Consider the following 57,671-nt stretch of genomic DNA (forward strand, 5'->3'; position numbering starts at 1 on the left):
GCCAACTATGTTCCGATTGATACCTTCAAGAATGACGAAGGCAAATACCTCAAAGAGGTATATAATGAGAATGGTATATTCTCCTTCATTCCCAAGAGCAGCAAGAACGCGGAGCTGGCGATTAAATATCTGAACTGGATGGCTGACCGGGAAGTGATGTTCTTCCTGCAGTTCGGTGATGAAGGCGTTAACCACAAGCTGGTAGACGGCATCCCGCACGGGATTTCACAGACCGGCGAGAAAATGCAAATGAGCAATTTGAATATGGATTATACGATGATTGTAAACGGCGCTGAGCTGGGCGATACCGAAAAGAATGTCAGAACATATGCGGCAGCGCTGGCAGCCGGGGACAAGAGTTACGAGAAGCTGGCTATTGACTCCTATGCAATCAATACAACAGACGGTTATAGCAGCTACAACTATGGCATACCGAACGAAGCCAATATCAAGTACGGCAAAACCCTGGGCGACATGAACAAACAAATGATTGACAGGCTGATCGTTGCCAAGCCGGCAGAGTTCGACGCCCTGTACGAGAAGCTGGTGAAAGAATATATGGACGCCGGCGGTAAAGCCGTTCAAGAGGAAAATGTGAAGAATTACAGAGAGAGCCAAGCCGCCAAAAAATAATCTCATCATATTCGGATAAGCCATTGAGGGTTCATTATCATGGTTTATCCGAATTTCGGTTGCTATTCCCGGACATTTTCACTATTATTCAGAGGAATTCATAGGTTCAGGAGGCTACCCATGTACAAGGTCATGATTGTAGATGATGAGTCATGGGCGATAAGAGGAATTCAGAACGCCTTTGACTGGGAGAAATACGGTTTTGAAATTACAGGACAATTTACAAGCGCTTACAAAGCGTGGGAGGCCCTGTGTATACAGCAGCCGGACTTGGTGTTTACCGATATCCGGATGCCGGATATCTCTGGGCTGGATCTGATGAAGCGGGCCAGAGCGCAAGGGCTGAACACGGAATTTGTCATCGTAAGCGGATATGGGGAATTTGAATACGCCCAGGAAGCGATACGCTACGGGGCGCTCGATTATTTCCTTAAACCTCTGGATGTCGATATGGCGGATACATTCATTGCGAAGCTGGCCACTCACTTCTCCCGGAGAAACGCAATCCGCAATAATCTTCTCCTGGATGCGCTGACCTCGGGGGATGAGACCGAGATCAGGCAGTTCCTGCCGCTTCCGGCCAGCATGGCTGTATGCTATTACCAGGTGTTTGCGGTCTATTTGCCGAGTGACATTAAGGATATCAGGAAGCTGCTCTCTCCTGGGGGCAGGAACATAACTGCAGTGGAGGTTGAAGCCGGGTCCCGGAAGCTGCTGGTCGTGCGGATGGCAGAGCATCTAAGCGGCTTAGAGTGGACCCCGGATGAAGGGGTACTGACGGAGACGGGAATCCAAAGTGTGGGCATCAGCAGCATCAGCAGCCAGCTTCAGCAGGTGAGCAAGCTGATTAAAGAAGCTGACCTGTCCGCCTCACATATTTTTCTGGAGCAGACTTCAGCAGCCGTTCACTATGAGCCGAAGCTTCATCTCATGAAACCTTGTATTGATGGACTCTATACGATCATTCACGGGAATTCGCTTGACGATATGGATGTGTTCATTACAGGACTGCAGGAATACTTCAGGAACCATCATCTGGGTATGGGTGAGGTGGTCTACTTATGGAATCAGGCTGTCGGGATGCTTATAAACACGTATGCTGAAGAACTGAGGGATATGGAACTGGAATTCCTCAATTATTCCGAGATCAAGGAACGATTCGAAGACTTTGCGTCTCTGTGCAGCTTCTTGCATGACGTCCTTACGGTCATCCGGCAAGGCAGCAGCCGTTCCTTGCAGGAAGGGGATATCCTGTCCTGCTTCAACCGGATGGTCGTCTATATCGACCGGAACTTTGAGCAGAAGCTGTATCTGAAAGATTTGTCTGTCCAGTTCTTCATTAATCAGGTGTATTGCTGTCAGTTGTTCAAGAACAATCTGGGAAGAACCTTCTCCGAATATGTGGCAGAGCTGAGGATCAGGAAAGCCCGGGAGCTGCTAAAGCATACGGACCTGTCCATTGAGCAAATTGCCGTTAAGTCCGGGTATGTGGATTATTATTATTTCAACAAAGTGTTCAAGAAGCATTGCGGGATGACGCCCACCAAATTCAGAAAAAGCTAAGCGGATCGGAGCGGTAAGCCATGAAGACCAGTAAAGTGAAATTAAAACATCAGATATGGCTTATCTTTTTTTTCTCGATCGTTATATTCACAGTCATGGAGATATATTTCTTCCATAGCTTCTCTAATTTAACCCAGAAGCGGGCTGCCACTTACGGCAACCAGATGATCGAACAGACCCGCCGCAAGATTGATACTGTGTTCAATGATATCCGGGTCAGCACCGGCATTGCAGTCAACAGCAAGCTGATTCAGGAATTCTCCGTGGAGGTTGATGACTACAAAAGAGCATTCGACAGCGGCCCTTATGCACTGGATCTTATGGAATATATGAGATCCTTCAATTCCTATGTGAACGGCATCGTCATTAACGACATCAAGGGAAGGCGGCTGCATAGTCTGGACTCGGCAAGCGGCGATATTTTCTTCATCAACCCCTATGATACTTTTATTCAGAAATATAAGGATGACCCCTTGCTGCGGGAGCAGGGGATGTTCACCACGATTCTGAAGGACGAACGGACAGGTACGGAACAGTTCTTCTATATCGCGCCGATTGTGGAGAACATTGGGGGAATCTATTACTCCCAGATTACAGGTTACTGCACCGTGATGGTCAATATGGACAAGCTGCAGGGGCTGGTAGAAAATACGGAATTCACGCAGAGCTCCACCTTGTATATTCTGAATAACCGGGACGAGGTGATTGCCTCCACGAATTCCAGTGCACGGGGCACGTTGTTCCGGGAAGTTCTATCTATGGACAAAGAGAGTCTGCTTAACGGCGTAAAGGCTACCATTGACGGAGAAGAGATTCTCGTTCAGGTGAAGGGTCTGGAGCAGGCTGACGGATGGCGGGTTGTTAGTATGATTCCGGTGCATGAACTGACTGCGGACATGGCCCCGATGCGTAAGGTCAGCATTATTGTGGGCATCGGCATTATTCTGACTATGCTCGTAATCGGCAGCTTCTTCATGAACAGTCTGATGCGTCCGCTGATGGGACTTGTTATGGATATGAAGAGGGTCGGACGGCGGGATATGGGCTTCCGCATCAAGGTCCGGTTCACCAATGAGGTGGGCCTGCTGGCCCGCGACATTAACCGGATGATGGATGAGATGGATGAGATGGCCCGGGATATGTTCGGTACCCAGGCCAGATTATATGAGTCCGAGCTGAGCCAGAAGCAGGCGGAGTTCTCTGCTTTGCAGAGCCAGATTAATCCCCATTTCCTCTATAATACGCTGAATTGTATCAGCAGCATCGGGCTGGAATACGGGAGCAGGGAGATTGCGCAAATTACCTACTGTATGTCCAAGATTTTCCGTTACAGCATCAAGAAGGATAATCTTGTACAGATCAGAGAAGAAGTGGACTGTATTCAGGCCTATATGAAGATTATCTTAATCCGCTACGAGAATAAATTCTCCATGGAGCTTGATGTGGAGGAGAAGCTGTTATCTATGAAGACGCCTAAGATGATCCTCCAGCCTATTGTGGAGAACTCCGTATATCACGGACTGGAGCGGATGGACGAAGGCGGCCGCCTCCTGGTTAGCGGAAGGATGGATGCGCATGGAGATGTGTGCTTCTGTATTACAGATACAGGGAAAGGAATGGAACCGGAAGTGCTAGCCGCCCTCCAGACGAAGCTTAGTATGGAGTACCCGGTGCGGGCATCAGACGAACAACCGGCACAAGGCATCGGGCTAAAGAATATCCATCACCGGCTGCAGATGCTGTTCGGAGAGGGCTACGGACTCACAGTCGAGAGCCGGTTCGGCCACGGAACGACCGTGACCGTGAAGATTCCTCAGTTGGTTAATGACCGCGATACGATTGAAGAGTTTAGACAATCTGAGGGAAAGTGAGCTATGATGACGCCGATCCTGCAGACAGAATATTCCCGTCCATAAATCGTATGATCCGGCTGGATTCCCAAGGTTCCCCCTGGAGTACATCAGACAGATCGTTACCGGGAAGGGCAGATAGGCTAATCGAATGTGCAACCAGGACACTTCCTATAATCGGGAGGTGTCTTTTTGGATTGCATAGCTTCAGAAGCTGGCAACAGTATGGACAAGGATGTGGTAGCGCCTGTCGCCGGAAATAGCAGTTGGATTAACTACACTTGCTCTTGAACAGAGGAGCCCTTGCCGGATAACAGTTGGAAAAATAGCAGTTACTAGGCGGCAAATCGAGCAGAGTAGAGGAAATGCCTGGAATTAAATGACGTTTCTCCAACTAATTCTCTCAGACGCTGCAAAGCATTCAAATTAAGATACGTTTATCCAACTAATCATTTATTCCATATAAGAGGCACTAAAGAAATAACCAAAAAGCAAAAGAAACGGAGGGGAAATATGGAACTGTAGGAGCGGTAGCGACCGCCTTTGTCACCGGATTTCCACCGCGAAGAGCTGTATTAATCAAGAAATCTGGTGACAACTGCGGCCGGAAGTCCAAATGTTCACCGCAGTGACGACGAAGCTTCAAATATAACCTCAGATTCACCCTCCGGTTGATTTTATGGTTTCCTGCCACAGTGAAGGCACTTTTTCTAAAGCGGTTACAAAAACCATTTAAGATAGTACATTTTTTAAAAGTTCTCCAGAAGGTAGAATGAGGACGCTAACCCAAAAAAATCTAAACAAGAGGGAGATGAAAAAATGAAAGCGTTTTTATCTATCGAAGGAGGGCTGCACATGCCTGGCAAAAAATCCAGAGTTCTGCTGCTGTGTCTCGCACTGCTGCTGATGCTGCCACAATGGGGCGGGCTGGCTGCTGCGGAAGAGTCGATGCCGGCTTCGCCGGAGTCTGCAGCTGTACAAGGAGGGAATAAAGTGTCCGATTTCTACAATGTTATTATGCAGACGGGAGCCGATCCTTGGGTATACCAGCATACGGACGGCTATTATTACAACGTATTCGTCAATGCCAGCGGGATCATGATCCGTAGGGCGAAGACCATCACCGGCATTGAAGCGGGCGAACGGAGCCTGGCCTGGACACCGGTTAAGGGAACCATGTATAGCTCCAATGTGTGGGCGCCCGAAATGCACTATCTCAAAGATACGGACGGAGCATACAAATGGTATATCTACTTCGCGGCCGACAACGGAACCAACGCCAACCACCGTATGTACGTGCTGGAGAACGCCAGTGCAGATCCGCTAAGCGGAACCTGGGAGTTCAAAGGTAAAATTACCGACCCCACCGACCGCTGGGCGATTGACGGCACGGTGCTGACGGTGGGTGAGCAACACTATTTCATCTGGTCCGGCTGGGAAGATACGGACGGAAGCTTCCAGAATCTATACATCGCCCGGATGAGCGACCCGCGGACCATCAGCTCTCAGCGGGTACTGATATCTACGCCTGAATATGATTGGGAGACGTCCCCGGGCAGAATCAATGAAGGTCCGCAGATCACTATAAAGGGCGACACCATTAATCTGATCTATTCTGCCAATGGAAGCTGGACAGACAGCTACTGCCTCGGGCTGATTACCGCCAAGCTCGGCGATGATCCGCTGAATCCAGGCTCCTGGGTCAAGCGCGATCAGCCGGTCTTCTCCAGTGCGAATGGAATCTACGGCCCGGGCCACCACAGTATCGTCACCTCTCCAGACGGTACAGAGGACTGGATTATCTACCATACCGCCCGCTGGCCGGGCTCAGGCTGGACCCGCAATGTCCGCGCACAGAAGTTCACCTGGAGTGCAGACCATACACCGAACCTGGGAGAACCCGCCGACCCGAACAGTCCGCTTGCAGTGCCTTCGGGAGAGCCGGTGCGGACTCGTTATGAAGCGGAATCAGCGATACTGGTGCAAGATCCGGCTGGTGAATCTTTCCCGGCTGTCCGGCGGGAAGCCTCCGCTTCCGGCGGGATGAAAGTCGCCAATATCAGCAGCACCAATGATTATGCCCGATTTACAGTTAACGTGCCGGAGGCGGGTTTTTATGTGCTGTCTGTGCGTAATGCCAATGGCTCACCGGAGGCGGGAGAGGCCTCCCATATCTTGTCGGTCAATGGCGGCTCCGGTGCCAATCTGAACATCGTCTATTCGGGCTTGAACCGCTGGGGGGCTTCCACGGCGAAGGTCTATCTTGGGCAAGGCAGCAACACTATCAGCTTCTACAAGGGGAAGAATGTTGCCGAAATCGACAGTATGGATGTGTTCCGGCTGAATACGTCAGAGCTGCTATTTGAAGCTCCCGGCTTCACATTGGGGTTGGGGGAAACCCGCAGCGTGCCCTTGTATACGGTAACGAGTACTACCTATTCCGCTGTTAACACGGGAGTTGTCCTCAGTTCTTCCGATCCGAAGGTGGCTGTTATTGACGGCGGGAATCAGATTAAGGCTGCCGGTGCTGGAAGTGCCATCATTACCGCATCTTACAACGGAAAAATAGCCACAACCGCAGTTAATGTTGCTGCTGAACCTAAATCTGTGCAGTCCGTAGTCTTCAGCGGGTTGAAGCCCATTCTGATCAGCGGGCAGACCAGCTTACCACTTCAGCTAACTGCACATTACAATAACTATGAAGTACAAAACGTGACACAGAATGCCCAGTATACCAGCAGTGATTCCGGAGTGGCCCGGATAGATTCTGATCCAGTCACCCGTTCAGTATACGCGGTTAAACCGGGCACAGCCTTCATTACAGCAGCATATAGCGGCAAGCAGGTCACCTTCCGCTTGAAGGTAATTGCAGCATCAGATGCGATTCAAGTAGCTTCTGTAGTGAGGACTCCTTCTGGTGTAAGCCCCAAGCTGCCCGGCATTGTGGATGTCGTTTACAATAATAAGCCGAAGCAGGCCGCTGTCGTCAGCCGGGAGCTGACAGGACTTGATTTCAGTTCGATTGGCACAGTTCAGGTGCCTGTTACCCTGAAGCTGGCCGGACGTGAGTTCTTCTCCACCGTTTCCGTAGAAGTTGTTCCGGGTTATGGTCTGGATGAGATTGTGAACCAGCTCCGCAGCAAGCTGGTCAATTTCTCCTATCCTTTGGGAGACGGGCTAGGTAACTATAGTCAATCCAAGTATAACGCCTTCGTGGCCGAAGTGGATCACGCGGAGGAACTGGCCGGGAACGCGGATTTGACCAAGGAGCAGTATGACGGGGAGCTGACTAAGCTTGCTGAAGCAGAAGCCGCCCTGTTAGGTTCGCTTAATACTACGCAGGGTGGCGTGTTCTATAACGCTTACCGGGATTTCTCCGGTGACACGGCAGGCAAATACCCTTACGGCATTGTCAGCGAAGCGCTCACTGGCGGCGCTACCGCCACTGTGCAGGAGGAAGGCGGGAATAAATTCCTCCGGCTGACGACTGCCGCTACAGCGGGCAAGGCCAATCTTTTCCTGCCATATACAGGTGAGGTCAAAGCTGAGGCGGATCAGCGCGTCGTCATCGAATACCGTGCCAGAGTCAACAGCAGCTTCCCGTACGCCAATGGCGCCATGGTGAGGAACGACAGCGGAACCGGCAATTATTCCATGGTCACGGCGTTTGATACGGGTAAAATCATCGTGCAGAACGGAGCCTCGAATAAGGTAAAGGTGAAGGACTTCAGTCTGGGCACCTGGTACAAAATCAAAATGGTCGCTAACTGGGACGCCAAGACTTATACCGTCTATATTAACGATGCTCCTGCTCCGGTGGCCACAGGATTCATCTTCCGCCATACCGGCGGCAGCAAGCTGACCGGCCAGTTGTTCGGTATTGACGGTTACGCGAACGCCTCCATCGACTTCGACGATTTCAAGGTTAACATTACTAACACTAATACTACTAACTAATACTGCCCACCAGGAATCAAAGGATCAATCTGCTGAAGCAGAGGGGGCTATGGAGGAATAGTTATGTCAACTCCGACGTATGAGAAATTTGAGCCTTTACGCAATGCGCAGCTTGTTCTAGGGTATCTGACATCCATGGTGGATGAGAAGACGGATAACCTTCCGTATTGGCTTGTACTCCCTCATAAGAAGCCTGCGGAAGCTGCTCATTGCCGGGTAGACGACGCGGAGCTGGTTGGCTCCTGGTACGAAGCCATTGACGCCGTCCGGAAAATGCTGAAGACCGAAGAGGGAGCTGAGGTTCAGTTATCCTTTTACCGCCATCTTATGAAGTCTTGGGGAGAGCACGGGCTGCGCTTTCATGAGCCATACTCCTGGACGCATACGAATCACAGCTCCTTTCACGAAATGGGCTATATTCTTCCGGCACTGAACAGGATGGTGGAGAATAACCCTTTGGACCCGGAACCGGAAAAGAGGGCTTCCGGGCTTGTAAGAGGGCTACGCTCCCTTGTCATCGAAAGGAAGGTCAGAACCTTCTGGTCAGGTGATTATGAGGAAAAGGAGCCAGTGTATGAATTCCCCAATGACGTATATTTGAAAGACGGCGGATTCGATCTGTCCAGGCACACCGGACGGGGGGAGCAGGGAATTCGCAATGCGATTGTGCTTCACTCCCTGGTGCGCAGATATGAGATCACCGGAGACGGGGTGGCGCTTGATCTGGCTGTTGGCATTGCCAACCACCTCCTGGGACCCTCGCGTTATTTTAATTACAAAATGGAGTTTTTCGGCCATATCCATTCGGCAGGCTGGGTTGCCTCCGGACTCGTCCGTCTTGGACGCATCACAGGCGTCGGGCGGTATATTACCGCGGGTAAAGGGATCTATGATTATATCCGTTCCTTGTCCTCCTCCTTCGGCTGGGTACCGGAATATGCCCAGTGGCATCCGCAGCAGGAGGAGCACTGTGAAACCTGCTGCATTAAGGATATGATCGAATGCGCGAATGAGTTAATTCTGGCCGGGTACGAGGAATATTGGAACGATATGACCCTCTTTGCACGGAACCAGCTGGTGGAGAATCAGCTCAAGGTTGCATCTTATGTAGTGACAGACAATACCTTACCTGATGGGCAGGGGGTCACCTACAGGGAGATTGACAAGAGAATGATTGGCGGCTTCACCGGCGGCTCCCTCGTCAACTCCATCTCATTGTCCAAGTTCCGCTCCATTGCGGGCTGCTGCGTCGGCATGGCTCCGGTGGCCCTGGAGATTATATGGAACCGGGCGGTGGAATACCGCGGTGGAATGGTTCTCGTTAATATCCCTGTCGATAAAGAAACAGAGGAAGCCACGGTGAGCATGAATTACCCCGATACAGGCTATATTTCCATCAAGCCCAAGCAGACATATGATGTTGCAGTACGGGTGTACGACTGGATGGGGCAGAACCTCGAATGGAGGATTAATGGAATAGCCTGCGCACCCTCAAGAGAGGGCAATCTGGTGGTATTCCGCAATGTTAAGGCAGGGGATATAGTGGAGCTGGAGCATCCTGTGGAGACGGCGGTGGTGAAAGAAACGGTGCGCGGTGAACAATATTCGGTATCCTGGAGAGGCTGTGATGTTGTCGATATTGTTCCGCGCGGAGAGCACTTAAGACTGTACCAGCGGGATTTACAGATCCCGAAGTACTATCCGTCGGCGGATGATGTTCACTTCACCGGAGCCGCCAATTATGGTCCTACCCAGCAGGCGCAGGAGAAAAAGTAACGGCAGATACGGATACAGACCCATCAAATACGGACCCAAACAGAAACCATGACCCGCAAAAGTAACTTCGCGGGTTGTGGTTTTTCAGCTCCTGTACATTGTTATAATAGAAGATACAGGATTGAAGCGCTCTCAGTAGCAGGTTGGCTTTTTCTTTTATATAAGATGGTTAAGATTGAGGAATCTGAAGAGATGAGGAGCGATAGAGCTTGAACAGAACAGCCATACTGGAGAACCTGCAATCACAACTGCACGAGGGTAATCATATCATTGGTGTCTCGACAGGTACGGGGATTACAGCCAAGGTTGCCGCCCAGAGTGGAGCGGACTTTATATTAATGCTGAACTCCGGCAAGTTCCGCCAAATGGGGAGAAGCTCTCTTGCAGGCTTTTTACCGTTCTGCAACAGCAATGATATGGTGATGGACTTCGGGTCAAGGGAAATCGTGCCGCTGGTGAGGCATACTCCCGTGCTCTTCGGGCTGAATGCGAATGATCCCACTAGAGAAATAGCTGATTATATAATGGATATCAAGGACAAAGGCTTTGCGGGAGTCAATAATTATCCGACAGTCGGCCTGATGGACGGATTGTTCAGAGAGGCCCTGGAGGAAGACGGAATCAGCTATGACAAGGAGGTTGAGGCCATATGCCTGGCCCATCGGCAGGAGCTGTTTACGGTGGCCTTCGTATTTGACGAGTCCCAGGCGGTCCAGATGCTCGAGGCGGGGGCAGATGTAATCTGTGCTCATCTCGGCCTGACCGAAGGCGGATTAGTAGGGGCGCGGAAGGTTGTCTCCTTAGAGGCAGCCAAAGCTAAGGCGCTGCGCATCTTTGCTGCCTGCGGGCAGCTTAAGCCAGATGTAATTAAGATGATTTACGGCGGTCCGGTGAAGACGCCCGTCGACGTCCAGTACATGTACAGCAATAACACAGATATTATGGGCTACATTGGCGGCTCTGCCTTTGAACGGATTCCATCCGAGCAGTCGATTACCGCAATTACCCGCGATTTCAAGCGTCTGGGCAAGCTGAATGAGGATGATTTCATGGTCAAAATGCTCAGCGGCATCACGAGGCATTATGATTACGTGGAGTTTGTCAAAGAGTATGTCGCACATAACTACAGCGATGAAGTTGTTTTTGCGGATCTGGCCAAGGTAGCTCATGTATCGCGCAGTTATTTAAGCAGCTTGTTTAAAAAAGAGGTGGGCTGCAGCTTTCAGAGCTACCTGGTGAGCTTCCGCATCAATAAAGCTGCAACGCTGCTCCAGGCACCGCAGCTTCAATTATCCGAGGTGGCCGCGATGGCAGGGTATCCGGATTATGCCCAATTCAGCAAAATGTTTAAAAAGCTGAAGGGCTGCTCTCCCAAGCAGTACAGATCTAACTTAAACACAAAAATATAGTACATAAAAGCGTTTTCATCCTTAAGTAAGCCCCGTATGATTAGTCTATAGCGCTCGGCTACCGGGATTGAGCACTGTTCTAGATGATCCATATGAGGAGGCTGCAGAATGAAGACCATCGCAATAGCTGGAACGTTTGATACGAAAGGTGAGGAGTATCTATACATCAAGAGGATTGCCGAAGAGCTTGGGCTGGGGACCCTGATGATCCATACGGGCGTGTTCGAGCCGGCCTTTGTTCCGGATGTGTCTAACCGGGAGATCGCGTACGCTGCTGGTAAGGACATAGAGGAGCTTGCAGCAAGGAAGGACCGGGCTTTGGCTACAGAGCTGCTATCCCAAGGATTGGAGAAGCTGATCCCCCAGTTGTACAAGCAGGGGAAATTCGACGGTATCATATCCTTTGGGGGTACCGGCGGAACCTCACTAGTCGCTCCGGCTATGCGAGCCCTGCCAATTGGCGTTCCGAAGGTATTGGTATCAACCGTTGCATCCGGAAATACAGCTCCATACGTAGGCACAAGCGATATTATCATGATTCCCTCTGTGGTGGATGTCGCAGGCTTGAATTCGATTTCCACGGCAATATTCACAAACGCATTATTTGCGATGGCGGGAATGCTCAAATTTGAGCATACGCATACACCGGAGAAGAAACCGCTAGTGGCAGCCACGATGTTCGGAGTAACAACGCCCTGTGTGACAGCGGCAAGAAAATACCTGGAGGAACGGGGCTACGAGGTGCTTGTGTTCCACGCCACAGGTATCGGGGGACAATCAATGGAGGCGCTCATCGAGGCGGGTTTCATTGAAGGGGTACTCGACTTGACGACAACCGAGTGGGCGGATGAGATCATCGGCGGTGTCTTGAATGCGGGGCCGCACCGGTTGGAGGCTGCAGGACGCAAGCGCATTCCACAGGTCGTTTCGGTAGGCGCTTTGGATATGTGCAATTTTGGACCGGCAGATACCGTGCCGGAGAAATTCAAGGATCATACCTTTTACCAGCATAATCCGACCGTTACCCTGATGAGAACGACAGTGGCGGAGAATGAACAGATCGGAAGGAAGCTGGCAGAGAAGCTGAACATGGCCGAAGAGAGCACCGTGCTGATACTGCCGCTTAGGGGCATTTCCGCAATTGATGTGGAGGGGCAGCCCTTCTACGGACCGGAGGAGGACCGGATGTTATTCCATACCCTGCGCCAGCATGTTGACCGCACAAGGGTTGAAGTCATTGAGATGGATTGCGCCATCAACGATCCGGCCTTTGCAAAGGCTGCAGCACTCAAGCTGATCGAACTCATGCATACATCAATTCCTGAATAACTATTAGGAGGATATACGAATGAACAAGCTAAGCAGAACAGAAATTATGGCAAAATTCAAGAAAGAGGTGGAGTTGGGCAAGATTCTCCTCGGTGTCGGGGCCGGCACAGGGATTACGGCCAAGAGCAGTGAAGCAGGCGGAGCGGATATGCTGATTATATATAATTCCGGCCGTTACAGAATGGCAGGCCGCGGTTCACTCGCAGGTTTGCTGTCCTATGGAGATGCCAATCAGATCGTTGTTGATATGGGCGCTGAGGTGCTGCCCGTTGTCAAGCATACACCTGTTCTGGCAGGGGTATGCGGCACCGATCCGTTCAGGGTCATGGAGGTATATCTGAAGCAATTGAAGGAGCAGGGCTTCAGCGGTGTTCAGAACTTCCCTACAGTAGGCTTGATTGATGGGGTATTTAGACAAAATCTGGAAGAAACCGGTATGGGGTACGACCTGGAAGTTGAAATGATCCGTATTGCCCATGAGCTGGATTTACTGACTACCCCGTATGTCTTCGATCCTGTACAGGCCAAAGCTATGGCGGAGGCGGGAGCTGACATTCTGGTTGCCCATATGGGCTTGACGACCAAAGGCACGATCGGTGCCAAAACAGCATTGACCCTGGACGACTGTGTAGAACGAATTGAGGCTATTATTAAAGCAGGCCGGGCGGTGAATCCGGACATCATGATTATTTGCCACGGCGGACCGATTGCAGAGCCGGAGGATGCCGCTTATGTCATTCAGAGAACGAAGGGCATCGATGGGTTCTTCGGCGCGTCGAGCATTGAGCGCTTTGCGGCAGAGAAGGGCATTACCCAGCAGACCGAGTCCTTCAAGTCAATTCGGCAATAACTACGGATACCAGTCGTTGCAGAAGAGAGGCTGTCTCGTAGCGCGGCGGTAAATACCGTTTATAGATCGCCTTCAACTGCCGGACGGAAAGTCCTGCAACAAGCAAGTAGACAAACGTATCTTAATTCATCACTTTCTTGGCGATTCAGGGAAGCAAGTGGAAAAACAGCAACTAATATTGATGACTTCCACTACTTTGGGTGAAACGGAATGATTTAAGTGCTGTTTTTCCACCTCTTGATTAAGCAGGGGTCATTCGCTCATCAGCAAGTGTAGAAAATCCAATTATTTCTGCACTCTCTATCATCCGGCATACCCAAAGGGTAGATCCACACACATGAAAAACAGAGGGCTGTCCCAAAAAGTCATTTCATGACTCAGGACAGGCCCTTTTTTTGACTCAAACCCGGAGCCGATGCTCCTATATTTGCCTTACCCTATACACGCAGTTTCTTCCTCCGGCCGAATGTACTCTTCCCGTTCAATATCAACCTTATCATCTTCAGTTCATACTCCGTTCATATTGCCGTCATGAAGAGGACATGTTGCTTGACTATACTTCAGGTATGTCGTCAATGCGGCTATACAGATACAAGGACAGGAGAAGATGAACGTGGCAGACACAGTAGCAACGCCAACACCAAAAAGCGGGATCAAGAGCCGTAAGAAACGGAAATTATGGCTAAAAATAATTGGAGGTTTTATCGGGGCGCTCGTGCTGTTCTTGGGCATTACATTTGTTGCGAATGCGATCATTAACGGGTCCGAGAAGAAGAAAATCGAATCGTACGGCCAGTTCGTCAATGTAGACGGAAAAAATATGAATGTGCTGATTCAAGGCAGCGGTGAGCAGACGATCGTTCTCCTTCCGGGGCAAGGCACCCCGTCGCCTGTGCTTGATTTCAAGCTGGTGATTGATGAATTGGCCCCCGATTACAAAATAGTGGCGATCGAGCCTTTCGGCTATGGCCTCAGCGATGAGACGGATAAAGAAAGAACTACCGAGAACATTATCAGTGAAATTCATGAGGCTGTGCAGCAATTGGGTCTTAAGCGTTACATTCTGATGGGACACTCCATCACGGGGCTGTACGGGGTGTCGTATGTAAAAGCCTATCCGGATGAAGTTCAGGCTTTTGTCGGTATCGACAGCAGTGTTCCCAATCAGCCGGGCATGGATGTTAAATTACCTTTGAAAGCCATGCAGTTCGCGCAAGATTCAGGTCTGATGCGGTTGCTCAAACAATTCGGCGGAGATTTGTATAAATCCCTTGATTACGATGAGCATACCAAAGAACAGATGCGCTTGATTTCCAACCAGGTTGCGAATAATCCAACACTGATGAATGAGCTCAGTCACCTCGGTTCTAATTTCAAAAATGGTGAACAGCTCACCTACCCTAGTGACTTGCCGATATTGCTCTTTGTTCAATCCAATAACAAGGACCATGAACAGTGGATTCCGCTGCATGAGGAGCAAGTCAAACTATCGGCACAGGGCAAAATGATTCCGATGGATGGCTCACATTACCTGCATCATACGAAATACAAAGAAATCTCCGAGGAATTCAAGGAGTACATGAAGCAAATTCAATTGAAGTAAGCCGAATAGGATGACTCCTGATGAAACTGCAGTGCCGATCTGGTGCTGCAGTTTTTTGCCTGCGAGTAACCATTGAATAAGCTGTAGGATTCTACTCCTATAGAAAATTTAGCATTCCTATTTCTTTGCGAAACTCTTTATGGATCCGGGTCTAGTCCGTATAATTAGGAAGGGAAAGGAGAACCCTGCCTGGAATGAGCATGAGTGTACTTTATGGATCAATAGGGGGTTAATTAGATTGATGAGACATGAAACAAGCGCAAAACCGCCAAGCCTGCTCCATAACCGGTTCCTGCAGACGATTCTTTTATCAAGCGTGCTGCTGCAGATTGGCATCTGGGTGCGTAATTTTGCTATTCTTCTCTATGTTGCGGACAGAACCAACAATGATCCCTACGCTATTTCCCTGATCAGCGTAGCTGAATTCGCGCCAATTTTTGTGTTTTCATTCATCGGAGGTACCTTTGCCGACCGCTGGCGGCCGAAGCGGACCATGATCTGGTGTGATTCACTGTCTGCAGTATCGGTGTTCGCCGTTCTGATGAGCATTCACTTCGGTTCTTGGGAATCCGTCTACCTGGTCGCTTTCATCTCGGCCATTCTGTCCCAGTTCTCCCAGCCTTCCAGCATGCGGTTGTTCAAGTATCATGTGCCGGAAGAACAGCTGCAGCAGGGCATGGCGCTCTTCCAATCGCTGATGGCCATCTTCATGGTGCTTGGGCCGATGCTGGGCACTTTCGTGTACAGCACATTCGGTCTTGAGACCTCGATCGCTGTAATGGGCGTGGTCTTTCTGCTGTCTGCACTCGTCCTTGTTCGTCTGCCTGAGGACCAAATGGCAGCCGGGACAGTCGCGGCCAAAGGCCAATTCCGCAAAGACTTCATCGAGGGCTTCCGGTATGTCTGGCAGAGCCAGGTACTGCGGATGCTCGGACTCGCGTTTATTCTGGCTGGACTTTCGGTTGGAGTAGCCCAAGCGCTCAATCTGTTTATCGTAACAGAGCGGCTGGGCCGAAATGAGGAGTTCCTCCAGTACATGCTGATGGTGAATGGAGCCGCCATGCTGATCGGGGGAGGCATAGTAGCCGTCTTCGCCAAAAAGGTTCCGCCTCAGCTTCTCTTGGCGATAGGCATGCTGACAGGCGCCATTTGTACCACGATTGTCGGGTTCTCGACAAGTATTCCGCTCACGCTGACCATCCAGTTTCTAAATGGGCTTGTTTTCCCTTGCATCCATATCGGAATCAGTACAATGATTCTGAAGTGGTCACATACCTCCATTGTCGGCCGGGTCAACGGAGTGCTGAATCCGATGTTTGTCGGGATGATGGTTGTGTCCATGTCCTTCGCGGGTGCGCTTAAGAATTCCTTTTCACTCAGCACGATCTTTAGCGGAGCAGGTGTATTATTTCTCCTCGGCGCACTGGTGATGCTGCCGATCATGAATCAAAAAGCGCCGGATCTTGCTCCTGCTGCACAAGAAGCATAGCCTCATCATGGTAATTGGATCAGCCTGGCGTCAGTCGTACACTTATTTCTATATTACGTGTTGCCCGACTGGCTGGTTTTACCTGAAAGGAACAGTTCTTCAAGTCACTTCAGTGACTAGAAGAACTGTTCCTTTTTTTAATGGGGCTAACTAAGGCCATTAGTTGAAGAAAGGGAATTCAGCAATTATTTAACACCGGCTTTCAGTTTATTACTCAGTATGGATCAACTTTATATTAGGATTAATCATTGGATTGATGGAAGCGCTGCTATATACTTTCATTGTAAAATCAATGTCAGTATATTAAGGGGCTGCAGCAGTGAGAGAACTTAAGGGCAAGAACGTCGTTCTTCATGATAATGATCTGAAACGCAGGGAAGAAGCAAACCGGCGGTATTTAATGAAACTGACGAATGATAATCTCCTGTTTAACTATAAAGTCGAAGCAGGCAGATATGATGGCAGAGATATTCCAGAGGATGCACATGGTGGATGGGAGACGCCCGTCTGTCAGATCCGGGGGCATTTCCTTGGACATTGGCTGTCTGCCGCAGCTATGCGGTTTCATGAGACCGGTGATCTTGAACTCAAACTCAAAGCGGATCTCATCCTGGACGAGCTGGCCGAATGCCAGAAGGACAACGGTGGACAATGGGCAGCGCCTATTCCGGAGAAATATTTACATTGGGTTGCTCAAGGCAAAGCGATATGGGCTCCGCAGTATAATATCCATAAATTATTCATGGGACTTGTGGATATGTACCAGTTCACCGGCAGTCAGAAGGCGCTTGAGATAGCCGATCGCTTCGCGGACTGGTTCTTGGAGTGGAGCAGTACCTTCACCAGAGAGAAATTCGATGATATTCTCGACATGGAGACAGGCGGAATGCTTGAAGCCTGGGCGGACCTGCTTCATATTACAGGAAATGATAAATACAAGACCTTGCTGGAGCGTTATTACCGCAGCAGACTGTTCCGCCCGTTACTGGAGAACAAGGACCCGTTGACCAACATGCATGCCAACACTACCATTCCTGAGGTACTCGGCTGTGCCAGAGCTTACGAGGTTACCGGCGAGCAGAGATGGATGGACATTGTCACGGCCTACTGGAAATGTGCGGTCTCAGAGCGGGGAACGCTGGCAACTGGCGGGAATACGGCAGGTGAAGTGTGGATGCCTAAGATGAAGATCAAGGCCCGCCTCGGGGATAAGAATCAGGAACACTGCACAGTGTATAACATGATTCGTCTGGCTGAGTTTCTGTTCCGGCATACTTCCCATCCGGCCTATGCGCAGTATATCGAATACAATATGTATAACGGAATTATGGCTCAAGCCTATTACCAGGAATATCATCTGACCGGCAATAAGCATAATAATCCCGGATCAGGACTACTCACTTATTTCCTGCCGATGAAGGCAGGCCTGCGGAAGGATTGGAGTTCGGAGACCGATAGCTTCTTCTGCTGTCACGGAACGATGGTACAAGCCAATGCAGCATTGAACAGAGGGATTTATTATCAGGATCAGAACGATGTCTATGTATGCCAGTATTTCCGTTCTGAGCTGACCACGGTGCTGGGCGGAGAGAGCGTCCGGATTCAGCAATCGCAGGATTACATGAGCGGAAGCATGCTGGACTCCTCGAACACCGCAGGACAACAGGAATTGAATGAGATTACTGCACTTCACGAGAACCTGCCTGATTATAAAAAATATGATTTCGTAGTCCATACCGCCTCTGCCCAAGCATTTGCCATCCATTTACGCATACCTGACTGGATCATGTCGGAAGCCGTTATCTATGTGAACGATCAGCTTCACGGGAAATCTGCGGATCACAATGCCTTCTATAGTATCATGCGGAATTGGAAGGACGGCGACCGGATCAGCATCATTCTGCCGGTCGGCATCCGCTTCATTCCTCTGCCGGACGATGAACAGACCGGAGCCTTCCGGTTTGGTCCTGAAGTGCTGGCCGGAATCTGCGAGAACGAACGGATTCTGTTCACACCGTCAGAGGATGTGTCCTCTGAAATCATCATGGAGAATGAACGGGAGTGGGGCAGCTGGCGTTATTTCTTCAAGACTGCTAACCAGGACCCGGGAATTCAGCTGAGAAGAATCCGGGATATAGGTTATGAACCGTATCAGGTGTACTTTACGGTAAAAAAAGTTAATACGCCTATTTCTTAAAGATTCAGCGTAATAATAAATTTGGCACCTCCGCCAGGGGGTATCGCTGACGGTCAATGCTGCTCTATGCAGCTTCACAATCTCAAAGGCAATACCCACAGTCCGAGTCCGAAGTGCACCATTGCATAGAAAGGAACAGCAAAAAGAGCCTGTTATACTCGTACATTTACGAGTACAAAAGTGTAAGCAACGACGCCAAGCTTTTTTCGATATAAAGGGAATTAAACTAAATAGAAATCGCTCACTTTGGTAAAATGGAGGCACCACCAAACCATTTCCAAAGGAGCGATTTCTTTGTATATGCCTTCGTCAACCGGCTGGACAACTGATAAGTTATCGGTGAACCAGGGGTCTGCTCTGCAGGTAGAGGTCCAGATCCGGGCTGGCCCCCTTTAGTATCATGTCCGACACAATTTTGGCCAGAACACCGTTATATACCGTTCCGTTATCCCCATAAGCCATAAGGATATAACAATGAGGATAGCCATCATACCGGCCGATGACAGGCAGACCATCATGTGTTCCTCCGTAAAAAGCTCCGAAATAGTATTCCGGCTGAGCCGGTATATCCGGGAAGAGCGCGTTAAAGGCTTCAAGAAGTTTGTCTCTGCTTGCCGGGATTCTAGAATCCCTTGTCTCGGCGAAAGTAGTATCTTTATCCATTCCTCCAATAATGATCCGGTTATCCGGGGTAGTTCGCATATATACATATGGGCGTGCGGTCTCCCATATTAATGTTCTTTTAGGCCAGCTTGAAAGATCGGCGACCGGCTTGGTAATGACAGCATAGGAACTAGCCAGTGTAGCATTTTTTTCAGTTTTGAAGTCGCTGTCTTCATAACCGGCTGCAATAATAACATGTCTGGCCCGGATCTCGCGGTGTTCTTTGGTATAAAACAAGGCATAATCCTGTTCGAAACGTCTTCCTGTTATTTCCGTATCCTCATAGATCATTCCTCCCTGAGACCTGGCCTTCTCAAGAAGCCCATATACAAATTTGAGCGGGTTCATCTCAGCATCCTCATAGTAGTACAGCGCCGCTTCCTTCTGAAAAGGATACAGGCCGGATATATGCTGCGCATCCAATAGATCCACTTTGAACCCGTGCTTCTGCAGGAGTGCATGTTCTTCGGCCAAAGCAGAGACATCTTCCTTATAGCTTGCATAATACAGGCTGTCCCGTCTGATGAAATCCGGATCAATGGGTAACTGCCGGCTTACTTGCTCTATGTCATTAATCGACTGCTCACATAGTTTAAGATGACGCGCAGCGGCTTCTTCGCCAAAGGAATGACTCAGCGATACAAAGCTTTTCTCTCCGGCGTATTGAATCAAAGCTGTATTGGCGCTGGTGCTGCCTTCCCCAGCTTTTCTTTTGTCCACAACAACGACGCTCATCCCCTGCTCGCTAAGGATACTTGCACATTGGGCGCCCGAGCTGCCCGCACCAATAATCAGCACATCACAAGCGATATCCTCTTCCAGCTTAGGGTAAGAAGGAGGATTAACCAGCGTTGTGGGCCAGTACAATTTACCACTCTGCAGATCCATATCAGTCGCTCTCCCTTATTCATATTTCGACGCTTAGTATGGTCACATTACTGCTGTCTGATTCACGTCCTGAGGTACCCTTGAACTGATTGACGATCTTGTTAAACAAGTAGAAGCCTCTCACCAACCTCAATGTCCGTTAGGGGCTGGCATTGACCGTGGACCGGAACGTTATGCCGCCTACAATCAGGCGAATTTGAGCAAGGCCAAGGAATTGCTGGCGTACGACCAGTACGTGAAGCAGGCAGAGCAGACCTTCGACACCGCGAAGCAGGTTGAGTTGTATGCCAAAGCGGAGCAATTGCTTATGAACCAAGCAGTCATGCTGCCGCTCCATAATTATGTGGACGATATTATACGCAATCCCCGATTTGTTCGCAGCTCTACACAGGAAACTTTGCTTGATAAAAGTCAAGACGGAGTAGTACAATGTCAGCAACGATTTTGACCTAGAGGAGTGAAATCATGTCATTCTCCATTACAGAAGCATCGGATAGGCTCGGGTGTCCAGCGCATACGATCCGTTATTATGAGAACGAAGGATTGCTGCCGCATATCACGCGGGACGAGCATGGCAACAGGATATTCGAACAAGAGGATTTGGATTGAGAATGAAATTCGGTGGATTCAAGCAATCCGGGATTGGCAGGGAATTCGGCGTATATGGCCTGCAAGAGTATGTAGAACCCAAAACCATTTTGGGTCACGATACGATACAATAACTGAGAATATCACCGATGACCAGCGAATCCAGCCCATGTCGCCGCTAGTGCATTTACGCAAGCATATGGGGTTGAATCAATAAACTACGGAATAGGAGAGAATTCAATGATTGATTTAGTACAACTTCAAAAAATAGTGTATCAGAATAAGATCGAGAAGGGGTTTAATGTTACAGATATTTATCAAGAATTTTGTCTGATCCAAGGGGAACTATCTGAAGCCTGCGAAGCTTACCGAAAAAAGAAAGACGACCTCGGTGAAGAATTGGCGGACGTTGCCATTTACCTAATTGGACTCTCTGAGATTCTGGGGATTAACTTGGAAGAAGAGATTATGAAAAAGATCGAAAAAAATGAAAAAAGGATCTATGAGAATAGAGATGGAGTGCTTGTAAAAGTGAAGGAATAATCTCAAGCCAGAAGGAGTGCATTCATGAAGTATTGCTTAAGGCCCGCGATCTTTCGCGGGCCTTTTAGTTAGGGATAAAATGGCTAACTATCTTCTCAACCTGTTAAATTTGATATCTATGAAGGTTATTATTCAAGAAGCCTGGGGAGAAAACTATTGGAGAAGCTTTAGATTTCAGGAGGATTTATAGCGCTTTCAACAGATAGAGGATGCGTAAACCTTCCCCATATCCTTCGGGATGAAAAGGAAAGGATTTTCGTTGTTTAAATGGTGAATATCAACAATTAAGATTCTTATCTGAATTCAAGGCCTGTACATATGGGGAGAGGAATTATCCTCAGATGTGGAAGGATAAATAATAAGTGTAAAGTATTGACATAGGAAAAATATGGAGCTAATATGATGTTGTGAGTATACATATGTTCAAGTATTCATATGAACATGTGAATTTAGGAGGGGTGAATATACAGCTTGAGCTTAAAATTATCAATTTCAAACATCGTCCGCTAAGGTCGGAAATGAAATCGATCATGAGAACTAAATCAGAAATATCAGGCGCCCATTACTTTGGGAGTCTGCTGGATCATGGAATGGATTTGCTGCAGATCTGGACAATGAAGGAGGCCTATGCGAAATATTTGCTTAGAGGAGTAGACATAGACTTTACACAAATACATATTCATCCGTTTGATGATTTGTTATTTATGGCTGAGCACCGGGACTATCATACTTTAACGATTCAATCGTGGCTTACGGATGAGCTGGCGATAGCTGTTTCGGTGGAAATGATCCAAGAATGTTTCTCAAAAATTAATTTAAAAGAGGATGTTGCGGAACATGAACATTATGATGACCGAGGTTCAGAAAGCTTATTTATTAGGCAGAAACGAGACCTTTCGCGGTAAGACGGGCACTCATATCTATCTTGAATTGGAGTTTACCGGAGACATGCGCCGACTAAACGAAGCTTTTAATGAACTGATCATTAACCAGCCGATGCTTAGAGCTTCGGTTCTCGACCTGCAGTCTTTTCAGATCAATCCCCCCTTTCACTATGATATTCCTGTTGAGCACGCAGCCGGCTGCAGCCAGGAATATAAGAAACGATTTATTGAACAGAATAGAAGTGAATTATCTCACAAACTTTACAGCTCCGCGAGCTTCCCGTTTTTCACCATTAAATGTATGGAGTCAGGGTTGAACCAATATTATCTCTTCTTTAGTCTTGATCTGTTAATAGCGGACGGGCTCAGTGTGTTTCAGCTGTTTGACCAGTGGAGGTGCTTGTATGAGGACTCTAACTACAGTCTGGAGGATATGTCGGATCGTTTGATCTTCATCAATCAGAGCTATCATGAGGAGAAGGCCTCTGTTAGATACAACAAAGGCAAAGAATACTGGTTAAGGGAAATGAATGTGCTCCCGGAAGCACCTGAGCTTCATCTGAACTCCGAACAGCTTCTGGAAAGCGACTTCCAAAGGCTGGAATACAGCTTCTCCGAGAATGAATATTTATGTATGAACGCCATTGCAGGTAAGCTGGGGTTGTCTCTGAACACGGTTTTTCTGGCACTCTACGCCTCTGTACTGCAGCGATGGTCAGCGAACAAGGAATTCACCCTGAATATGACCACTTTCAAAAGACCCCGTAAAGAACAATATTTAAGCGTCATTGGTGATTTCACCAGCACCAGCCTGATCAAAACCAACATAGACCCCAAAGTTTCCCTGCAGGCTAATGTGCAAAAATTACAGCGGACTATCAATGAATCCTTCAGATATTCGTCGTTTGAAGGCGTTGAGGTCTTAAGAGAGTTAGCCAAGAAAAGCAATCGTTCCAGCCAAATGCCGTATGTGTTTACCTCTATGCTCTTCGACTTTCCGAACTTTGATTCCTTATTCAAGCTTCATTACTGGATATCGGAGACGCCTCAGGTGTATCTGGATTGCCAGCTAAAGCTGATCAATGGTGAATTGAATGTCAGTTGGGATTATTTAAGTCGAATTTTCGAGCCTTCACTTATCGCTGCGATGTTCACAGGTTTTATTCATTCTCTGCGCGCATTACAGAGTGAGGAAGATGGCGTGCTCGTAGCTTTGGAGCAACAGCGGGATGAAAAAACAGAAAAAAGGTATAGGCAGTTTAACCAAAAAGCAATAAGGCCACTGAAGCACAGGCGGATTGTGGAAGCCTTTGAAGAGACCTTGAAGCGTCAGCCTTACCGTGCAGCCTTTGCCGATCTGCACCGGACGCTGACGTTTGAAGAGCTGGATAGGAACAGTGAGATCATAGTCAACAGGATAATGAAGCTTAAAGCTGCACAACGGCTATCCAAGATCCGTGTTGCTATTCTTACGTCAAAAGGGGTTCCTGCCATGGCTGAAATGCTGGCAGTAATCAAATCCGGAGATTCATTCTGCTTTGTAAATCCGGAACTTCCAGAAGAGAGGATTAACTATATAACGAGCTCTATCCATAATGAGCTGCAGATAAGGGACGGTGAAGTCATCTATGTTCCGGCAGCAGTTACCGAAGAAGTTGCCGAAGACGAACTCTATGTAATTTTCACCTCGGGAACGACAGGCAAGCCAAAAGGAATAAGCATCAATGAAAAGGCAGCGCTTAATACCATCTATGATTTGCATGAACGCTTAGAGGTTGAGGCAGCAGATGTGATATTTAATATTTCCGAGCTCTCTTTTGATTTATCTGTATTTGATATTTTATCCCCACTAATGACAGGCTGCAAAACCATTTTGTGCAAGGGAATTCATGAGTTTAAGGAACATAGAGTTTACATGCCCGAGGTAACGCTATGGAACTCAACGCCGGGGCTTGTGCAGATGCTCATTCAAACGCTGGACAGCAGGGTTCATCAGATGCGTTGTATATTGATGAGCGGAGATTTCATTCCGGTGCAGATTGTCAAAGATATACAGGGTGCCTTTAAACGAAAGGATTTACAGATTCTTAGTTTGGGGGGAGCGACAGAAGCATCGATCTGGTCCATCTATTATCCGCTTACGACTGGTATCGACAAACCGAAAATCCCTTATGGATATCCTTTGGCAAATCAAAGCATATACGTTCTGGATAAGCAAAACCGGTTAGCAGATGACTTCACCTATGGTGAGATCTGTATCGGCGGTGAAGGGTTGGCGAACGGTTATTTGGATCCGGAGAAGACCGAAGAGGCCTTCTTCATGCATCCAAGCCTAGGCAGGCTTTATAGAACGGGCGACAAAGGGTTTATGTCCGGTGATGATTACATTGAAATCGTTGGCCGAATACAATTTGAATTGAAGATTAACGGGTACCGGATCGATTTGATTGAAATCGCGAATGCCGTTAATCAGCTGAGCGAAGTGCATCAATCCAAAGTATTTGTCAAAACGAATAAAAACAAAAGTTCGCTGATCGCTGTATATACCACTCATGGTGGTGAAGCATTGACTGCTACTGCAATGCGGGATAGGCTGCATCGGCTGTTGCCGGATTATATGATTCCAACCACCTTTATTAAGGTCGAGAGTATCCCTTTAAATGTAAACGGCAAGGTTGACACGAAACAGCTTGAGAACTGGTTCGGGAATATTCAGGACATACCGCTCCATTCGGGTGAACAACATTTGCTGGAGTTATGGAGAAGCATTATCGGTCCGGAGGCTGAGGAACTGAATCATGTATATGAGAATTTTTTTGACGCTGGAGGGGATTCCATCAAGTTGCCGGAACTGCTTCATGAAATTCAGCGCATCTATCAAGTAAAGCTTTCTGTGGAAGATTTACTCAATCATTTCTCATTAAGCGAGATGGCAAAAATGCTAGGTGAACGCAGGGGGACGATGGGTCAACCAGAACGGCTGCTTCACAGGCAGCTGGTGCCGTTGACTAAAGGCAGAACAGACAAGAATGTGGTGCTGATTCATGCGGGAAGCGGCGAGGTGGCGATATACAACCAGCTCTCGCTGAGATTGAATCCGGATTACAACGTGTATGCAATAAAATTCGAGAAAAATTACCGGGATGTTGCTCCAAGAATGGTCCGTCTGGATGAATTGGCACAGCAATATGATGAAGTGATACATTCCTTGGGCTCTGTCGATTATTTGGGTGGATGGTGCATAGGAGGAGCTATCGCGTTCGAAATGGCTAAGAGAAACACAGACATTCGGAATCTGCTCTTAATTAACTCAATGCCGCCTGTTAACGAGGAAGTGGACACCTTTCATTTCTCACTTGAAGCGGAACAGCTTTTTGTGGAACGGTCTATGGGCTTGAGGCTTCCAGAAGGTATTGGGAGTACATCTGAGCTATGGAATGAGGTCATTTCACTGCTGGAGGAACGCCCTGAGCTTATGCCTCGGCTGATCTCAATCGTCCCGCCGGAATTAGCCCGGTTGATTCCTTTCTTTGGCAGCAACAAGCCAAGAGAATTGATTTATTATATAAATCTATTCAGAAGCTTTGAGGATGCCAGATTTCGTTACAGCAATGAACAGCAGATAACTATTCCCATGCTATATGTGGGCGCTTTGGATGAGGCGGTAGCGAGTTATCAGGATTGGTCCAATCACAGTACGGGCATTTGGAAGGAAGAGCATGTTGATGGGGATCACACGACAATTTTCGATGCTGACCATGTGGAGGAGCTTGCGGCGGTGATCAATAGAATGCTGGTACCCGCCCCCGCAAGTGTATCTTAATAAATGTAGAGGGTGATTATCATTCCATATATTCAATTTCAACATGTATCCAAGACGTATCAATCGGGTGAGGTCATAGTCAAAGCGGTAGACGATGTGAATTTATCTATTCACAGACAAGAGTTTACAGTGATATTAGGACCGAGCGGGGCAGGGAAAACAACGATTCTTAATCTGCTCGGCGGCATGGATCTCTGCTCAGGCGGTAATATCATCATAGACGGCACAAGTATTTCTTCATACAACCGTCGCGAGTTAACTGATTACAGACGGAATCAGGTTGGTTTTGTCTTTCAGTTTTATAATTTGGTGCCGAATTTAACCGCTCTTGAAAATGTGTCTTTAGCTTCCCAGGTATGCCTAAATCCGCTGGACCCCAGAGAAGTTCTGACCAAGGTTGGCCTTGGTCACCGCATGAACAATTTTCCGAGCCAGCTCTCCGGAGGTGAACAACAGCGGGTAGCCATCGCCAGAGCACTGGCCAAAAATCCGAAATTAATTCTGTGCGATGAGCCTACCGGAGCGCTTGATTCCGTGACAGGCAAGCAAGTCATGCAGGTATTATGGGAGGTGTCTACTCAACTGGGACAGACGCTAATTATTGTGACCCATAATGCTGAAATTGCCAAAGCGGCGCAAAAAACGATTCATATGCATAATGGAACAATAAAAGAGACAGTTACTGAGTCCCGGCCGCTTGGCCTGGAGGAACTGGTATGGTGAAATCCAGTTTAAATAAGAAGCTGATTCGGGATGTTCAGGGCGCTAAGATTCAATTCCTGTCCATCATTATTATGTTAACACTCGGCGTCGCAGTATTTATTGGACTTGACAGTACATGGAGAAGTTTGGAAGAATACACGGCAACAATTTCAGCAGATAATAACCTTTCGGATATACAAATATTTTCCAGTATCATTAGTGAAGAAGATGCTCATAAGGTTCGGCTAATAGATGGCGTAGAGAATGCCGAAAGAAGGCTGAACCTTCAGGTGAATGTTGCCAATCTCCCTGAGGCCAAGCTGGAGCTGAACGGAATGGAATCAGGTGAGATCAGCACGTTCACAGTTCAAGAAGGTGCAGGTGCGTTGCAGGAAGGTGAGGCGCTGCTGGACTTCAGTTTTGCCAAGGCTAATCATATTGCCGTAGGAGATCCCATTACCCTGCAGCTGCAAGACCGGGAAGCAAGCTTCCGAATTGCCGGTCTCTGCACAAGTGCCGCGTATATCTATACGACCTCTGACGCGACAGCCGTTATTCCCGACCATAAGCAATATGGATTTATTGCCGTAAGGCCACAGGACACCGTGCAGATTTCCGGGCAATCCCAGCTGTACAATGAACTGCTCATTACTACAGCGAGCGGCACCGACGATGAACAGTTGAAGAATGAGATTAGCGGCATGCTCGATAACAAGCTAGTTGGCAGTGTGACCAGACTTGAAACCAGAAATGATATGTCCATCAAGCAAAAGGTTGCCCAATACCAATCCATCGGAAATCTTTTTCCATTTGTATTCTTCGCCGTAGTCATATTAATGACCTTCACCACGATGATCCGTCTGATGAACAATCAAAGACAGCAAATCGGGTTGCTGAAAGCGATGGGTTATACAAGAACACAAATTGCTGTCCATTATATTTCATACGGAATATGGATTAGTATCATAGGCTCAGTCCTTGGAATAATTATCGGATGGAAGGTGATTCCTGGTAGGGTCTGGGATTTCTTTGAGGAGCTGTTTGTCCTTCCAGACGCGCATATCATTCTCTATTGGCCGAAAGTGGTTGCTATTATTGTGCTGGCGGTTAGCAGTACAGTGCTGGCTACCTTGTACGTCTGTTTACAAACAGAGAAAGAGCAGCCCGCGGCCCTATTGAGACCCAAGCTGGCCCAGAATGGAAGCCATATTGCTGTGGAACGGTTCAAATCATGGTGGGGCGGGTTAAGCGCTTCGTATAGGTTGATTCTAAGACAAATGTTCCGCAATAAGATCCGCTTGTTCATGACCATCATAGGGGTTTTAGGCTGTACGGCGCTTCTGTTAACCGCATTGGGCATGAGGGATACGATCAAAAATGTTGCTGCTTCTGTATATGGAAAAACCTATCTGTATGAAACTAAGCATTATCTTAAAGACGGGATCTCAGAGGAAGTCCTGCAATCACTCCAGGAGCAGAAACAGACAGAGCCTATTCTTGAAACAGTGCTTGTCTTGTCCTCGGACAGTAAGAAGAAGATGGGAACGATCCATGTTCTGGAGGATCATTCTCAATTCATCCATTTCTTTGATTCAACTGCGCGCAGGCTGGACCTGACAGCTGACGGTGCGTTAATTACACAAAAAACCGCGGACATTTATCATCTCAAGGTTGGTGACAAGATTCATGTGCGGATCGCTCCTGAACAATCCGTCTATTTTGAAGTGGCAGATATTGCGAAGGTTAATATCGGTCAAGGCGTTTATGTGAGCCGGGAGGCGTGGCAAGCCAAAGGGTTATCATTTAGACCGACAGCGATATTAAGCGGATCGGGTTCTGCCCCATTGCCGGAAGGAATCGTATCCAGAACTGTAGCAACGGACGATCAATCGAGGGATTTTATGACCAGTATGAACAGCACATTATCGTTGTCTGTCATGATGATCGCTGCGGCGGCAGTATTGGCCTTTATCGTTTTATATAATCTGGGAATGCTTAATTTTGCGGAACGCGAGCGTGATTTGGCCACATTGCTGGTGCTTGGCTTTCACCCGAAGGAATTAAGGGGTTTTGTGGTGATGGAGAATATTATCTTTTCACTTATCGGCATTGTAATTGGCATTCCAGCGGGATTTGAACTTCATCGGATGATTTTTGCAAAAGCGGGTATGGGGGATGAACTGGATTTCAGTGCGGTCATTCTGAATAACAGTATTTTTCTATCCATCCTGTTTACTGTAGTCATTGCGGTTGCTGTTAATATGATTGTACTCTCCCGAGTTCAAAAGATTCATATGGTAGGGGCGTTAAAAAGTGTGGAATAGCAGGGGGAGCGGCGAACTCTTCAACTGAAGAAGAGGTTAGGATAACAGCCTTTTTTTCTCCTGTGCTATTTTCCACGTTAATTAGACACTTGGAATAAACCTAACGGTATTAGGAACGAGTAATTTGAAGGATATGTGTTTCGCAGAGAACCCGAATATAAAGGAGGCCACTGAAAAAGTCCATTAAGATCTTTAAGAGACATTCTACACAAAGGATGTCTCTTTTTTCGATATACTGAAAGGATCACATTCAAAGGCTGGTGGTCTTCATGCTTCCTGAGCAGCAAAGCTTTATCTTGAGCCCGTATATCGAGCTGTACAATATACTCATTCCAAAAGATAACTTGCTGCAACGCATGGACGAGTTGGTGGACTTTAGCTTTGTTTATGAGGAACCGAACGAAAGGTATTGTCATGTCGGTGGACAAGAACATAGTCCTATTTGAACCCGCGCCCAGCGCGGGTTTTCTGTTGAATTTGTGGTCATTAAGCAGTAGCTCTGATTGTAGCAAGGTAGCGCGAGGAATATTCACTGTGTAGTTAGAAAAACATGATTGACTGGCTTAGCTATGGAGAGATCATCTTCATAACTTCTTCATAAGCTGCAAATTGGTTCTTCATAACTACAGTATATAGTGTAACTATAAGGAGGAGATACAAATGAAAAAACTTTGGATTGGATTATCGGCATTGGTACTTGTTATGGGGATTGGAACCGCTGGCGCTTACGCAGCAGCAAACAATGATTATAACGACAGCGGCTTTTTTGAGAAAATGCTGCCTTTCGCAAAAGAAATGCACCCCAACCTGTCAGAGGAACAAATCAAGAAAATGCATGAAAATTGCAGTACTTCAAGCGGGACGGGAATGTCAGGAATGATGCAAAATTCTCAATATAGCAGGGGTATGATGAACTTCTAATCCGATCATGATAAGATAAGACCTCATTGAAATGAGGTCTGTCTCATTTTAACAACAAAGTAGGTGATGAAGTTCGTGAAAATTTTAGTGGTGGATGATGAAGAAAATATTTTGCAGGTTATTAAGGCTTATTTGGAAAAGAATAAATATATTGTGTACGAAGCTGATACAGGAAGAGGCGCGATTCATCTTTTTGAAACCTTAAAGCCCGATCTGATCGTGCTGGATTTGATGCTTCCAGACATGACTGGAGAGGAAGTATGCAGAATGGTACGCAAATCATCGAACGTCCCGATCCTCATGCTGACTGCAAAAAGCAGTGAGGATGATATGGTGAATGGGCTCATGATTGGAGCCGATGATTATATTACTAAACCATTCAGCCCAAGAGAGCTGCTCGCTCGGGTGATTAGTCTATTAAGAAGAACCATTCAGCCTCAATTGGGGAATATGTCACTGCTGTCTTATGCCCAAGGCGATTTAACTATGGATTTGGAACGTTATGAGGTGAGAATTCACGAGGAGCCAGTATCTTTTACCCTTATGGAGTTCAAGTTACTTGAAATTTTAGCGAAGCATCCGAAGAGAGTGTTCTCACGCCTTGAACTTGTTAACCTTACTCAGGGTGATACCTATGAAGGATTCGAGCGGACCATCGATGTTCATATTAAGAATATTAGACAAAAAATTGGCGATGATCCTAAACACCCTGTTTTTATTGGCACTGTATTTGGAGTGGGGTATAAATTCTTGGTGAGTCAAGATGTCTAATAGAGGCGGATTGAGCAGAAAGCTTCTTATTTCCCATGTCGGTGTGGCCCTTGCTGCGCTTCTATCTATTGTCTTACTTGTGAACTTGGTAATGAATATCTCGTTTAACCAATATCAGAAGAACCAGCAGCAGACAGAAATACAAAGTTTACTGGACGATTTAGAAGACGCTTATAATGTGTCTACCGGCCACTGGAATACAAACGTTTGGATGACCATTTCGCACCACGCGATGATTAGTGATTATATGGTTCGTGTTTATGATCAAGACCGTCGCTTAATTTGGGATACTAGTCAAATGGGCAGGCAGATACAAGTGAATTCCCAGTTTGCGCAAGATACCATTATAAAAACAATCGTAAAAGGAAATCAGCAAGTAGGAACATTGGAATTTCTACCAGTAAAAGAAACGTCGCAAAGTCTGAATCAGAAATTTCTGAGAATGTTTTATACCTTATTATGGGCTGCAATGATACTCGTAATTGTCGGGACGTATCTGTTCAGCCGGTATATGGCCAAGAGCATTAGCCAACCTCTCCTAGAGATTAAAGAGATCGCTTCGAAAATGAGGGAGGGGGATCTCAGCTCCCGGGTTGAAATGTTAAATCAGAATACAGAAATTGATGACGTGGGACGTACACTCAATCATTTGGCTGATGGATTGGAGAAGCAAGAACAATTAAGGAAATCACTGACCGCTGATGTGGCACATGAGCTGCGAACACCCTTAACTACAATTCAAAGCCATTTGGAAGCCTTTCAGGATGGCATTTGGGAACCGACGCCGGATAAACTACAAGTGTGCCATGATCAAGTCCTGCGACTTGTCAGGCTCATCAGTGATTTGGAAAATCTGGCTGCTGTAGAGAATCCAATGGTTCAGCTTATGACGGAGATCGTCTCACTTAACGAAATCGTTGGTGATTCTTTAAATTCGGTATCCAGCCAGTTTGGGCACGAAAGACTTTCATATGACCTGATAAATAAAAGTGACGTTTGGATCAGTGGGGACCGTTCGCGCCTCCTTCAGGTTTTTGTGAATCTGATAAGCAATGCTTTCAAATACACGAGTTCTGGAAGTGTTCATATTGAAGTGTTAAAAGAGAAAGCAGAAGGCGTCGTTATCGTTTCCGATACCGGAATGGGAATATCTAAAGATGAACTCCCCTATATCTTTGAACGTTTTTACCGCGGAGAGAAATCAAGGAACCGGAAAACTGGCGGAGCCGGAATAGGACTTGCGGTTGTTAAAGCCATAGTTGATGCTCATGCCGGTTCTATTCATGTTGAAAGTGAGATAGAAAAAGGAACTACCGTTCGTGTTCGTCTTCCATTAATTCGATAATTCATGAAAGGATGAGAGAAAATGATGATGGGTTATGGCTCTGGATTCGGAATATTTGGATTAGTCGTCAATTTCTTGCTGATCGTAGGTGTAATCTATTTGGTGTTAAAATGGGTTAGGGGAGATGGGAACTCACGATTTATTGACAATACTCCAGGAAGAATCTTGGATGAACGCTTTGCAAGAGGTGAAATCACGGAGGAAGAATATTACCGGATGAAGAGCATTTTGCGGGATTGAGAGGATCACAAAGAAAGAATCTGCCACAGAAGTAGCAGATTCTTTTTTTTGTGAATAATTCTTTTTAAGTCGCCTGCTAGGACTTACTTATGCTCGCATCATTGATATTTCCTTTGCGGAGGTAAGCCTCGATAGTACCGTCAACAAGCTTCGTCTCAACTGAACAAGACTGTTGCGGGACAAATATGGGTCCCGTTCAAACATCACAATATGTGCTTCTTCATCCAATCTGCGCAAACGAGCTGCCGCTGAAGCGCCTCCTGTTACTCCACCTACGATCAATACTTTTTTATTCATATGTATTCTTCCCCTAAACATAATCTAACCGGATGGGCTAGAGCCTTTAATAATTCAGCTGCCTGAGCATAGCTTTCAAATTGTTTGTCCATTGACTGAGAAATTACCTCAATTCATCAAAACGTCATATCACTAACACTATTGACAAACGGGTTCAACACAATTATGATTTGTTCATGCAGATACCCATACGGGTATACGTATTAAATAATATCATCCAGATCAATTACTTCAAGGAGGTTCTGAAATTGCCAATGATTAAAGCAGATCAATCACTGGATTGTAAAGGATTGGCATGCCCGATGCCGATCGTGAAAACCAAGAAAGCGATGGACCAGCTTGAAGCGGGTCAGGTCATCGAAGTTCAAGCCACCGATAAGGGTTCTCTCGCCGATATTAAGGGATGGGCAAAGAATACCGGACATCAATATTTGGGAACCATTGAAGAGGATAACGTGCTCAAGCACTATCTTCGCAAAGCCAGCCCTGATGAGATTAAGGAGCAAAAAAAATATATGCAAGTTATCTCTAATGAAGAGCTTGAGAAAAAACTGGCGAGTGGTGAGAAAGTGATAGTTCTCGATGTTCGTGAACCTGCTGAATATGCATTTGATCGAGTTCCAGGCGCATTTTCCATTCCTCTCGGTGAACTGGAGAATCGTTTGAATGAACTCAGACGAGAAGATAGTATCTATGTTATTTGCCGGACTGGAGCACGTAGTGATCTGGCATGTCAACTGCTAGCTGCGAACGACTTCAGTAATGTATACAATGTTGAATCTGGCATGTCCGAATGGACAGGACCAACAGAAAAAAACTAAAACAATACTAAACATTAAATGGAGGTTTTAACTTAATGAGTACAAAAGTAGCTATTATCGCAAGTAACGGTGGTTTGTTCGATGCCTATAAAGTGTTCAATATTGCGACAGCTTCTGCGGCAACCGATGCCGAAGTAGCAATCTTCTTCACCTTCGAGGGTTTGAATTTGATTCACAAACAGGCTCATCACCAGCTGCCATTGCCGGCGGGACGGGAGCATTTTGCCGAAGGATTTAAAAATGCCAACGTCCCATCCATTCCTGAACTGGTTGAAATGGCACAGGAGATGGGCGTCAAAATCATTGCCTGCCAGATGACTATGGATGTAATGAATTTACAGAAAGAAGATTTTATCGAAGGAATCGAAGTCGGAGGCGCAGTGACATTCCTGGATTTCGCGAAGGATGCCAATGTCTCATTAACATTCTAATCAAAGGAGGAACCGATACATGGAAGCTACACAAGCATTAAGTGTAATGACAGCCAGGGAACTTACAAGATTGGTTCTGGCCAAGGAAGAACTGTTTATTCTGGACGTTCGTAATGAGAGCGATTTTAATGACTGGAAAATTGAAGGGGAAATGATTGATGTCATCAATATCCCATATTTCGAACTGCTGGACGGTGTGGATCCTGCACTTGATCAAATTCCAAATGGTAAAAAGATCCTTGTCGTATGTGCCAAGGAGGGTTCATCTAAATTCGTGGCTGAGCAGATTGTCCAGGCGGGAAGAGGTAATGTGCACTATCTTGAAGGCGGAATGAAATCATGGAGTGAGCATCTGGAGCCTGTCAAGATCAGTGATTTGAAGGGTGGGGGGGCGCTCTACCAATTTGTTCGAATTGGTAAAGGATGCTTGTCTTATATGATTGTTTCAAGCGGTGAAGCGGCCGTAGTGGATACACTCCGGATGACAGAAGTCTTCGAAGAATTTGCGAAAAGCCAAGGTGCGACGATCAAGCATACCTTAGATACCCACCTTCATGCCGATCATATCTCAGGCGGCCGGAAATTGGCGGAACAGACCGGAGGCACCTATTGGTTGCCACCCAAGGATGCTGAAGAAGTGACTTTTTCGTATGAGAAATTGGAAGAAGGACACGATATTATTGTTGGAAATACAATGATTCGGATTGAGCCGGTCTATTCACCGGGTCACACCATCGGCAGCACCTCATTTATCGTAGACGAAAAATTCCTGTTGACCGGTGACATCTTGTTCATCGAATCGATCGGACGTCCTGATTTGGCCGGCAAAGCTGAAGACTGGGTCGGCGACCTTCGTGAAACGCTCTATAAGCGTTACAGAGAACTATCGCAGGACTTAATCGTTCTTCCTGCACATTTCGGAAAAGTATCCGAACTTGGGCATGGAGGAAAAGTAATGGCGAAATTGTCGGAACTCTTTGGTAAGAATCCAGGTCTGAATATTCAAGATGAAGAGGCATTCCGGAGCACTGTAACGGAAAACCTTCCACCTCAACCGAATGCCTACCAAGAAATCCGTCAAACGAACATGGGTAAAATGACACCAAGTGAAGAAGAGCAGCAAGAGATGGAAATTGGTCCAAACCGCTGTGCCGTTCACGATAAATAAAAGGAGGATTTAATAACATGCAAGTAGATCTTGTGGTCGATACAAAAGGATTAGCTTGTCCAATGCCGATCGTAAAAGCAAAAAAAGCTTTGGACAGTCTTACAACTAGTCAAATCATGGAAGTACAATCAACGGACAAAGGTTCTATCAATGACTTTCAGGCATGGGTCAAACAAACCAAACACGAGCTTATTAAATATGAAGAAGAAAATGGTATCTATAAGTTCTTTGTAAAGAAGATTTAGAAAATAAGCGAACACGCACGAGCGTGTTCGCTTATTTCAAGCCGTCATAGACAAATCTTACACCAAGAGAGCCATAGCTCTCCTCCTTATAATGACCTTTGGGACATATTTTGGTACAGCAGGCAGCATTACTATGGGCATTCAATCTATCGTTGCATACTGGACACTTATCTTCAAAAAGAGATTTCAACACACTAAACATGCTTAATCACTCATTTCGCATAATTTTACTTGGTAATATTATACCCGCCTATTTCTGATTCGTATACAATTTTATTTTTTCTTCTTTACCATATACAGGGGGGTGAAATCCGATGGACATACTGCTTTTTATCGTAATGGTATTGCTCGGTCTGGTCGGTTCTTTCTTTTCGGGATTGCTTGGGATTGGTGGAGCAATTATTAATTATCCGCTGCTCTTATATGTTCCCTCCTTGCTTGGGGTAGCTCATTTCTCCGCCCATGAAGTGTCGTCGATAAGCATGTTCCAAGTTTTTTTCGCTTCGCTTGCAGGAGTTATTGCTTTTCGCCGAAAAAAAAACAATGGGGGGGTTGTTCATAAGGGTCTAGTAGCATATATGGGGAGCAGCATTCTTGTGGGCAGCCTGGCTGGAGGATATATCTCGGGGCTGCTAAATGGAGATGTGATCAACTTGATCTACGGAATCCTTGCAGTTTTAGCGTTTATACTCATGCTTATCCCGAGAAAAGGAAGCGAAGAACAGTCGGAACATTTAACATTCAATAAACTCATTGCAATAAGCGCCGCTATATTGGTAGGTATCGTTTCAGGAATCGTAGGAGCAGGCGGTGCATTTATTCTTATTCCTATTATGCTTACTATTCTCAAAATCCCCACTCGTACAACCATTGCCACCTCGCTTGCTATCGTCTTTATATCAGCAATCGGTGGTTTAATCGGTAAAATCTCGGCAGGGGGTATTCCTCTGGAACCTACAATCTATACCATAATCGGGAGTCTACTCGGAGCACCGCTTGGATCCAGGATTAGCTCCAAAATGAATGTTAATGTGTTGCGGTATGGATTAGTCGTCTTAATTGCCCTCACGGCAGTAAAGGTATGGTCTTCCATTCTATAATCATGCCTTATAAATCATAAAAAGATTTGTACTAACGATTATTCATGTTATAATACCCATAGGGGTATGAGTATTAAGTAAAATGAAATAAGAAGAAAGGTGAGGATTAATGATGGATTACAATTATTCGGATGAAATGAAAACACGCTTACGCAGAATCGAGGGGCAAGTTCGAGGTGTGCTGCGAATGATGGAAGAAGGGCAGTCGTGCAAAGAAGTTGTGGCTCAATTGTCTGCCGTACGCAATGCATCCGATAAAGCCATTGCCCAAATCGTCGCAGAGAATCTGCATCAATGTATTTTAGCTGAACAAGCTGAGGGTAACCAAAATACCGAGAAACTAGTCAAGGAAGCCATCGCACTTCTAGTAAAAAGTCATTAACGGATAACTCTAACTTTAAGAATAAAAAAATAAAGGAGAGATTAACATGGCTTTCAAAATTTCAAAAGAAATCGCACCCCAAAAGGTAGCAGCACAGCTCAAGAAAGGGGAGTCTCTTAATATGCTCGATGTTCGCGAACCCGCACAAGAAACCATTGTCATCTGTCGAAGCGGAAGCCGGAGCGGTCTGGCTTGCGAACTGCTGACTGAAAAAGGATTTAATGTTGTGAACATGACCGGTGGGCTTAAGGCCTGGACGGATGAATTGGTTCGTAATTAACGCCTTACAAGTCGGTTATGCAGTAGCCGGGGCAATAACCAGTAGCTGCAACGCTATTGAAAGGACTGGATCAACATGATAATACTTTTGTACTTTTTGACTGGAGCAGTGGTTTTATGGGGCGCGCGCCAGTTGTGGCCCGTTCGCTCACTCTCCTATATGAATGCTCACGACTGGGTCCAAGAAAAGGATAACTTAAACTTGAAAATGCTCGATGTCAGGGATGCTTCGGATTATTTAGAAGGACATATTTCCGGCTCGATAAATATATCTTTGGGGCGTCTTCCTTATGTATGGCAACACGATCTATTTCCTGATGATAAGGTACTAATTCTGTCCAAGAATTGGTACCAAAGCAATAAAGCAGCAAGAATCCTCCGTAAGTATGGATTCCACAGTTTGTTCACAATGCAAGGTAACGTTTGGTCGGCACTATCATGTTTCCATAAAAAACCAGCAAAAGAAGGAGGATATTGTGGACACAGGTTCAATCATTAACATTGCATGTACTGGAGCCGGAGAGTATAAGACCGTAGTGGGATGCGAAGCAAGAATGCGGCAAGAATTCTGCTGAAGAACGGTTATACAGGGCTTGTTCACCTGCAAGGTGGCTTGGCGCCTGGAGCGGTAAACTGAAACGCTGATAAGGAAGTTATCCCTTTATGACCTCACTATGTTCTGATCGTATAAAAATAACAACAGGAGGATGAAGGATCATGTTCCATTATACTGTTGAAACCACCAAGTCTCATCGGGCTAATAGATAATGACAAGTTAATATCTATCGCGTCCGATATCGAGAAGCGCCTTATCTCATGTGTAGTTAAAAGTCAGTAATATGATTTCTATTTTGTTATAATGCTCTGATTGAATGGAGTGGATTTCATATTAACTACTGTCCAGTACCCGTCGGTACTGGGCTTGTTTTATTTGGATGAGCTTAACGGATGGTTACCACATGTAAGCTGCTCGAAAGCGGGCGGTAATTGCATGCTGCGCATATATTGCTTGGATGGATGCCCTGATAGACTTGGTGTCAAAACATCCATCAGAGAAATTAGTACATATGTACAAAATACGGGTTTTGTGAAGTAGTACCAAGTAAATAAATAAGACCAGCCTAATTCAAGCTGTTTCAATCCGTTTTTGCATCTGATTTGGCTCATTGTACTTATGTACTTTTAATGCTGATTTAATCCTCTTTCTCTTTACTTTACATAGATCATTTTGTAAATCGTTTTTTCTTTTATCGGCACAACACTTTTCATTTAGCTAGTACCGTCATTCAAATATTGTTAATGTTTATGACGGTCTTAATTAGGCTGTGCTTGATGATTATTAACTCGACCGCCTGAATCATCCCGTGAATCCCAGGTTATTCCTAATTCAGTCTTAATTATAATCCTGAATCTCAGTATCATAATTCGAGCTGATTTATTTAACTCTTCTCATATAGTTCTAAGTTAGTCCTGTTGCTAATCATTAGCCGTTTGTTACAATTTTCAATAAAATCCCCACCCCTGCCCTCATACTAATTAATTAACATATTATGTTATTTATATATCTACGCTATTTCAGAATTATTTATAGAATTCATCAGTCCACCCACAATACAAGATCCCTCAGCCAATGAGAAGGCGTTGCCATCTGATTTTCCAGAAAAATATTGTCAAATCCTTAATAATCATGTCATTATAAGTAGGTTCGTATTATAAATAACATTAAAGGGAGTGTGTTTTTGAGTCGGTTTAATCTAGTTCTCATCTTTGTTTTATCCATCATGATAGCTTTTCTCCTGGGAATCTATGTGGCCCCTAGCATTGACCCCCGTCTGAGCGGGCAGACCGTGGCAAGCAGTCCCATTGCGGCAGAAAACCCGCCGATCCCTACTGAGAGCCCCTCTGCTGCTGCAGTAGACGTCGCACCTGCACCTTCTCCATCCCTGGAACCCGTTGTCTTGGAAGATATGCCTTCGGACAATGATACGGGTACCATCAGTGATGACTCTGTCGGCTATGACGCTGAGGAGCTACCGGCAGACGTCCCATCCGGAGAAGGCATTGGAGAGCCCATTGATTTCAAGTACAGCATGAACTCAGCCGATGCTGTTAAGCTTACCTGGGAAGCCTACAACCTAACCGGAAAGACAATCAATTATTATACAGCTCATATCAGCACGTATAATCCGGTGGGCGATCCTTCGTATGATCAGTTGAGCGGTGAAAGCAACTTTCTTGTTAAATACGTGGGGCCGGTTGAGCCTGATGAAACTTTATTTATTTATAGTGACTTTACATACCAGAATACACTGGACCGGATTATCATTGACCAGCTTACTCTTCAATATGATGACGGTACTATAGAAACCTTCGACTATGGTTACGAAACCACCGAAGAACGCGGCTTTTAATCGGAAGATTCAATTGGAGCGCAACGTCAATGGGTTCTATCCGATTTCTTTTAGGTTCGTCCAGAAGCCTGGAGGGATTTTGATTCGATCTGTAAAATGAGCGTTTTATGGCAACCAATTTCAAGAGACAATATCCAATTGCAAAAGGTCCACGGAGCCCGTGGACCTTTTCTTCTTCTGATTATCGACTAGCCGTCGAGCAGCGTCATCTGTTCTTTCATATAACGCATGCCGTGAACGACATTCTTGGGGCTGACCTGATCGATTCGTTCGAGGTCCTCCTTCATGAGAAGGATATCAGCCGCGGCCGCATTTTCCTCCAGGTACTTAATACGTTTCGTACCCGGGATAGGCAGCGCCCCGTTGGCAATCGTCCAGGCAATGGCCAATTGGGATGGTGTACAATTCTGCTCCATCGCGATCTCCTTAATCTTGTCGACAACCTCAATGTTCTTCCGGAAGTTATCTCCTTGGAACCGCGGCATCCATCTGCGAAGATCATCGGCGGGCAGATCCTCGAAAGTGCGAAGCTCGCCGGAGATAAAGCCCCTGCTTAGTGGACTGTAGGCCACATGGGTAATCCCCAGCTCTCTTACGGTAGGGAGTATCTCCTCTTCGATGTCACGGCTCCAGAGCGAATACTCACTCTCTAGCACGGAGATCGGATACACGGCATGAGCGCGGCGAATGGTGGGAGCGGAAGCCTCGGACAGGCCGAGCGCCCGAACTTTGCCTGCCTTGACCAAGTCTGCCATCGCTCCGACCGTCTCCTCTATGGGGATTTGCGGATCGACGCGGTGTTGGTAGTATAGATCGATGTAATCCGTATTTAAACGGCGAAGGCTATCCTCCACTACCTTCTTGACGTAATCAGGATGGCCGCTGATGCTCTCATAATTTGGGGTGTACGAGAATTTGGTGGCGATAATGGCTTGCTCGCGGCGCCCTTGAAGAGCACGGCCAAGCAGCTTTTCGTTATGCCCGTTCCCGTACACGTCCGCGGTATCGAACATCGTGACGCCTATGTCCAAAGCGCGATGGATCGTTTGGATCGACTGTTCGTCGTTAGTCTCCCCGTAAATGCCTGGAGACATTCCCATAATTCCCAGTCCGATCGAAGAGACGAGGATATTGCTATTGCCCAAAATTCTTTGCTGCATTTGTTAATCCCTCATTCTATGTTTGTTGTCGCTCTGACTCCTCCATCTTGATTAACAACTGGCTCTCGGAAGGGATTCTCCCTTTCTCGATATCTTCGTATATCGACAGTTTGTTATTGACGGCGTCGAGCGCTTCGGCTAATTCGTTCTGGCGGCGAAATAAATCTTCCTTGTACTGGTTCAAGATCGCTTTGCGCTGTGGAATCGTGGAATCACCACCCAGCGCAAGATCCACCATCTCCTTCAGTAACGACAGCTTCATCCCTGTCGCCCGGAAACATGTCATCAGCCGGATCCAATCTAGGTGGTCTTGTTCGAACAGTCGATTCCCGTTCTTATCTCTCTTAATGTAAGGGAGCAATCCCTCCTTCTCGTAAAAACGAATCGTATGAGCTGGGCAACCAAGCCGCTCTGAAGCTTCTTTGATCGTAAATGCCATTGGCCTGATCGCTCCTTGTCGGTTATTTTCAGGGCAGAATCAGCTGGTTCTTCCTCATCCTAAACCTTAAAGTACACTTTAAGGCAAGCGCTATTTTAGGAGAATAAACTGCCGATTGATTGTTATATTCTTATGTTTCGGGATTTTCCTTCACAGGATTAAGTATCCCGTAATAAACAATATCCTCATATGAATCGTTCTTGTAAATATGATCTTTCAATGTGCCTTCATAGCTCATTCCGCACTTTTCCATGATTTTACCGGATGCCGGATTAGATGCGAAATGACGTGCGTATACCCGGTGGTAGTTCTTTTCGGTGAAAACAAATTCAATAACTGCCCGGGCTGATTCGGTTCCATAACCTTGACCCCAATGGGCTTCCCCTATCCAATAAGCGATCTCACCGTTATGATATGGCTGATGGTTGGAAATGCCGACTGCTCCATACAATTTGCCTGTGTTCCTATCTGTGATTGCGAATTCATACATCCGGCCTTGGTCAAAGTTCTGCTCATGATTGGCCATCCAGGACACAGCGCATTCTAGTGGATACGGATACGGCAAGGTCAATGTACTCCGGTAGATATTGTAATTGTTACAATAGTCTCTAACTTCCTCCGCATCCACTGGCTTAAATAGGCGCAGAAGTAATCTGTCCGTTTCAAGGGTCCGGTCTGTACGGTTATATTTCATCTGACTTCTCCTACTCTCTATATCATAAAATGAACAGCTATGAAATTCTTGTATATTGGAATCCCTCAATCTACATAACTATTCTCAAAAATATCCATAAAAGCGGTCACCCGTTGCGATTGCGCTATTGCATCCGCATCTTCCGTCTCCGTCAATTGCCATCCGTATGTACCATACTGCTGATAGTTCTCCATAGACAAAGGACGCAGCTCAAACTCTTTACGGATAGCTTCAATACCTGCAGCATAATCAATCTTCATCCGGGCGAACGCCTGTTCCGGGTCCTTAAAAACTGCATACCCTTTGCGGTCTGCCCCAATGTGATATGCCGGATCATCTCCCCACTGCGTAATGTCTACAGAGCCTTTGATTCCAGGAGCACCAATCACATACTCTCTAACATACTTATTCATGTTACCGGACTGAGAATGGTTCGAATACACCCACAGTGCGGCCAATATCACGAATGACAGCAAAGCCAAACAGCCAATAACCTTAGATTTGTTCATAGATTTCATGAGGCTTATCCTTTCCTTAGTTGGATGCAACAAAAAAGCGGATGCACCAGGACCGTGAATTCAGCCTTTGATTGCCGCTTTTGGGAGAAACGAATCAAAAGATCCATATCATTTAAACAGGCCAAGAATCAGAGACGATTCCCAGCCTGCCTTTTTGCCAGCTATACTATAATACTATACCTTATGCCGCACGGGTCAGCTTACGGACAACCTCCTGGCTGTACTTGCGCTTGGTGATGAAGTAAAAGCTGAGCTGGAATACGAAATAGATCGCGACCACAATCGTTGTATTCTTCATGAATTCCCCAATGATGTCGGACCCGCTCATGACGTGGGTGATCAGATAGATGAAGCAGTAGCCGAAGATGCTGCCCAGCAGCAGCGGAACAAAGAAGGTGATGAGCAGCTCTGCCGATACTACCGACCTTATCTCCTTATCACTGATGCCAATCTTATACAGCTTGCGAAAAAAGACGGTGGCGTTCCCGATTTCGGTATATTGCTTGAAATATAGCACCATTCCGCCTGCTACAAAGAACAGTACGCCGATCAGCGAGGTGACGAACACGAAGAGTGAATAGTTCTTCTTCAGCTCCTTGTAGGCATCCACTTTGGAGGCTACCGCAAACATTTGCCCGCTTCCATCCTTATCCGTAGCATTCAGCGTATCCTTGAGCTTCTGGACAACCCCTTCTGTCCCTTTCCAGGCTGTAAAATCAATTCCGTAGTGGGTACCTATTGCATTCGGGCTTACCTTAGACTCCATATTCTTGTAATCCTCATTGCTTACTACGATCCCTGAGCTAGTTGGATAAGAGCTCGCTGTGGCAAACCAATCCCCGTGATAGGATGATTTCACCTTGTAATTGAAGGTTTGCGTGCCATCCGTGAATTGAATGGCCTCCCCTTCGCCAATGCCATGGGTGCCCGGCTCCCAGGCTGTAACAATATTAAGAACTTCTCCGGCGCCGACCGTTACCTTCTCCCCGGTCAGAGAGTTGTACATGTCCTGCGACACAATCGGCTTCGTCTTCAGGACATCGTATTTATCTCCTTCCAGATTCATTTTGAGGTTCAGGAAGCTGGTTTCCTGGATCGACTTCAGCGGCTCGGAGGACTGCTTCAGCACCTGCTCTAATTGTCCGCTCTCCAGCACATGCACGCCGGCTACCGAGATATACTCGATATCATACTTATTTCGTTCCGCGATGCTCTCCGACAACTGCAGCAGCGAGAATGGCGAAGCAACGAGAAAGATAGTCATCCCGCTGAGAATGCTCAGAATGAACATAATCCGCTTGTTCTGGTTGAATTTGTGATTGATTTCGGTGATGGACAGGATATGCCGGTAATAGAATTTCTTATTCTTCAGGAAGCTGATCAATGTGTTCCCAAGATGGGAGATGACCATGTAGATCCCGATGAAGCTAAGCAGGATATAGGTAATGATCATGAAGGGATTCGTATTCAGACTTTCGTGATTGGAGATGACCACCAGGAAGATGATCGAGGCCACAACCAGCCCCACTCCCACCAGCCCAAGCCGGGTGTCACTTTTCTTCGCCTGGTTATCCTGCTTGCGGGAATCCTTCATCAGGTCTGCGATGTCCAGTTTACCGACCTTAACACTTGAAATCATCTGTGAGGCGGCAAAAATCACGGTAAATACAACCGCAGTAACGATGAAGCTCGCCGCGCTGAGTGAGTAGGACACCCCTTGCAGATCCAGCAGATCAATCGCCACATTCTGGAACAGCCGTGAAAAGATCGCGCCCGTGATAATCCCGGCAATGAGCGAGGATACACTGATAATCAGATTCTCCAGCAGGATAATCTTCTGCAGATCGTTCTTGTGCATCCCAAGCGACATAAAGATGGCGAATTCCTTGCTTCTCGACTTGATGAACGAGGAATGCGCATAGTTGATGAAGAACACCGAGAACAGGGTCAGTGCAGCCAGACTCAGCATCAGCACAATCTGGATCACATCCTCTGTCGCCCCTTCCCGGATGCTGTTATTGAACAGCAAGGCGGCATAGAGGAAAAAGATCGTAATCGCAAAGGCGCTGCAAATGAAATAGGAGAAGAAATTCCGCACATTGCGTTTGAAGTTCTTAATCGTGACATCTCTAAAGGTCATTTCGTTCCCCTCCGATGATCGCCAGGCAGTCGAGGATTTGATCAAAAAACTCCTTGCGGACCCCGCTGCTGACAATCTCCATGCTGATGGCACCGTCCTTGATGAAGATGATCTTTTTGCAGAAGCTCGCGGCGAAAGCGTCATGCGTCACCATCAGGATAGTGCTCTCACGTTCCTGGTTCATCTTCTCGATACATTTCATCACTGCATTGGAGGACTTGGAATCCAGGTTGCCTGTAGGCTCATCGGCGAAAATAATATCCGGATCATTCACAAGCGCCCGGCTGACCGCCACCCGCTGCTGCTGGCCGCCCGATATGTTGTAGGGATATTTGCCGGCAATTTCTTCAATGCCCAGCAGCTTCATAATCTCTTCACTTTTGGCTTCCATTTGCGCTTGGTCCCGCTTATCAAGGATCATGGGCAGCATGACGTTCTCCTTCAGTGTCAGACTGTCCATCAGATTGAATTCCTGGAAGACAAAGCCGAGATGCTGTCTGCGGAAGAGCGCCATTTCATTCTTATCCAAGGAGGTGATATTCTTGCCCCCGATGTAAACCTCGCCGTAGCTCGGCTTACCGATGCCGCTCAGGATATTCAGCAATGTGGTTTTGCCGCTGCCTGAGGGGCCCATGATGCCGATAAATTCCCCCTTCTCTACGTTAAAGCTGACGGAATCCAGTGCCACTGTGGAATTCTCACCGTTCTGCACACCATAAACTTTCTTAACCTCTTTGACTTCCAGTACTACGCTCACAGTTTCATCTCCCGTTTGTCGTATATTTATCCTCAATTACAACTTATAACTTCATTGTAGTAGACACTGGATTCCATATCCATCCATTTACATTACGTTATCTTTCATTTTTGAAAGGTAAGAAATCTGCACCTCTGTACCTTGATTGACTTCCGAGGTAATCGTGAGGCGGTGGCCCAGCTTCCGGGCAATTTCTGAGCAGACATAGAGGCCGATGCCTGTCGCCTGGTGATGGGTACGTCCGTTTTTTCCGGTGAAAAAGGGCTGGAAGACCCGCTGCAAATCGACGGGCTCAATGCCGATCCCCTCATCCCGGATGGATAACACCACCTTGTCGCCACGCTGCTCAATGCGGAAGTGGATGGATTTCGCTACTTCGCCCGAGTCAGAGTATTTAATTGCATTGGAGATGATCTGATCCAGCATCGCGGTATTCCATTTGCTGTCCGTCATGACCGTGATGCGCTCGTCCTTACATTCGATGACCGGGTAGACATTATTATAGATATATTGATTCCGCTTGCTGTTAATCAGGCTTCTGAGTGATTCCAGCAGGTTGATCGGCTCCGGATTATAGTCCCGGGTGAAATGCTCCAGGCGGAAGAACTTCAGCATCTGGTTCAGCATGCTAAGGAGCTTATCCTTCTCTTCTTCCACATGCTGCAGAGCCAGGGCATGGCCCGTTGGATTCAGCTTGTAGTTCTGCAGAATAAGGTCGATGACTGACAAGGGCGTTTTGAGATTATGTATCCACTGCGAGATGAACTTATGGGTGTTGTCGGCCTGGGCTTTGACCTCATAGATCTGGTCCTGATAGCTATGGTGTATCCGGTGAATGAGCTGAATAACGGCTTGCTGCTCGTACGAAAAGCCCTTCTCCTCAATCTCGATATTCTCGGATAACCGCTGTATTTCCCGGTGGGTGGAGACGTATTTGATCAAACGGAAGCACATAAATATGATAAATACGTAAAAATAGATGCTAAGCAGGTACATGAGCTGGATATTGCTGCTGATAAAGAAATTACAGTATACGCTCACCAGGATATGACTTAAAAAATAGACAAGGGTAAACGCCAGATGATCGCGCATGAACCCCCGAAACAGCTTAATGCTCACTGGCGGGTCCCTCCGATCATAGCCGAATCAAAAATGTAACCCACGCCTCTTTTGACTTTGATTACATCCTGAAAGCCGAGACTGGCCAGCTTGCTTTTGACCCGGGTGACATTGACCGTCAGCGTATTATCCACGACGAAATGCACATCATCCCACAGCTCTCCCAGCAGTTCTTCCCTGGTGACAATGGTATCCTTATTCTCCATCAGCTTCTTCAGCAGCTTGTATTCATTCTTGCTGAGCTCTTCAACGGCTCCCTTGCAGGAAATGCTGAAATTACGGTCATCCAGATGAATCGGCAACGGCTCTTTCTCCAGTTCCGGCTTGCCTGCATACTCCCCGTAATTCCGGCGCATGATCGCCATAATCTTAGCCAGCAGCACCTGAATATTCAGCGGCTTCACGATATAATCATCCGCTCCCAGCTCCATGCTGAGCACCTGGCTGGATTCCTCATCCCTTGCTGAGATCACAATAATCGGCACCGTTGTTTTCCTTCTGAATACCCGGCAATAATAGAACCCGTCATAATAAGGCAAATTCAGGTCAAGCAGCACAAGCTGCGGCGCTTCCTGCTCGAAGATCTTCTCCACCTGCAGGAAATCCGCAACCTCCACCACTTCATAGCTGTATTTGCGCAGGATATCGGTCATCAGGGTTCTGATTTTGATATCATCCTCGACGATCATGATCTTGAACAATTGGCTCACCTCTTAGCAGCCCGGGCAAGTCCTGAGACTCTCGCTGTTATGAAGCCTCCGCCAGCTTGTTATCGATAAACCCGATAATTGTAGCAATGCTCGCGAAGTGTTCATGAATCAGTTCCTCGGGCAGAATAATAATCTTGAATTCCTGCTCCAATCTGGCAACCAGATCCAGGAGACCCAGGGAGGTCAGTAATCTGGACTCGAAAATATCGGTATCCAGGTGCAGCTCCCCTGCCGGAATACGGGTCAAACCCGCTACGATCATTGTAACTTGTTCTGTGATTTTCATATACTATTTTCTCCATTCCTGGTGGATTTGTAGTAGGGATCAAAAACATGGGCAATCGCCCGGATAAAGTACGTACCGGTAAGGGTTACTGTAATTCGCGGAGAGTCCACACCCAGCAGCAGGCCATCCTTCTCCATGCCTCTAAGCACGCTCAGCTCCTCCTGAAAATAAGAGTCAAAATCGATACCAAAGCACTCCTGAAGCATTGGCTTGTCAATAGGGTTACCGCCCAGCAGCTGCTTCAGGATGATATCCTCACGAATGGCATCTTCGATGGACAATAGATGGGTTTTGCCGGTCTCAATTGGGAATTTCCTCAAATCAAGTGCGGCACGGTACCGATCCATCGCCGGGACATTCTTATAATAGAGACTGCCAATCTTACTAACGGCCGACTTGCCCAGACCCAGCAGATGCTGGCTGCTTCTTTCGGAGGAGCCCATGAAATCACGAACCACATGCGTTCCGGGATGCTTCTCCCGCCCGTTGTTGCGGATAAAGGTATCACTGCCCATCTCAGTGTAGTCCTGGGATAAAACCTGGCGGGCCAGCTCGAACAGGCGGGACACCATGTAATTATTGGGCAGGCTGAGATGCGGGATTTTGCGCTGCAGCGGATAAATGGCCGGGTAATGGGCATAGGGAAAAGCCACGATTTTATCTGGGGCAATCCGCACGATCTCCTGCAAGGTACGCTCGAATTCTCCGAGTCCCTGAAAGGGCAGGCCATAACATAAATCCACATTGACGGTGAAGCCCATGCTCCGGGCAAGGCCGATAATCTCCCGCGTATCCTCAAGATCGCATTCCCGGTGAATTGCATTCAGAACCCGGGCATCAAAGTCCTGAATGCCAAAGCTGATATAGTTAAAACCCAGTGCCTTCAGCAGCCGCAGCTTGCCTTCGGTAACAATCTGCTTGTCCGGGTAAGCCTCCAGCTTGATTCTGGCGTTATCTTCAAAGTCCACATACTGGGCAATAATTCCGTACAGCCGCTCGATCTGCCGTTCATTCAAATATGCCGGGGTCCCCCCACCCCAGTGCAGATTACCGGACTTCAGCTTCCGGGCACGGCCGGAGAGCTTGAGTGCCAGCTCCTGCTCCAGCACATCGATATATTGATCCTTGTCTTCATCCTTGCCGCTCAGCACCCGGTCACAGCAGCAGTAATAGCAGATCGACTTGCAGAACGGAACATGCACATAAACCTGTGCTTCTTCGATTTCCTTAAGCTCCTGAGCTATAGCAGATTCATCCGCAGGCTGGCGCCAGTGGCTGTCCACCGGATAGCTTAAATACATGGGAAGGTTATATTCGTTGTACTTTTGCGATAAATAATGCAGCTGATTCTGAATGGTCTGATTCATTGCCAAGCTCCCTCCTTGCCCCGGCTTGCCGGGCGGCACATCATCTCCATGACTTCCTGCTCCTTGTGTACAATGTCTTCCAGTAAGCGGCTATGAACAGTTCTCCAAGTGTCCGGCAGCGCAATGCCTTTGCTGCACCTGATCAGGTCACTGCGGATGTCCATCCATGCACCGGTAATTTCTCCGAGCCTGGCCGCAGCCGCTTGCCGTTCGGTAAGAAGACGCTCCAGCCGGTACTTTTCAGCCCGCTTAGAATCAATGATGGCGTTCAGGCCAGCAATCTGGCGGTTGACGTGCTGCTCTGTATAACTCCAGTGCTGTGAAGTATAGTGATCTTTGAAGGCGGACAACGTCAGCAGGCTCTGCGTAATGGCGTCCCGCTGTGTGCGGTACAGGCAATTAAGTCGATTAACATCTGGCAGCAGTTCATAGGTGTACGGCTGCTGGACACGCGGGAATTCCATCAAGGTGTACGTCTGCGCAGATGACATTAGATGCTGGCGGTACCCCTGATAACTGTTCAGCAGATCCTCTGCTGCCAGAGTCCGTTCCCTGTAGTTCAGCGCATCCTTATGGCTGTGCTCCAGCACAATAAACTGATCCTGCGCCTCACTATAACCGTAGACCAGCAGCGTGTGGGCAAGATGTTTCTTCATATAAGCGTCTCTACGGGCCGGTTCATAGAAGCTGTCCACCCAGAGAATGAACAGGCTTTGCCGGGCCAGCCCAGGGATAAGCCTCTCCTTCAGCCCATTCCCGCCCTGCGGGGACTCATACCGGGCCGTAAGGTGCAGCTGCTCCAGAATAGCTTCCGGGGGCGCGGATTCCATGCAGGCAGCAGAGAGGTACGGCTCTGCCTGTGCAGAATCAAGAATATACACAAACATATCGCTGCTCAGAAACGTGTTGATATTCCGGCCAAAGACATTCAGTACAGGAAATAGTGAGTTATATAAGCAGCTTTTGTAATAGAGATCGTTAAACGGCTGCGGCTGTGTGAAATAACGGGACAAGCTCGGCTCCGTTATGATCTTTAGCGGGAGGCTGGAGGCAGCTGCGACTTCCCCGCAGTGAACCTGAACCGGCGGGATACAGGCCGCACTTACCCGCGGAGTAACTCCCGCTTCCACAAGCCCGGCCTGCGCCCTAATGGTAGAGGCGCTCAGCAGCTCTTCGTAAGAAAGGGGAATGCCCCTGCGGGCAAGCTCACTCTGCAGCGTAACCGCCTCAATCGAGCTTCCGCCAATTTCGGAAAAGTCATGGTCCGCTCCGATGGGTTCAAGCTCCAGGACAGCCTGCCATGCCTGGCAAATGGACTGCTGCAACGGAGTGGTGCAGGGTGAGAAATCACTATCCGTAAGCATGTTGTGCAGAGAAACCTCAGGCAGCTGCTTTTTGTCCACCTTGCCGTTGGCATTCAGCGGGAACTGCTCCAGCCGGACGAACACGGACGGGAGCATATAAGCAGGCAGGCGCGCAGCCAGGTACTGCTTAAGTGCAGCGCCGGAGACGGCTTGAGCGGCAGTCAGATAGGCACAGAGGTATTTATCCCCTGAACTGTGGCTCCTGGCCATAACGGCAACATCCCGGATGCCCGGATATTCCAGCAGCAGCTTCTCCACTTCCTTCGTCTCGATGCGGAAGCCGCGGATCTTGACCTGATCATCGCGGCGGCCGAGGAATTCGATAGTTCCGTCCTCCCGCATCCGGCCCAGGTCGCCAGTCCTGTACATCCGGTCTGCCTCAGATTCGCGGAAGGGGTCCGGCATGAAGGCTTGTGCCGTCTTCACCGGGTCCTTGATGTAGCCGCGCGCTACCCCGATACCGCCGATATACAGCTCACCTGTCTCTCCCGCCGTAACCGGCTGCAGGTCTTCGTCAAGAATGTACCAATAATTCTGTTCAACCGGTAGCCCGTAGGGAATGCTTGTCCAGTCCTCCCGGACCTCCGTAACCGGATAATAGATGGACCAGACCGCAGCCTCCGTAGCCCCGCCGAGAGCAGTCAGCTTCGCCCGGGGGAAATAGCGGGAGTAGTTCCTCGCCAGCTCCAGGGGAACCCAGTCTCCGCTCAGGAAGATGTGCCTCAATTCCAATTGGGCGAAATCAGGGATACACTCCGCCAAGTGCCGGACCAGAACATGCAGTGTGGTCGGGACGGAATTCCAGAAGGTGATCCTCTGCTCCAGCAGCAGCCGTGTTAAGCTGTCAGGATCAGTAATCTGCGGCTCCGGACACAGGACGATCGTGCCTCCGGCGGCCAGCAGGCCGAAGATATCATACACAGATAGATCAAAGCACACCGAGGTTACGAACAAGCCTCTATCACGGCTGCCCATATCCAGCTCGCGGTTCACCCAGGAGATTAAATTCACGGCGGAACGGTGCTCGATCATTACGCCTTTGGGCGTGCCGGTAGAGCCGGAGGTGTACATGATATAGGCCAAAGCACTGCCGTCAATGGAAAGATCCGGGTTGTCTGACGGATAGCCGGATGCTGAGGAAGCAGCGGTTGCGCCAGCTTCGGCAGACCCTAGGCGGATCTGAACCAGCACATCGAGCGGTTCATCGTCTTCACAGATCGCAGCAGAGGCCCCGGAATGCTGCAGAATATAGTTCTTGCGGCTGGCCGGATAGCCGGGCTCCACCGGGACGTAGGCCGCGCCGCTTTTTAACACGGCAAGCAGGGCAATAACCAGATTCATATTGCGCTTCACACTTACGCCTACATGATCATTCGGACGAACGCCCCGGGCAATCAGCTCATGCGCCAGGCAATTGGCACGCAGGTTCAGCTGCTGGTAGCTTATTGACTGTCCGGCAAAAACAATGGCCGTATGCTCCGGATGCAGGGCTGCCCGGACTTCGAACCCTCCATGAAGCGTGGCAGCAGCAGAAAGGGACTGCTTGGAATTGGAATGAAAGTTGGCCAAAGGTCTCACCTCCCCGGAAGGCTGTCCAGCGAATGTTCCCTGCCCAGCTCAGCGGTCAGCGCTGTCAGCTCGCCCAGCGTCTCACAGCTGAGCAGCTCATCTACATGCTCTTCCAGGTTCACGTCAAGCCTGCTCTCCACCATCGCGATAATCTCTACAATCATCACCGAGGTAATGGCCAGATCACCCTCAACCGACAAGCCGGGATGCAGCTCCTCCTTGTCGAAGTAGCATACGCTGGCGATAATCTCATACAGCTTGTCCTGCATCTGCACAGTCTTCTCTCCCCTCATCTTCCTTCAGAGCCGCTTGCGGAATTCATGCTTCAATTGCTGCCGGTCAACCTTGCCGCTCCCCCCTGTAGGGAACCTGTCAAAGACATGCACCATATCGGGAATCATATACCGGGGCAGCAGCTTGCCGACAGCCTGCTTCAGCCCAAGCACGGTGAAGCTGCCAGCTTCATGCACAATCACGGCAGCGCAGATCAGCGGATAGCCTTCACCATCCTGGATATCCACGACCGCGGCATCCAGAATATTCTCCATGTCATGCAGCACGCGTTCAATCTCCGGAAGCTCAATGCGAAAGCCAGAACGCTTAATCAAGGCGTCTTTACGGCCAATCAGGACGAGCGCTCCGTCTTCGTTAACCATAGCCATGTCCCCGGTACAGTAGAGCTTGTCTCCAAGACCCCAATTCGGCGGTATGCTGCGGAAGCTCTGCTCTGTAAGCAGAGGGTTGCGGTAATAGCCCTTCATGACTATTGAGCCTCTTACACAGAGTTCACCCTCTTCACCGGCACCGGCAATGCGTCCGTCAGCGGTTACCACGACAACTCCGGTATTTCCGCAGGGATACCCGATCGGTACGGGAGTGTCGCGTATACCGTCTTGCTCACTCAGCGGATAATAGGTACAGACGTTGGTTTCAATCAGCCCGTACAGATTGTAGAAATCCGCCTCTGGCAGCAGCTCCATCACCTGGTGCAGCAGCTTCGGCTGCAGAACCTCGCCCGCAAACAGCACGCCCCGCAGCGAAGGCAGCCCGCCTGCCGGCAACCGGCCGTATTGGACCACGGCAGCCCAGAGTGAGGGCACGGAATAGACCCAACTAATTTCCCCCTGTTCGATGGCCGTGGTAAAACGCGCCGGATGCTGAATGACTTCAGCCGACAGGAGGACGAGCGTTGCCCCCACGGCAATCGGCACGAAAATATCAAACACCGAAAGGTCAAAATGAAAAGGTGCGATGGCCGCGAAGCGTTCATGTCCTTCCGGTTTGAAGTAACCGCAGCACCAGTCAATGAAGGTTCTGGCATTCAGGTGGGTAATCATCACGCCTTTGGGTACTCCTGTGGAGCCTGAAGTGTACAGAATATAAGCCAGATCCTCGCTGATCGGCTGTCTTCTGCCCTTGTACAAATGGCGCAGGGGCTGATCCGGCGCAGCTTGAACGATCATGCCGAAATCTGCGTCGTCCAGTTCGGCGCCCCCCTCCACCAGCAGTATATGAAGTAACCTCAGCCGCTCCAATTGCTCCGGATTCGCACCTTGCAGCAGCTTCAGCAGATTCGCACCATCAGTAACCAGAAACCGCGTCCCGCTCTGCTCCAGAATGGTCAACATTCTGTGTACAGGAGAGTAGCTCGTGTCCAGCGGGATGTACGCCCCTGCGGTGAACAGCACGCCGAACATGGCGCATACCGCCTGCGGGGACTTGTCCAGACAGATTGCAGCGGTCTCCCCCGGCTCCATGCCGGTATCGATCAGTGCATCGGAGATTTGAATACTGCGCCGAAGCAGCTCACCGTAGCTTAGCTCCCTGCCTTCAAAGCGCAGCGCAGTCTGGTCCGGGCAGCGCTCAGCGCTGCGGAGCAGGTAATGCTGCAGCAGAAAATCACTCATACCCTTCCCCCAGACCTTCCAGCATAATTTTCTTCTGCATCTCGCTCGTTCCCGAGTACAGCTTGGAAGCAAGGGAATCCCGCATCTGTTTCTCCGGCGGGCTCTCCTTCACATAGCCGTAAGCTCCCCAGATTTGCACTGCCGCAAGGCTGTTCTGCACCTTGGATTCGGAGGTATGCAGCTTCAGCATGGAGGCGCTGTGCATTCCGCAGCGCCCCTGGTCAAAGTCCTCGCACACCTTATACAGCATCAGCGTGCTTGTTTCCAGCCGGATTCTCATCTGGACCAGCTTGTCATAGACCCCTTCGAAGGAGCGGATAGCCTGTCCGAATTGCTTCCTCTGGCCCGCATACTGATAGGTCTGTTCATACTGCTGTTCCATAGCTCCGACATGATAAGCACTGACTATAATCCGCTCCCACAGCATCGCCTTGAAAAAAATACCCATCCCCTGCCGTTCCCGTCCCAGCAGCCTGTGGGCCGGAATGCGGGTGTGGTTCAGCAGAACCTCACTCATCGGGCTGGTCCGCAGGCCCATCTTCTCAAAGACCTGTCCAATCTCGTATTCCTGCTGCCGCGCTTCCAGAATAAAGGCCGACACATCCAGCATGGGCAGGCCTCCCGCATGCTTGCCGTACACCAGCAGGATGTCGGACTCCGGGGCGAGTGTAGCAAAGGTTTTGATGCCGTTCAGGATATAACCTTCCGGTTCCTTCTCGACAGAGGTGGTCATGGCGGAAGAATCAGAGCCCGCCCCAGGTTCCGTAATTACACTGCTGCCGATGAATCTTCCATCAATGAGCGGTGCCAGATACCCGGCCTGCTGCTCCTCACTACCATATACCCATAGCGGCACTTGGGCCGCTGACATTTGAGCGCATACCGAGAAGACCAGGCCTTCATCCTGACAGCGGCGCGCCAGCGAACGGATCGCCAGCGCCGTGGTCAGCATTCCCTGCTCCGCTCCTCCATACGCTGCCGGAAAGGGAAGCCCGAGCAAGCCGGTACCGGCTAATCGGGACCACTTATCCCTGCGGAAGGTGCCGCTCTCGTCATCCGCATACACTCCGTCATTCAAATACCGCTCACAACATTCCTCCATTAAGCCGCAGATCTGCAGCTGCTCCACGGTATAGCTGAAATCCACAATAAGCGCCCCTCGACCTGTGATTTATTGAAATATAAGAATTTGAGCTAAAACCTCACTTAGCGGGGTTATCTTGTAGCTCCCCGGCCATGCCTCTGACGATCGTGTCATTGAGCAAAAACTGGCTTTCCGCCGGAATACCCTCTACGGCCCATCTTCGGAGGATGTTCTTCTGCACCTTTCCGGATTCCAGCACCGGCAGCTGGGAGACGAGATGCACCCGGTCCGGAACCTTATAGTTGGCGATTTTGCCGCGGCAATAGGCTTTGACCTCACCTTCGGTAAGCAGAACTCCGGGCCTTGGGATCACAAAAGCAGCCAGGGCCTCACCCAGAATCTCGTCCGGCTCCCCGACAACTGATACATCCTCAACCTTGTCCATGTTCAGCACACATTCTTCAATATCTACCGGGTAGACATTGAAGCCGCCGCGGATGACCATATCCTTGATGCGGCCGGCAATGCAAATATTGACGCCGTCCTTGTAATAACAGGCCAAATCCCCGGTGTACAGCCAGCCTTCCTCATCAATTACCTCGCGCGTCTTGGCTTCGTTGTTGTAATAGCCCTTCATCAGATAGCCCCGGATCGCCAGCTCCCCGATCTCGCCCTTCGGCAGCTCCTTGCGGTCCCGGTCTACAATCTTGACCTCGAAGCCTTCAATCGGCCTGCCGACTGTGTTCAGCCGGACCTCCGGCGGATCATCCAGCCGGGTCATTGTGACCAGACCCGTAGCCTCAATAATGCCGTAGGCATTGATTAGCGTGCAGCGGGTCGTTTCCTCGATGGAGCGGGCTAAATACGGGGTACAGAGGGAACCGGAGACCACGACCTTGCGCAGCTCCCTGAATAGCCCGGGCTTGCAGTAAGGCATGGCCAGGATCAGGCTCCACATCGTCGGCTGGGTGTGAAAGAGGTTGATCCCGTTTTTGGCGACATGGGTCAGAATATCATTCGGATTGAAGTTTGCGATCCATTTCATCGTGATACAGGAGACAAAGTAGACGAGCACGGCATTGAAGCCCTGCGCAGCATAGAGAGGAGCAATCGAGAAGCCGATATCATCGTGTATATCCAGCAGCTGTCCGCCATAGTAAGAGGTGGCCACCAGATTGCGGTGCGTGATCATCACGCCCTTGGGGTGGCCGGTGGTTCCGGAGGTGTAGCCGAGAATCGCAATATCCTCAGGATCAATAGACTCGAGCTGTCTGTCCTGAAAAGGGACTGTGAGCGGCTTCAGCAGCCCGGCAAATGACATGCTGCCCGGTGCAGGCTCATCGCCAAGCACGATATAATTGCGGATCGCCGGCAGTTCGGGCCGAAGCCCGTTCAAGAGAATTTCCTCATAGTTGAAAATGCCCAGCCGGTCCTGGTAAATGATCGTCTCCGCATCGGAATTGTCCAGAATCCGCCGGATTTCATCCGGTTCATATCGCGTGCTGACGGGAACAATCCACGCGCCGATTTTGAAGAGGGCGAAGTAGACGTACAGATATTCAAGACTGTTGGGCAGCAGCACGGCCACCTTGTCGTTCTTCTTGATCCCAAGGTCCAGCAAATTACCGGCAATGGTGAGGGAATAGTCATACAGCTGCGTGAAGGTGACAGTCTCCTGCTCGAACACCACCGCAGGCTTGTCCGGGAAATCCCTCTGTAGTGTGTCCAGCACGCAGTCAATGGTCAAACGTTCATATTGGATCATCGGTGTGCCCTAGTCTCCTTTGTTAGCCCAAATAGGATAAATCAAAGCCTTCGAAATGCTGCGCTGCCTCTTCCTCATTCAGAATGGCGCCGATACAGCCCGGCAGCCTGCGGGGGCGCTGCATGGCCGTCATAATATACTGGATATAATTGAAGTTGTTCGAGAACGAGCGGATGCCGATGGCCTGCATGATGATCCCGATGAACGCGCCGGGAGCCAGGTTGGTGTTCATCATTTTGTCCGCAAAATCCGGAAACAGCACCGCCTTCAGCTTCTCCACGCATACGAACAGAAACTTCTGCATACGGATGAAGATATAATCCTTGTCCTTCTGATAGATTTCGTCTGTATGGACCAGCTCCCTGTCCAGGTAGAACTCCGCCAGAATCGGAGATTTCAGCTTCATATAACCTTCCTGGTCGAAGGTAATATGATTGAACACATCGTACAGGACGACCGTATACTTGATGTCCTCCTTACCGCTGAACGCCTGGAGCCCGGTCAAATACAGATTGCCTTCAGCGGCGTAAATGTCTACGATATCTTCCTCATAAAATAAAGCGCCGGGTCCAGTGTCCCCATGCTGCTTGTGCATGAAATAGGAGCTGTAGATCCCGCTCATAATCTCAAAAATATGAAAACATTTAAACCGGTCAAAGCGGAGCCGGGCAGCGAGTTTTTTGTCAAACCACTGACCCTCCAGCTCCTCCTTCAGCTTCTGCTCCAAGTAATCCCTGGAACAGAGCACACCCTTGCCGCCGTTAAAAAGATCATCCACCGCCGCTTCCAGAATCAGTCCGTCCGGGCTGACGGTAAGATGAACCATGAAGGACAGGGAGACATCCTGCTTGCGCATGCGGGTGATATCCCGCTGCCAGCCGATAATGTGCAGATTCCCTTCACTATCCGTCTGCAGATTGGTGCCACGCGCCCTGATCATGGGCACGAGCTTGTCCGTGCAGGAATAGTTGCCGTAGGCGACCTTTTTACGGATGATTGCTGTGTCGAGCGGTTCTCTTACGATCAGCTTGGGAACGGGAAAATTCGTGGCCGTCATAATCTGCCTTCCTCCCTTACCATATGAGGTATGCCGCCGCGTAGGTTAAGCCGCAGGCACTGCCCAGCAGCAGGATTGAGTCGCCTTTATGCAGCAGCCCCTGCTCTTCGGCAATCGCCAGACCGGCGGGAATATTGGCGCTGCCCATGTTGCCGTTCTCGGGGAAGGTATTAACGGGGAAGACCTTCTCCATCTTGACCTCCAGCTTGTTCAGCAGCGAATTGGTGATATTGCGGCCCAACTGGTGGGAGAA

51 protein-coding genes (2 of these 51 only partly in view) are annotated in these 57,671 nt (G+C 48.3%); 32 read left to right on the top strand and 19 right to left on the bottom strand.

What is annotated here, in order from left to right; genetic code table 11:
- From R50912_RS17090 to R50912_RS17140, 11 genes are all read left to right on the top strand, one after another.
- Nucleotides 1-633: the end of an extracellular solute-binding protein gene (locus tag R50912_RS17090; RefSeq protein ID WP_156123483.1), read on the top strand. It extends 975 nt beyond the left edge of the window; only the last 633 of its 1,608 coding nucleotides appear in the window; its start codon lies beyond the left edge, outside the window; the stop codon is at nucleotides 631-633.
- Between the two features lie 120 nt (nucleotides 634-753).
- Nucleotides 754-2,196: a response regulator transcription factor gene (locus R50912_RS17095; RefSeq protein WP_042236585.1), complete on the top strand. Its 1,443-nt coding sequence runs from the start codon at nucleotides 754-756 to the stop codon at nucleotides 2,194-2,196.
- 20 nt (nucleotides 2,197-2,216) lie between these two features.
- On the top strand, nucleotides 2,217-4,067 hold the full coding sequence (locus R50912_RS17100) for a sensor histidine kinase (protein ID WP_042236587.1): 1,851 nt from the start codon (nucleotides 2,217-2,219) through the stop codon (nucleotides 4,065-4,067).
- An 834-nt stretch (nucleotides 4,068-4,901) separates the two neighbouring features.
- Nucleotides 4,902-8,003 carry a family 43 glycosylhydrolase gene (locus R50912_RS33340; protein ID WP_081956542.1) on the top strand — a complete coding sequence of 1,034 codons (3,102 nt, stop codon included), beginning with the start codon at nucleotides 4,902-4,904 and terminating at the stop codon, nucleotides 8,001-8,003.
- 63 nt (nucleotides 8,004-8,066) lie between these two features.
- Nucleotides 8,067-9,779, top strand: a complete 1,713-nt coding sequence (locus R50912_RS17110; protein ID WP_042236589.1) for a glycoside hydrolase family protein — start codon at nucleotides 8,067-8,069, stop codon at nucleotides 9,777-9,779.
- Between the two features lie 209 nt (nucleotides 9,780-9,988).
- Complete coding sequence (locus tag R50912_RS17115) at nucleotides 9,989-11,188, top strand: phosphoenolpyruvate hydrolase family protein (RefSeq protein ID WP_042236591.1); 1,200 nt, start codon at nucleotides 9,989-9,991, stop codon at nucleotides 11,186-11,188.
- A 108-nt stretch (nucleotides 11,189-11,296) separates the two neighbouring features.
- Nucleotides 11,297-12,517: a Tm-1-like ATP-binding domain-containing protein gene (locus R50912_RS17120; RefSeq protein ID WP_042236594.1), complete on the top strand. Its 1,221-nt coding sequence runs from the start codon at nucleotides 11,297-11,299 to the stop codon at nucleotides 12,515-12,517.
- 46 nt (nucleotides 12,518-12,563) lie between these two features.
- The gene (locus R50912_RS17125; RefSeq protein ID WP_442950521.1) at nucleotides 12,564-13,367 is read left to right on the top strand and encodes a phosphoenolpyruvate hydrolase family protein; all 804 of its coding nucleotides are present in this window, start codon (nucleotides 12,564-12,566) and stop codon (nucleotides 13,365-13,367) included.
- A gap of 607 nt (nucleotides 13,368-13,974) precedes the next feature.
- The gene (locus R50912_RS17130; protein WP_042236598.1) at nucleotides 13,975-14,970 is read left to right on the top strand and encodes an alpha/beta hydrolase; all 996 of its coding nucleotides are present in this window, start codon (nucleotides 13,975-13,977) and stop codon (nucleotides 14,968-14,970) included.
- A gap of 241 nt (nucleotides 14,971-15,211) precedes the next feature.
- Nucleotides 15,212-16,459 carry an MFS transporter gene (locus R50912_RS17135; protein ID WP_042236600.1) on the top strand — a complete coding sequence of 416 codons (1,248 nt, stop codon included), beginning with the start codon at nucleotides 15,212-15,214 and terminating at the stop codon, nucleotides 16,457-16,459.
- A gap of 319 nt (nucleotides 16,460-16,778) precedes the next feature.
- Complete coding sequence (locus R50912_RS17140; RefSeq protein ID WP_042236602.1) at nucleotides 16,779-18,656, top strand: beta-L-arabinofuranosidase domain-containing protein; 1,878 nt, start codon at nucleotides 16,779-16,781, stop codon at nucleotides 18,654-18,656.
- A 333-nt stretch (nucleotides 18,657-18,989) separates the two neighbouring features.
- Here R50912_RS17140 and R50912_RS17145 read toward each other — a convergent pair whose 3' ends face one another.
- A complete protein-coding gene (locus R50912_RS17145) occupies nucleotides 18,990-20,207 on the bottom strand; it encodes an NAD(P)/FAD-dependent oxidoreductase (RefSeq protein ID WP_042236604.1) in 1,218 nt (405 codons plus the stop codon).
- Between the two features lie 196 nt (nucleotides 20,208-20,403).
- On the opposite strand from R50912_RS17145, the gene R50912_RS17150 reads away from it, so the two are divergent.
- The 12 genes from R50912_RS17150 to R50912_RS17195 all read left to right on the top strand — a co-directional run bounded on the left by R50912_RS17150 (nucleotide 20,404) and on the right by R50912_RS17195 (nucleotide 32,348).
- Nucleotides 20,404-20,655 carry a hypothetical protein gene (locus tag R50912_RS17150; RefSeq protein WP_042236606.1) on the top strand — a complete coding sequence of 84 codons (252 nt, stop codon included), beginning with the start codon at nucleotides 20,404-20,406 and terminating at the stop codon, nucleotides 20,653-20,655.
- Nucleotides 20,656-20,672: 17 nt separating this feature from the next.
- Complete coding sequence (locus tag R50912_RS34235) at nucleotides 20,673-20,816, top strand: MerR family DNA-binding transcriptional regulator (protein WP_081956543.1); 144 nt, start codon at nucleotides 20,673-20,675, stop codon at nucleotides 20,814-20,816.
- Entirely contained in the window at nucleotides 20,792-20,929 is a 138-nt protein-coding gene (locus tag R50912_RS35930; protein ID WP_442950522.1) for an aldehyde dehydrogenase family protein, read from the top strand. The genes R50912_RS34235 and R50912_RS35930 overlap by 25 nt, the downstream gene beginning before the upstream one ends.
- Nucleotides 20,930-21,035: 106 nt before the next feature.
- The gene (locus tag R50912_RS17155; protein WP_197072934.1) at nucleotides 21,036-21,338 is read left to right on the top strand and encodes a MazG-like family protein; all 303 of its coding nucleotides are present in this window, start codon (nucleotides 21,036-21,038) and stop codon (nucleotides 21,336-21,338) included.
- Nucleotides 21,339-21,796: 458 nt separating this feature from the next.
- The gene (locus tag R50912_RS17160; RefSeq protein ID WP_042236609.1) at nucleotides 21,797-22,243 is read left to right on the top strand and encodes a 4'-phosphopantetheinyl transferase family protein; all 447 of its coding nucleotides are present in this window, start codon (nucleotides 21,797-21,799) and stop codon (nucleotides 22,241-22,243) included.
- Complete coding sequence (locus tag R50912_RS17165) at nucleotides 22,188-26,045, top strand: AMP-binding protein (RefSeq protein ID WP_231637900.1); 3,858 nt, start codon at nucleotides 22,188-22,190, stop codon at nucleotides 26,043-26,045. Before R50912_RS17160 ends, R50912_RS17165 begins: the two co-directional genes overlap by 56 nt.
- 21 nt (nucleotides 26,046-26,066) lie before the next feature.
- Nucleotides 26,067-26,768: an ABC transporter ATP-binding protein gene (locus tag R50912_RS17170; RefSeq protein WP_042242591.1), complete on the top strand. Its 702-nt coding sequence runs from the start codon at nucleotides 26,067-26,069 to the stop codon at nucleotides 26,766-26,768.
- Nucleotides 26,762-29,071 (top strand): ABC transporter permease, encoded by a 2,310-nt coding sequence (locus R50912_RS17175; protein ID WP_042236613.1) that lies wholly within the window; start codon nucleotides 26,762-26,764, stop codon nucleotides 29,069-29,071. Before R50912_RS17170 ends, R50912_RS17175 begins: the two co-directional genes overlap by 7 nt.
- A gap of 660 nt (nucleotides 29,072-29,731) precedes the next feature.
- On the top strand, nucleotides 29,732-29,992 hold the full coding sequence (locus tag R50912_RS17180; RefSeq protein ID WP_042236614.1) for a hypothetical protein: 261 nt from the start codon (nucleotides 29,732-29,734) through the stop codon (nucleotides 29,990-29,992).
- Nucleotides 29,993-30,058: 66 nt separating this feature from the next.
- The gene (locus R50912_RS17185; RefSeq protein ID WP_042236616.1) at nucleotides 30,059-30,763 is read left to right on the top strand and encodes a response regulator transcription factor; all 705 of its coding nucleotides are present in this window, start codon (nucleotides 30,059-30,061) and stop codon (nucleotides 30,761-30,763) included.
- The gene (locus tag R50912_RS17190) at nucleotides 30,756-32,108 is read left to right on the top strand and encodes a sensor histidine kinase (protein WP_042236619.1); all 1,353 of its coding nucleotides are present in this window, start codon (nucleotides 30,756-30,758) and stop codon (nucleotides 32,106-32,108) included. The genes R50912_RS17185 and R50912_RS17190 overlap by 8 nt, the downstream gene beginning before the upstream one ends.
- Before the next feature lie 21 nt (nucleotides 32,109-32,129).
- On the top strand, nucleotides 32,130-32,348 hold the full coding sequence (locus tag R50912_RS17195) for an SHOCT domain-containing protein (protein WP_052416427.1): 219 nt from the start codon (nucleotides 32,130-32,132) through the stop codon (nucleotides 32,346-32,348).
- Nucleotides 32,349-32,435: 87 nt separating this feature from the next.
- Here R50912_RS17195 and R50912_RS34240 read toward each other — a convergent pair whose 3' ends face one another.
- Nucleotides 32,436-32,645: a hypothetical protein gene (locus R50912_RS34240; protein ID WP_081956545.1), complete on the bottom strand. Its 210-nt coding sequence runs from the start codon at nucleotides 32,643-32,645 to the stop codon at nucleotides 32,436-32,438.
- Between the two features lie 254 nt (nucleotides 32,646-32,899).
- Between R50912_RS34240 and R50912_RS17200 the strand changes: the two genes are divergently transcribed.
- The 9 genes from R50912_RS17200 to R50912_RS33345 all read left to right on the top strand — a co-directional run bounded on the left by R50912_RS17200 (nucleotide 32,900) and on the right by R50912_RS33345 (nucleotide 39,482).
- A complete protein-coding gene (locus R50912_RS17200) occupies nucleotides 32,900-33,466 on the top strand; it encodes a sulfurtransferase TusA family protein (RefSeq protein ID WP_042242596.1) in 567 nt (188 codons plus the stop codon).
- A gap of 35 nt (nucleotides 33,467-33,501) precedes the next feature.
- Complete coding sequence (locus R50912_RS17205; RefSeq protein ID WP_042236621.1) at nucleotides 33,502-33,897, top strand: DsrE/DsrF/DrsH-like family protein; 396 nt, start codon at nucleotides 33,502-33,504, stop codon at nucleotides 33,895-33,897.
- A 19-nt stretch (nucleotides 33,898-33,916) separates the two neighbouring features.
- Nucleotides 33,917-35,065, top strand: coding sequence for an MBL fold metallo-hydrolase (locus tag R50912_RS17210; protein WP_042236623.1), 1,149 nt, complete (start codon nucleotides 33,917-33,919; stop codon nucleotides 35,063-35,065).
- A 17-nt stretch (nucleotides 35,066-35,082) separates the two neighbouring features.
- Complete coding sequence (locus R50912_RS17215) at nucleotides 35,083-35,310, top strand: sulfurtransferase TusA family protein (RefSeq protein ID WP_042236625.1); 228 nt, start codon at nucleotides 35,083-35,085, stop codon at nucleotides 35,308-35,310.
- Between the two features lie 314 nt (nucleotides 35,311-35,624).
- Entirely contained in the window at nucleotides 35,625-36,410 is a 786-nt protein-coding gene (locus tag R50912_RS17220; RefSeq protein ID WP_042236627.1) for a sulfite exporter TauE/SafE family protein, read from the top strand.
- A 112-nt stretch (nucleotides 36,411-36,522) separates the two neighbouring features.
- Complete coding sequence (locus tag R50912_RS17225; RefSeq protein ID WP_042242599.1) at nucleotides 36,523-36,792, top strand: metal-sensitive transcriptional regulator; 270 nt, start codon at nucleotides 36,523-36,525, stop codon at nucleotides 36,790-36,792.
- A gap of 46 nt (nucleotides 36,793-36,838) precedes the next feature.
- The gene (locus R50912_RS17230) at nucleotides 36,839-37,072 is read left to right on the top strand and encodes a rhodanese-like domain-containing protein (protein WP_042236629.1); all 234 of its coding nucleotides are present in this window, start codon (nucleotides 36,839-36,841) and stop codon (nucleotides 37,070-37,072) included.
- Nucleotides 37,073-37,231: 159 nt separating this feature from the next.
- Nucleotides 37,232-37,570, top strand: coding sequence for a rhodanese-like domain-containing protein (locus tag R50912_RS36460; protein ID WP_442950523.1), 339 nt, complete (start codon nucleotides 37,232-37,234; stop codon nucleotides 37,568-37,570).
- Between the two features lie 1,240 nt (nucleotides 37,571-38,810).
- Nucleotides 38,811-39,482 carry a hypothetical protein gene (locus R50912_RS33345; protein ID WP_052416432.1) on the top strand — a complete coding sequence of 224 codons (672 nt, stop codon included), beginning with the start codon at nucleotides 38,811-38,813 and terminating at the stop codon, nucleotides 39,480-39,482.
- Nucleotides 39,483-39,670: 188 nt separating this feature from the next.
- Here the strand turns inward: R50912_RS33345 and R50912_RS17245 are convergent, their stop codons facing one another.
- From R50912_RS17245 to R50912_RS17325, 17 genes are all read right to left on the bottom strand, one after another.
- On the bottom strand, nucleotides 39,671-40,642 hold the full coding sequence (locus tag R50912_RS17245) for an aldo/keto reductase (RefSeq protein ID WP_042236631.1): 972 nt from the start codon (nucleotides 40,640-40,642) through the stop codon (nucleotides 39,671-39,673).
- A 16-nt stretch (nucleotides 40,643-40,658) separates the two neighbouring features.
- A complete protein-coding gene (locus tag R50912_RS17250; protein WP_042236632.1) occupies nucleotides 40,659-41,081 on the bottom strand; it encodes a MerR family transcriptional regulator in 423 nt (140 codons plus the stop codon).
- 130 nt (nucleotides 41,082-41,211) lie between these two features.
- A complete protein-coding gene (locus R50912_RS17255) occupies nucleotides 41,212-41,775 on the bottom strand; it encodes a GNAT family N-acetyltransferase (protein WP_042236633.1) in 564 nt (187 codons plus the stop codon).
- A 65-nt stretch (nucleotides 41,776-41,840) separates the two neighbouring features.
- On the bottom strand, nucleotides 41,841-42,293 hold the full coding sequence (locus tag R50912_RS17260; RefSeq protein WP_052416434.1) for a hypothetical protein: 453 nt from the start codon (nucleotides 42,291-42,293) through the stop codon (nucleotides 41,841-41,843).
- Between the two features lie 181 nt (nucleotides 42,294-42,474).
- Nucleotides 42,475-44,433 (bottom strand): ABC transporter permease, encoded by a 1,959-nt coding sequence (locus R50912_RS17265; protein WP_042236634.1) that lies wholly within the window; start codon nucleotides 44,431-44,433, stop codon nucleotides 42,475-42,477.
- On the bottom strand, nucleotides 44,423-45,190 hold the full coding sequence (locus R50912_RS17270) for an ABC transporter ATP-binding protein (RefSeq protein ID WP_042236636.1): 768 nt from the start codon (nucleotides 45,188-45,190) through the stop codon (nucleotides 44,423-44,425). Before R50912_RS17270 ends, R50912_RS17265 begins: the two co-directional genes overlap by 11 nt.
- 87 nt (nucleotides 45,191-45,277) lie before the next feature.
- Nucleotides 45,278-46,309 (bottom strand): sensor histidine kinase, encoded by a 1,032-nt coding sequence (locus R50912_RS17275; protein ID WP_052416436.1) that lies wholly within the window; start codon nucleotides 46,307-46,309, stop codon nucleotides 45,278-45,280.
- Nucleotides 46,306-47,010, bottom strand: a complete 705-nt coding sequence (locus R50912_RS17280; protein WP_042236637.1) for a response regulator transcription factor — start codon at nucleotides 47,008-47,010, stop codon at nucleotides 46,306-46,308. Before R50912_RS17280 ends, R50912_RS17275 begins: the two co-directional genes overlap by 4 nt.
- A gap of 46 nt (nucleotides 47,011-47,056) precedes the next feature.
- Nucleotides 47,057-47,305 (bottom strand): phosphopantetheine-binding protein, encoded by a 249-nt coding sequence (locus R50912_RS17285; protein ID WP_039291970.1) that lies wholly within the window; start codon nucleotides 47,303-47,305, stop codon nucleotides 47,057-47,059.
- Complete coding sequence (locus tag R50912_RS17290; RefSeq protein ID WP_042236638.1) at nucleotides 47,302-48,672, bottom strand: radical SAM protein; 1,371 nt, start codon at nucleotides 48,670-48,672, stop codon at nucleotides 47,302-47,304. Before R50912_RS17290 ends, R50912_RS17285 begins: the two co-directional genes overlap by 4 nt.
- Nucleotides 48,669-51,605, bottom strand: a complete 2,937-nt coding sequence (locus R50912_RS33350; protein WP_052416439.1) for a non-ribosomal peptide synthetase — start codon at nucleotides 51,603-51,605, stop codon at nucleotides 48,669-48,671. The genes R50912_RS17290 and R50912_RS33350 overlap by 4 nt, the downstream gene beginning before the upstream one ends.
- Nucleotides 51,606-51,610: 5 nt before the next feature.
- On the bottom strand, nucleotides 51,611-51,874 hold the full coding sequence (locus R50912_RS17300; protein WP_231637901.1) for an acyl carrier protein: 264 nt from the start codon (nucleotides 51,872-51,874) through the stop codon (nucleotides 51,611-51,613).
- A gap of 30 nt (nucleotides 51,875-51,904) precedes the next feature.
- Nucleotides 51,905-53,512: an amino acid adenylation domain-containing protein gene (locus R50912_RS17305; RefSeq protein ID WP_042236641.1), complete on the bottom strand. Its 1,608-nt coding sequence runs from the start codon at nucleotides 53,510-53,512 to the stop codon at nucleotides 51,905-51,907.
- Nucleotides 53,505-54,659, bottom strand: coding sequence for an acyl-CoA dehydrogenase family protein (locus R50912_RS17310; protein ID WP_042236643.1), 1,155 nt, complete (start codon nucleotides 54,657-54,659; stop codon nucleotides 53,505-53,507). Before R50912_RS17310 ends, R50912_RS17305 begins: the two co-directional genes overlap by 8 nt.
- Before the next feature lie 55 nt (nucleotides 54,660-54,714).
- A complete protein-coding gene (locus tag R50912_RS17315; protein ID WP_042236647.1) occupies nucleotides 54,715-56,361 on the bottom strand; it encodes a class I adenylate-forming enzyme family protein in 1,647 nt (548 codons plus the stop codon).
- A gap of 22 nt (nucleotides 56,362-56,383) precedes the next feature.
- The gene (locus R50912_RS17320; RefSeq protein ID WP_042236650.1) at nucleotides 56,384-57,418 is read right to left on the bottom strand and encodes a hypothetical protein; all 1,035 of its coding nucleotides are present in this window, start codon (nucleotides 57,416-57,418) and stop codon (nucleotides 56,384-56,386) included.
- A gap of 16 nt (nucleotides 57,419-57,434) precedes the next feature.
- On the bottom strand, nucleotides 57,435-57,671 hold the 3' portion of the coding sequence (locus tag R50912_RS17325) for a 3-oxoacyl-ACP synthase III family protein (RefSeq protein WP_042236651.1). It continues 837 nt past the right edge of the window; the window shows 237 of its 1,074 coding nt (coding positions 838-1,074); its start codon lies off the right edge, out of view; it ends in the stop codon at nucleotides 57,435-57,437.

The organism is Paenibacillus sp. FSL R5-0912 (assembly GCF_000758605.1).
Classification (GTDB): domain Bacteria; phylum Bacillota; class Bacilli; order Paenibacillales; family Paenibacillaceae; genus Paenibacillus_AQ.

Bases quoted from the DNA above. Each gene is read 5' to 3' on its own strand.
- R50912_RS17095 (WP_042236585.1), top strand. From the start codon at position 754: ATGTACAAGGTCATGATTGTAGATGATGAGTCATGGGCGATAAGAGGA.
- R50912_RS17100 (WP_042236587.1), top strand. From the start codon at position 2,217: ATGAAGACCAGTAAAGTGAAATTAAAACATCAGATATGGCTTATCTTT.
- R50912_RS33340 (WP_081956542.1), top strand. From the start codon at position 4,902: ATGCCTGGCAAAAAATCCAGAGTTCTGCTGCTGTGTCTCGCACTGCTG.
- R50912_RS17110 (WP_042236589.1), top strand. From the start codon at position 8,067: ATGTCAACTCCGACGTATGAGAAATTTGAGCCTTTACGCAATGCGCAG.
- R50912_RS17120 (WP_042236594.1), top strand. From the start codon at position 11,297: ATGAAGACCATCGCAATAGCTGGAACGTTTGATACGAAAGGTGAGGAG.
- R50912_RS17125 (WP_442950521.1), top strand. From the start codon at position 12,564: ATGGCAAAATTCAAGAAAGAGGTGGAGTTGGGCAAGATTCTCCTCGGT.
- R50912_RS17130 (WP_042236598.1), top strand. From the start codon at position 13,975: ATGAACGTGGCAGACACAGTAGCAACGCCAACACCAAAAAGCGGGATC.
- R50912_RS17135 (WP_042236600.1), top strand. From the start codon at position 15,212: ATGAGACATGAAACAAGCGCAAAACCGCCAAGCCTGCTCCATAACCGG.
- R50912_RS17145 (WP_042236604.1), bottom strand. From the start codon at position 20,207: ATGGATCTGCAGAGTGGTAAATTGTACTGGCCCACAACGCTGGTTAAT.
- R50912_RS34235 (WP_081956543.1), top strand. From the start codon at position 20,673: ATGTCATTCTCCATTACAGAAGCATCGGATAGGCTCGGGTGTCCAGCG.
- R50912_RS17155 (WP_197072934.1), top strand. From the start codon at position 21,036: ATGATTGATTTAGTACAACTTCAAAAAATAGTGTATCAGAATAAGATC.
- R50912_RS17165 (WP_231637900.1), top strand. From the start codon at position 22,188: ATGACCGAGGTTCAGAAAGCTTATTTATTAGGCAGAAACGAGACCTTT.
- R50912_RS17175 (WP_042236613.1), top strand. From the start codon at position 26,762: ATGGTGAAATCCAGTTTAAATAAGAAGCTGATTCGGGATGTTCAGGGC.
- R50912_RS17180 (WP_042236614.1), top strand. From the start codon at position 29,732: ATGAAAAAACTTTGGATTGGATTATCGGCATTGGTACTTGTTATGGGG.
- R50912_RS17185 (WP_042236616.1), top strand. From the start codon at position 30,059: ATGAAGTTCGTGAAAATTTTAGTGGTGGATGATGAAGAAAATATTTTG.
- R50912_RS17190 (WP_042236619.1), top strand. From the start codon at position 30,756: ATGTCTAATAGAGGCGGATTGAGCAGAAAGCTTCTTATTTCCCATGTC.
- R50912_RS17195 (WP_052416427.1), top strand. From the start codon at position 32,130: ATGATGATGGGTTATGGCTCTGGATTCGGAATATTTGGATTAGTCGTC.
- R50912_RS34240 (WP_081956545.1), bottom strand. From the start codon at position 32,645: ATGAATAAAAAAGTATTGATCGTAGGTGGAGTAACAGGAGGCGCTTCA.
- R50912_RS17200 (WP_042242596.1), top strand. From the start codon at position 32,900: ATGATTAAAGCAGATCAATCACTGGATTGTAAAGGATTGGCATGCCCG.
- R50912_RS17205 (WP_042236621.1), top strand. From the start codon at position 33,502: ATGAGTACAAAAGTAGCTATTATCGCAAGTAACGGTGGTTTGTTCGAT.
- R50912_RS17210 (WP_042236623.1), top strand. From the start codon at position 33,917: ATGGAAGCTACACAAGCATTAAGTGTAATGACAGCCAGGGAACTTACA.
- R50912_RS17215 (WP_042236625.1), top strand. From the start codon at position 35,083: ATGCAAGTAGATCTTGTGGTCGATACAAAAGGATTAGCTTGTCCAATG.
- R50912_RS17220 (WP_042236627.1), top strand. From the start codon at position 35,625: ATGGACATACTGCTTTTTATCGTAATGGTATTGCTCGGTCTGGTCGGT.
- R50912_RS17225 (WP_042242599.1), top strand. From the start codon at position 36,523: ATGGATTACAATTATTCGGATGAAATGAAAACACGCTTACGCAGAATC.
- R50912_RS17230 (WP_042236629.1), top strand. From the start codon at position 36,839: ATGGCTTTCAAAATTTCAAAAGAAATCGCACCCCAAAAGGTAGCAGCA.
- R50912_RS36460 (WP_442950523.1), top strand. From the start codon at position 37,232: ATGAATGCTCACGACTGGGTCCAAGAAAAGGATAACTTAAACTTGAAA.
- R50912_RS17245 (WP_042236631.1), bottom strand. From the start codon at position 40,642: ATGCAGCAAAGAATTTTGGGCAATAGCAATATCCTCGTCTCTTCGATC.
- R50912_RS17250 (WP_042236632.1), bottom strand. From the start codon at position 41,081: ATGGCATTTACGATCAAAGAAGCTTCAGAGCGGCTTGGTTGCCCAGCT.
- R50912_RS17255 (WP_042236633.1), bottom strand. From the start codon at position 41,775: ATGAAATATAACCGTACAGACCGGACCCTTGAAACGGACAGATTACTT.
- R50912_RS17260 (WP_052416434.1), bottom strand. From the start codon at position 42,293: ATGAAATCTATGAACAAATCTAAGGTTATTGGCTGTTTGGCTTTGCTG.
- R50912_RS17265 (WP_042236634.1), bottom strand. From the start codon at position 44,433: ATGACCTTTAGAGATGTCACGATTAAGAACTTCAAACGCAATGTGCGG.
- R50912_RS17285 (WP_039291970.1), bottom strand. From the start codon at position 47,305: ATGAAAATCACAGAACAAGTTACAATGATCGTAGCGGGTTTGACCCGT.
- R50912_RS17290 (WP_042236638.1), bottom strand. From the start codon at position 48,672: ATGAATCAGACCATTCAGAATCAGCTGCATTATTTATCGCAAAAGTAC.
- R50912_RS17300 (WP_231637901.1), bottom strand. From the start codon at position 51,874: ATGCAGGACAAGCTGTATGAGATTATCGCCAGCGTATGCTACTTCGAC.
- R50912_RS17305 (WP_042236641.1), bottom strand. From the start codon at position 53,512: ATGAGTGATTTTCTGCTGCAGCATTACCTGCTCCGCAGCGCTGAGCGC.
- R50912_RS17315 (WP_042236647.1), bottom strand. From the start codon at position 56,361: ATGATCCAATATGAACGTTTGACCATTGACTGCGTGCTGGACACACTA.
- R50912_RS17320 (WP_042236650.1), bottom strand. From the start codon at position 57,418: ATGACGGCCACGAATTTTCCCGTTCCCAAGCTGATCGTAAGAGAACCG.